The organism is Anaerococcus marasmi (genome assembly GCF_900290195.1).
GTDB classification, from domain to species: domain Bacteria; phylum Bacillota; class Clostridia; order Tissierellales; family Peptoniphilaceae; genus Anaerococcus; species Anaerococcus marasmi.
Genome location: NZ_OLMF01000004.1, coordinates 1217917 through 1275292 on the forward strand (window position 1 = coordinate 1217917; position 57376 = coordinate 1275292).

The 57376-nt window shown below is 36.3% G+C and carries 59 protein-coding genes, 1 rRNA gene, 1 pseudogene and 2 riboswitches (2 of these 63 running past the window's edge); of the genes and pseudogenes, 10 read left to right on the plus strand and 51 right to left on the minus strand.

Annotated features, from left to right (window positions below; all coding sequences use genetic code 11):
* From C7D97_RS06385 to C7D97_RS06440, 12 genes are all read right to left on the minus strand, one after another.
* Positions 1-697, minus strand: a 16S ribosomal RNA gene (locus C7D97_RS06385) (it extends 828 nt beyond the left edge of the window).
* 404 nt (positions 698-1101) lie between these two features.
* On the minus strand, positions 1102-1329 hold the full coding sequence (locus C7D97_RS06390) for a DUF951 domain-containing protein (protein WP_105301243.1): 228 nt from the start codon (positions 1327-1329) through the stop codon (positions 1102-1104).
* Complete coding sequence (locus tag C7D97_RS06395) at positions 1316-2167, minus strand: mechanosensitive ion channel family protein (RefSeq protein ID WP_105301244.1); 852 nt, start codon at positions 2165-2167, stop codon at positions 1316-1318. Before C7D97_RS06395 ends, C7D97_RS06390 begins: the two co-directional genes overlap by 14 nt.
* Complete coding sequence (locus C7D97_RS06400) at positions 2160-2681, minus strand: SGNH/GDSL hydrolase family protein (protein WP_105301245.1); 522 nt, start codon at positions 2679-2681, stop codon at positions 2160-2162. The genes C7D97_RS06395 and C7D97_RS06400 overlap by 8 nt, the downstream gene beginning before the upstream one ends.
* A complete protein-coding gene (locus C7D97_RS06405; protein WP_105301246.1) occupies positions 2678-4666 on the minus strand; it encodes an alpha-amylase family glycosyl hydrolase in 1989 nt (662 codons plus the stop codon). The genes C7D97_RS06400 and C7D97_RS06405 overlap by 4 nt, the downstream gene beginning before the upstream one ends.
* 28 nt (positions 4667-4694) lie before the next feature.
* The gene (gene fusA, locus C7D97_RS06410; protein ID WP_105301247.1) at positions 4695-6743 is read right to left on the minus strand and encodes an elongation factor G; all 2049 of its coding nucleotides are present in this window, start codon (positions 6741-6743) and stop codon (positions 4695-4697) included.
* A 159-nt stretch (positions 6744-6902) separates the two neighbouring features.
* Positions 6903-7250, minus strand: coding sequence for a DUF956 family protein (locus C7D97_RS06415; protein ID WP_105301248.1), 348 nt, complete (start codon positions 7248-7250; stop codon positions 6903-6905).
* The gene (locus tag C7D97_RS06420) at positions 7250-8188 is read right to left on the minus strand and encodes a PTS system mannose/fructose/sorbose family transporter subunit IID (protein ID WP_105301249.1); all 939 of its coding nucleotides are present in this window, start codon (positions 8186-8188) and stop codon (positions 7250-7252) included. Before C7D97_RS06420 ends, C7D97_RS06415 begins: the two co-directional genes overlap by 1 nt.
* Before the next feature lie 12 nt (positions 8189-8200).
* Positions 8201-9016 carry a PTS mannose/fructose/sorbose transporter subunit IIC gene (locus C7D97_RS06425; protein WP_105301250.1) on the minus strand — a complete coding sequence of 272 codons (816 nt, stop codon included), beginning with the start codon at positions 9014-9016 and terminating at the stop codon, positions 8201-8203.
* Between the two features lie 11 nt (positions 9017-9027).
* Positions 9028-10017 (minus strand): PTS sugar transporter subunit IIB, encoded by a 990-nt coding sequence (locus C7D97_RS06430; protein ID WP_105301251.1) that lies wholly within the window; start codon positions 10015-10017, stop codon positions 9028-9030.
* A 75-nt stretch (positions 10018-10092) separates the two neighbouring features.
* A complete protein-coding gene (locus C7D97_RS06435; protein WP_105301252.1) occupies positions 10093-11073 on the minus strand; it encodes a Gfo/Idh/MocA family protein in 981 nt (326 codons plus the stop codon).
* Positions 11073-11648, minus strand: coding sequence for a hypothetical protein (locus tag C7D97_RS06440; protein ID WP_105301253.1), 576 nt, complete (start codon positions 11646-11648; stop codon positions 11073-11075). The genes C7D97_RS06435 and C7D97_RS06440 overlap by 1 nt, the downstream gene beginning before the upstream one ends.
* 85 nt (positions 11649-11733) lie before the next feature.
* Here C7D97_RS06440 and C7D97_RS06445 point away from each other — a divergent pair, with 85 nt between their 5' ends.
* The 5 genes from C7D97_RS06445 to C7D97_RS06465 all read left to right on the plus strand — a co-directional run bounded on the left by C7D97_RS06445 (position 11734) and on the right by C7D97_RS06465 (position 18237).
* Entirely contained in the window at positions 11734-14583 is a 2850-nt protein-coding gene (locus tag C7D97_RS06445) for an insulinase family protein (protein WP_105301254.1), read from the plus strand.
* Between the two features lie 92 nt (positions 14584-14675).
* Positions 14676-15815: a 5-bromo-4-chloroindolyl phosphate hydrolysis family protein gene (locus C7D97_RS06450; protein ID WP_105301255.1), complete on the plus strand. Its 1140-nt coding sequence runs from the start codon at positions 14676-14678 to the stop codon at positions 15813-15815.
* Positions 15815-16843, plus strand: a complete 1029-nt coding sequence (locus C7D97_RS06455; protein WP_105301256.1) for a hypothetical protein — start codon at positions 15815-15817, stop codon at positions 16841-16843. The genes C7D97_RS06450 and C7D97_RS06455 overlap by 1 nt, the downstream gene beginning before the upstream one ends.
* Positions 16844-16857: 14 nt before the next feature.
* Complete coding sequence (locus C7D97_RS06460; RefSeq protein ID WP_105301257.1) at positions 16858-17967, plus strand: toxic anion resistance protein; 1110 nt, start codon at positions 16858-16860, stop codon at positions 17965-17967.
* A 9-nt stretch (positions 17968-17976) separates the two neighbouring features.
* Positions 17977-18237: a kinase to dihydroxyacetone kinase gene (locus C7D97_RS06465; RefSeq protein WP_105301258.1), complete on the plus strand. Its 261-nt coding sequence runs from the start codon at positions 17977-17979 to the stop codon at positions 18235-18237.
* Between the two features lie 230 nt (positions 18238-18467).
* On the opposite strand, the gene C7D97_RS06470 is transcribed toward C7D97_RS06465, so the two are convergent.
* From C7D97_RS06470 to C7D97_RS06590, 25 genes are all read right to left on the minus strand, one after another.
* Positions 18468-19100 carry an ABC-2 transporter permease gene (locus tag C7D97_RS06470; RefSeq protein ID WP_105301259.1) on the minus strand — a complete coding sequence of 211 codons (633 nt, stop codon included), beginning with the start codon at positions 19098-19100 and terminating at the stop codon, positions 18468-18470.
* Positions 19081-19947: an ABC transporter ATP-binding protein gene (locus tag C7D97_RS06475; RefSeq protein ID WP_105301260.1), complete on the minus strand. Its 867-nt coding sequence runs from the start codon at positions 19945-19947 to the stop codon at positions 19081-19083. The genes C7D97_RS06470 and C7D97_RS06475 overlap by 20 nt, the downstream gene beginning before the upstream one ends.
* Positions 19940-20317, minus strand: coding sequence for a GntR family transcriptional regulator (locus tag C7D97_RS06480; protein WP_105301261.1), 378 nt, complete (start codon positions 20315-20317; stop codon positions 19940-19942). The genes C7D97_RS06475 and C7D97_RS06480 overlap by 8 nt, the downstream gene beginning before the upstream one ends.
* A gap of 98 nt (positions 20318-20415) precedes the next feature.
* Positions 20416-21426, minus strand: coding sequence for a type 2 isopentenyl-diphosphate Delta-isomerase (fni, locus tag C7D97_RS06485; RefSeq protein WP_105301262.1), 1011 nt, complete (start codon positions 21424-21426; stop codon positions 20416-20418).
* 10 nt (positions 21427-21436) lie between these two features.
* Positions 21437-22660, minus strand: coding sequence for an LCP family protein (locus tag C7D97_RS06490; protein ID WP_105301263.1), 1224 nt, complete (start codon positions 22658-22660; stop codon positions 21437-21439).
* A 120-nt stretch (positions 22661-22780) separates the two neighbouring features.
* Positions 22781-24052, minus strand: coding sequence for a Glu/Leu/Phe/Val family dehydrogenase (locus C7D97_RS06495; RefSeq protein ID WP_105301264.1), 1272 nt, complete (start codon positions 24050-24052; stop codon positions 22781-22783).
* Positions 24053-24163: 111 nt separating this feature from the next.
* A complete protein-coding gene (locus C7D97_RS06500) occupies positions 24164-25564 on the minus strand; it encodes a S41 family peptidase (RefSeq protein ID WP_105301265.1) in 1401 nt (466 codons plus the stop codon).
* Entirely contained in the window at positions 25557-25910 is a 354-nt protein-coding gene (locus C7D97_RS06505; RefSeq protein WP_105301266.1) for a hypothetical protein, read from the minus strand. Before C7D97_RS06505 ends, C7D97_RS06500 begins: the two co-directional genes overlap by 8 nt.
* Position 25911: 1 nt before the next feature.
* Positions 25912-26922 (minus strand): tRNA (adenosine(37)-N6)-threonylcarbamoyltransferase complex transferase subunit TsaD, encoded by a 1011-nt coding sequence (gene tsaD, locus C7D97_RS06510; protein ID WP_105301267.1) that lies wholly within the window; start codon positions 26920-26922, stop codon positions 25912-25914.
* The gene (gene rimI, locus C7D97_RS06515; protein ID WP_012803655.1) at positions 26915-27355 is read right to left on the minus strand and encodes a ribosomal protein S18-alanine N-acetyltransferase; all 441 of its coding nucleotides are present in this window, start codon (positions 27353-27355) and stop codon (positions 26915-26917) included. The genes tsaD and rimI overlap by 8 nt, the downstream gene beginning before the upstream one ends.
* Positions 27321-28013 carry a tRNA (adenosine(37)-N6)-threonylcarbamoyltransferase complex dimerization subunit type 1 TsaB gene (tsaB, locus tag C7D97_RS06520; RefSeq protein ID WP_105301268.1) on the minus strand — a complete coding sequence of 231 codons (693 nt, stop codon included), beginning with the start codon at positions 28011-28013 and terminating at the stop codon, positions 27321-27323. Before tsaB ends, rimI begins: the two co-directional genes overlap by 35 nt.
* Positions 27994-28440, minus strand: coding sequence for a tRNA (adenosine(37)-N6)-threonylcarbamoyltransferase complex ATPase subunit type 1 TsaE (gene tsaE, locus C7D97_RS06525; protein WP_105301269.1), 447 nt, complete (start codon positions 28438-28440; stop codon positions 27994-27996). The genes tsaB and tsaE overlap by 20 nt, the downstream gene beginning before the upstream one ends.
* 81 nt (positions 28441-28521) lie before the next feature.
* Positions 28522-29118, minus strand: coding sequence for an ECF transporter S component (locus C7D97_RS06530; RefSeq protein ID WP_105301270.1), 597 nt, complete (start codon positions 29116-29118; stop codon positions 28522-28524).
* Positions 29119-29177: 59 nt separating this feature from the next.
* Positions 29178-29293, minus strand: a riboswitch (FMN riboswitch).
* 71 nt (positions 29294-29364) lie between these two features.
* Positions 29365-30024 (minus strand): winged helix-turn-helix transcriptional regulator, encoded by a 660-nt coding sequence (locus C7D97_RS06535; protein ID WP_105301271.1) that lies wholly within the window; start codon positions 30022-30024, stop codon positions 29365-29367.
* 260 nt (positions 30025-30284) lie between these two features.
* Positions 30285-30974, minus strand: a complete 690-nt coding sequence (gene gpmA / locus C7D97_RS06540; protein ID WP_105301272.1) for a 2,3-diphosphoglycerate-dependent phosphoglycerate mutase — start codon at positions 30972-30974, stop codon at positions 30285-30287.
* Positions 30974-32023: a rod shape-determining protein gene (gene mreB / locus C7D97_RS06545; RefSeq protein WP_105301273.1), complete on the minus strand. Its 1050-nt coding sequence runs from the start codon at positions 32021-32023 to the stop codon at positions 30974-30976. Before mreB ends, gpmA begins: the two co-directional genes overlap by 1 nt.
* 8 nt (positions 32024-32031) lie before the next feature.
* The gene (gene metK / locus C7D97_RS06550; protein WP_105301274.1) at positions 32032-33201 is read right to left on the minus strand and encodes a methionine adenosyltransferase; all 1170 of its coding nucleotides are present in this window, start codon (positions 33199-33201) and stop codon (positions 32032-32034) included.
* Positions 33201-33677: a 2-C-methyl-D-erythritol 2,4-cyclodiphosphate synthase gene (gene ispF, locus C7D97_RS06555; protein WP_105301275.1), complete on the minus strand. Its 477-nt coding sequence runs from the start codon at positions 33675-33677 to the stop codon at positions 33201-33203. The genes metK and ispF overlap by 1 nt, the downstream gene beginning before the upstream one ends.
* A complete protein-coding gene (ispD, locus tag C7D97_RS06560) occupies positions 33677-34381 on the minus strand; it encodes a 2-C-methyl-D-erythritol 4-phosphate cytidylyltransferase (RefSeq protein ID WP_105301276.1) in 705 nt (234 codons plus the stop codon). Before ispD ends, ispF begins: the two co-directional genes overlap by 1 nt.
* A complete protein-coding gene (locus C7D97_RS06565) occupies positions 34374-35477 on the minus strand; it encodes a PIN/TRAM domain-containing protein (protein ID WP_105301277.1) in 1104 nt (367 codons plus the stop codon). The genes ispD and C7D97_RS06565 overlap by 8 nt, the downstream gene beginning before the upstream one ends.
* A gap of 10 nt (positions 35478-35487) precedes the next feature.
* The gene (locus C7D97_RS06570) at positions 35488-35967 is read right to left on the minus strand and encodes a CarD family transcriptional regulator (protein WP_105301278.1); all 480 of its coding nucleotides are present in this window, start codon (positions 35965-35967) and stop codon (positions 35488-35490) included.
* Between the two features lie 92 nt (positions 35968-36059).
* Positions 36060-36959 (minus strand): diacylglycerol/lipid kinase family protein, encoded by a 900-nt coding sequence (locus C7D97_RS06575; protein WP_105301279.1) that lies wholly within the window; start codon positions 36957-36959, stop codon positions 36060-36062.
* 166 nt (positions 36960-37125) lie between these two features.
* Entirely contained in the window at positions 37126-37890 is a 765-nt protein-coding gene (locus C7D97_RS06580) for a hypothetical protein (RefSeq protein WP_105301280.1), read from the minus strand.
* Positions 37891-38574: an ABC transporter ATP-binding protein gene (locus C7D97_RS06585; RefSeq protein ID WP_105301281.1), complete on the minus strand. Its 684-nt coding sequence runs from the start codon at positions 38572-38574 to the stop codon at positions 37891-37893.
* Entirely contained in the window at positions 38561-38932 is a 372-nt protein-coding gene (locus C7D97_RS06590; protein WP_105301282.1) for a GntR family transcriptional regulator, read from the minus strand. The genes C7D97_RS06585 and C7D97_RS06590 overlap by 14 nt, the downstream gene beginning before the upstream one ends.
* 131 nt (positions 38933-39063) lie before the next feature.
* On the opposite strand from C7D97_RS06590, the pseudogene C7D97_RS10780 reads away from it, so the two are divergent.
* Positions 39064-39825 (plus strand): annotated as a pseudogene (locus C7D97_RS10780) (ABC transporter ATP-binding protein).
* On the plus strand, positions 39809-41440 hold the full coding sequence (locus C7D97_RS06600; RefSeq protein ID WP_105301283.1) for a hypothetical protein: 1632 nt from the start codon (positions 39809-39811) through the stop codon (positions 41438-41440). Before C7D97_RS10780 ends, C7D97_RS06600 begins: the two are co-directional and overlap by 17 nt.
* A 53-nt stretch (positions 41441-41493) precedes the next feature.
* On the opposite strand, the gene thiT is transcribed toward C7D97_RS06600, so the two are convergent.
* From thiT to C7D97_RS06645, 8 genes are all read right to left on the minus strand, one after another.
* Positions 41494-42039 carry an energy-coupled thiamine transporter ThiT gene (gene thiT, locus C7D97_RS06605; RefSeq protein WP_105301284.1) on the minus strand — a complete coding sequence of 182 codons (546 nt, stop codon included), beginning with the start codon at positions 42037-42039 and terminating at the stop codon, positions 41494-41496.
* 26 nt (positions 42040-42065) lie between these two features.
* Positions 42066-42155: riboswitch (TPP riboswitch) on the minus strand.
* 342 nt (positions 42156-42497) lie between these two features.
* Positions 42498-43658: a YveK family protein gene (locus C7D97_RS06615; protein ID WP_105301286.1), complete on the minus strand. Its 1161-nt coding sequence runs from the start codon at positions 43656-43658 to the stop codon at positions 42498-42500.
* An 11-nt stretch (positions 43659-43669) separates the two neighbouring features.
* On the minus strand, positions 43670-44791 hold the full coding sequence (locus C7D97_RS06620; RefSeq protein ID WP_105301287.1) for an EpsG family protein: 1122 nt from the start codon (positions 44789-44791) through the stop codon (positions 43670-43672).
* Between the two features lie 300 nt (positions 44792-45091).
* On the minus strand, positions 45092-46144 hold the full coding sequence (locus C7D97_RS06625; RefSeq protein WP_105301288.1) for a DUF4097 family beta strand repeat-containing protein: 1053 nt from the start codon (positions 46142-46144) through the stop codon (positions 45092-45094).
* Positions 46137-46493: a DUF2089 domain-containing protein gene (locus tag C7D97_RS06630; RefSeq protein ID WP_105301289.1), complete on the minus strand. Its 357-nt coding sequence runs from the start codon at positions 46491-46493 to the stop codon at positions 46137-46139. Before C7D97_RS06630 ends, C7D97_RS06625 begins: the two co-directional genes overlap by 8 nt.
* A 160-nt stretch (positions 46494-46653) precedes the next feature.
* Positions 46654-47346 (minus strand): hypothetical protein, encoded by a 693-nt coding sequence (locus C7D97_RS06635; protein ID WP_105301290.1) that lies wholly within the window; start codon positions 47344-47346, stop codon positions 46654-46656.
* A complete protein-coding gene (locus C7D97_RS06640; protein WP_105301291.1) occupies positions 47330-48343 on the minus strand; it encodes an LTA glycolipid anchor biosynthesis glycosyltransferase, IagA/BgsA family in 1014 nt (337 codons plus the stop codon). Before C7D97_RS06640 ends, C7D97_RS06635 begins: the two co-directional genes overlap by 17 nt.
* The gene (locus tag C7D97_RS06645; protein WP_105301292.1) at positions 48312-49469 is read right to left on the minus strand and encodes a glycosyltransferase; all 1158 of its coding nucleotides are present in this window, start codon (positions 49467-49469) and stop codon (positions 48312-48314) included. The genes C7D97_RS06640 and C7D97_RS06645 overlap by 32 nt, the downstream gene beginning before the upstream one ends.
* A 195-nt stretch (positions 49470-49664) precedes the next feature.
* On the opposite strand from C7D97_RS06645, the gene C7D97_RS06650 reads away from it, so the two are divergent.
* Positions 49665-49922, plus strand: a complete 258-nt coding sequence (locus tag C7D97_RS06650) for an SdpI family protein (RefSeq protein ID WP_338024817.1) — start codon at positions 49665-49667, stop codon at positions 49920-49922.
* 233 nt (positions 49923-50155) lie between these two features.
* Here the strand turns inward: C7D97_RS06650 and C7D97_RS06655 are convergent, their stop codons facing one another.
* Both C7D97_RS06655 and C7D97_RS06660 read right to left on the minus strand, forming a co-directional pair.
* Positions 50156-50632: a PTS sugar transporter subunit IIB gene (locus C7D97_RS06655; RefSeq protein WP_105301294.1), complete on the minus strand. Its 477-nt coding sequence runs from the start codon at positions 50630-50632 to the stop codon at positions 50156-50158.
* On the minus strand, positions 50632-51282 hold the full coding sequence (locus tag C7D97_RS06660; RefSeq protein WP_105301295.1) for an HAD family hydrolase: 651 nt from the start codon (positions 51280-51282) through the stop codon (positions 50632-50634). The genes C7D97_RS06655 and C7D97_RS06660 overlap by 1 nt, the downstream gene beginning before the upstream one ends.
* A 117-nt stretch (positions 51283-51399) precedes the next feature.
* Here C7D97_RS06660 and C7D97_RS06665 point away from each other — a divergent pair, with 117 nt between their 5' ends.
* Positions 51400-52842 carry a nicotinate phosphoribosyltransferase gene (locus tag C7D97_RS06665; protein WP_105301296.1) on the plus strand — a complete coding sequence of 481 codons (1443 nt, stop codon included), beginning with the start codon at positions 51400-51402 and terminating at the stop codon, positions 52840-52842.
* A 44-nt stretch (positions 52843-52886) separates the two neighbouring features.
* On the opposite strand, the gene C7D97_RS06670 is transcribed toward C7D97_RS06665, so the two are convergent.
* The 3 genes from C7D97_RS06670 to C7D97_RS06680 form a co-directional block, all read right to left on the minus strand.
* Complete coding sequence (locus tag C7D97_RS06670; RefSeq protein WP_105301297.1) at positions 52887-53750, minus strand: ROK family protein; 864 nt, start codon at positions 53748-53750, stop codon at positions 52887-52889.
* An 83-nt stretch (positions 53751-53833) separates the two neighbouring features.
* Positions 53834-55207 (minus strand): glycoside hydrolase family 1 protein, encoded by a 1374-nt coding sequence (locus C7D97_RS06675; protein ID WP_105301298.1) that lies wholly within the window; start codon positions 55205-55207, stop codon positions 53834-53836.
* Entirely contained in the window at positions 55200-56072 is an 873-nt protein-coding gene (locus C7D97_RS06680; RefSeq protein WP_105301299.1) for an ROK family protein, read from the minus strand. Before C7D97_RS06680 ends, C7D97_RS06675 begins: the two co-directional genes overlap by 8 nt.
* A 41-nt stretch (positions 56073-56113) precedes the next feature.
* Here C7D97_RS06680 and C7D97_RS06685 point away from each other — a divergent pair, with 41 nt between their 5' ends.
* On the plus strand, positions 56114-56845 hold the full coding sequence (locus tag C7D97_RS06685; RefSeq protein WP_105301300.1) for a MurR/RpiR family transcriptional regulator: 732 nt from the start codon (positions 56114-56116) through the stop codon (positions 56843-56845).
* On the opposite strand, the gene C7D97_RS06690 is transcribed toward C7D97_RS06685, so the two are convergent.
* A protein-coding gene (locus tag C7D97_RS06690; protein WP_105301301.1) for a glycoside hydrolase family 125 protein crosses the window boundary here: on the minus strand, positions 56838-57376 show its final stretch. It continues 742 nt past the right edge of the window; only the last 539 of its 1281 coding nucleotides appear in the window; its start codon lies beyond the right edge, outside the window; the stop codon is at positions 56838-56840. The two genes, C7D97_RS06685 and C7D97_RS06690, sit on opposite strands and share 8 nt — an antisense overlap.

A 57376-nucleotide genomic window follows, 5' to 3' on the forward strand; every position in this document is an offset into this window, starting at 1 on the left:
CCTAATATCTGCGCATTTCACCGCTACACTAGGAATTCCACTTTCCCTTCCATACCTCAAGATGAACAGTTTTAAAAGCTTACTATAGTTGAGCTATAGGATTTCACTTCTAACTTGCTTATCCGCCTACGTACCCTTTACGCCCAATGATTCCGGACAACGCTCGGACCTTACGTATTACCGCGGCTGCTGGCACGTAATTAGCCGGTCCTTATTCGTATGGTACTGTCATTTTCTTCCCATACAAAAGATTTTTACAACCCGAAGGCCTTCTAAATCACGCGGCGTCGCTGCATCAGGGTTGCCCCCATTGTGCAAAATTCCCCACTGCTGCCTCCCGTAGGAGTCTGGGCCGTGTCTCAGTCCCAATGTGGCCGTACACTCTCTCAAGCCGGCTACTGATCGTTGCCTTGGTAGGCTGTTACCCCACCAACTAGCTAATCAGACGTGAGTCCATCTTACACCGATAAATCTTTGATAAGCTCTTCATGCGAAGAGTTTATATCATAGGGTATTATTCGTCGTTTCCAACGGCTATCCCCTTGTGCAAGGCAGGTTACTCACGCGTTACTCACCCGTCCGCCACTAATCCACTTAAATTCATTCCGAAGAAATCATTTAAGCTTCATCGTTCGACTTGCATGTGTTATGCACGCCGCCAGCGTTTATCCTGAGCCAGGATCAAACTCTCATAAATAATATGAGCCGTTTTTATTCTGGCTTATTCATTTACATCTGACTTATATCAAATGCGTGATTTAAATTTTGTCCTTATCTCTTATATATAAGGATAAGAATCATTGTTATATAAAGAAATTAACTAAAGGTTTTAGTTGTTTTCGTTTATATCTTATATAACTAAAAGTTATATAGATCGTTGATATTATTTTTTAAGGTTCATGTCATTCGCTTACCGCGTTGACTCTTATATAGTACCACGGTCATTTTCTTTTGTCAAGCTTTTTTTGAATTTTTTTATTTAATTCAGCTTTTCTCGCTTGCCATCTCCCGAATGACAATTAATATAATACACTCTTATTTTTCTTTTGTCAATTTTTTTATTAAAAAAATCGCCGATTCTTTTTAAACGGCGATTTTTACTTATTCTTCATCAGGATTGTAGTTGACTATGGCTACCATCTTTCCATCTTTATCTTTTATTTTTCTTATTTTTTTGTCGAAGTCTAATCTTTTCATCCATATATTTTTATCACAACCTAGACATTTCAGTTTTATATCTGCTCCCATTCTTTGGATTTGCCATAAGTTTTCTCCGCATGGATGACCTTTCTTTAGACTTACAATATCATCTACTTTATATTTCTTCATTTTCTTCATACTCCACTAGGGCGCTTTTTATTTTTCTTTTTTCCATTTCATATTTTATCATCTCGCGAGCCTGTCTTCCTATTTGCCATTGCTCACCAACTTTTACTGTCGCAGTAATTCTCACCTTATAAGAGAAGGCTTCTAGAGAATTTATTTCAAATATTTTAAACCTCTCTATAAATAAGCCCTTATTCTCTTCTTTGTCTAAGAGCTTCTTGCTGATATCGTCAACCATGTCTTTTATTTCATCTAAAGGCGTATCATATGATACTGAAAATGTCGTATCAGCAATCATTTCTCCTCTGTTGAAGTTTTGGACACTGGTTATTTGTGAGTTTGGTATTATGTGAAGTGAGCCATTAAAATCTCTTACTTTTGTTACTCTAAAGTCTAAGTCTTCAACTTCTCCTTCTATACCTGCTACCTTTACCCATTCTCCAACTCTTATTTTATCATCTACTATTATTAGGATTCCTTTTATGAAATCTGCAATGACAGTTTGAGTTCCTAAAGCTAGCGCCACACCTCCAACTCCAGCTGTAGCTATTAGGGTTGAGGTATTTATTCCAAAAACATCTAGTATTAGGGTTATTGCTATAAATATTACCACTACTCTAATAACAGAATATATTGCACTAGATATGGTGTTTACCTTGTTCTGGTTAAGAGATGATTTTTGCACAGCTTTTCCTTCTAGCAATTTATTAATTAACCTTTTGAGGATATTTAATATTAGTTTGCTAACAATAAGGATTATAACTATAGCTACGAGAGCGAATATTATCTTGTTTTTCATCAAATCTCTTACAACTTGTGTATCTTCTATTTGATCAATCATTTACTATCCTTAATATTTCTTTCGTTAATTTTTCATGAAAATCACTAGCTAGATGTATGCCATCAATGAATCTTCCTTCGATCTTCCTTGAATCTATCATATAAGTATCCTTCCTATATGATAAGTCTTCTTTGAAAATCTCATAGAATAAATCTATTTTGTCGTTAGTCATTTTATAGGCTGGAAATATGCTTTCCTCTTCGACATAACTAGGGATTATCAGAATTTTTTTTGAAACATCCGACATTTCTAGTATACTTTTAAGATTTTCATAGGCAAATTGAGCAGATATTCCATTCAAAAAGTCATTCGTCCCACCAAACACTACTAGGACATCTTCTCTTTCTTCTGCCTCAAACCTCTTGTATCTTTCTAGCATTTCCTCCGTTGTCGATCCATTAACACCTAGGTTTCTAACGAGAAAGCCCGCCTTCTCGAGAAAGCGGGTGTAGTTTTTATCTTCTACAAGATAGCCTTGGGTGAATGAATCTCCTAAGCAAATTATCTTTGTCATATCTTCTTTAAGGCAAGACCTGTCCTAGATGGGATGTAGATCTTTATACCGTCATAGTCTGTTCCAGAAAGCTTTTCTGTCTGATAAGTAAATTCGTGACTTATCCTATCAAATCCCCCAAATCTTCCTTCATCAGTATCCATTAGGACTTTGAATTCTCCTATATCATGGATTGGCAATTGGAAGGATTCATATGAGTTTTCTGGGTGGAAGTTAAAGATATATACTATATCCTTGTTTCTAAATGCTATGATTTTTCTGTCATTATCTATCCACAGTCTGTATGTTTCGCCCGCTAGTTGATCATTTTCCTTAGAAAATTCTATCATGGCATTGTCGAAATTATTTAGGAATTGATATTTTAGGTCTTTAGAGTCAGCCAAGGACCATTGGCGTCTAGCGTAATGATAGGAATAGCCGTTTCCTTCTCGCGGAAAGTCAATCCATTCAGGATGGCCGAATTCGTTACCCATAAAGTTGAGGTAGGCATCAGCTCCCATGGATATCGTGATCCATCTTATCATCTTGTGAAGAGCGATTGCCCTATCGATGATCATATTATGGTCGTCTTTTCTCATATTCCAATACATTTCTTGATCAGCTAGTCTAAATATTGTAGTTTTTGATCCTACTAGGGCCTGGTCATGGCTTTCTACGTAGGACACCCTCTTTTCTTCTGGTCTGTGAGTTGATAGTTCATACCACATCTTAGATAGGTCCCAATCTTCATCTCGTTTTTCTAGGGACTTCTCCCAGAAATCTGGCATTCCCATAGCAAGCCTATAGTCAAAGCCAATTCCACCGTATTCTATTGGAAGACACATTCCTGGCATGCCGCTCATATCTTCTGCTATTGTTATAGCGTCCTTTTTGATTTCTCTTATAAGTTCGTTGGCAAGCTGCAAGTAGTTTAGGGCTTCTATGTCTGTATTCATGGAGAAGTATTTAGCATATGAGTCGAAGGCTTCTCCTCTTCCGTGGTCCTTGTAGATCATAGAAGTCACTCCATCGAATCTAAATCCATCAAAGTGAAACTCTTCTAGCCAATATTTTATATTTGATAGGAGAAAATGGCAGACTCCTGGTTTTTTGTAATCGAATAACTTAGAGTCCCAATCAGGGTGGTTTCCTTCACCTCCATCATGGAAGAACTGGTAGCTTGTTCCATCAAATTCATTGATGCCTTCGGCCGTATTCTTTACAGAATGTGAGTGAACCAAGTCCATAATCACATTGATTCCTTCCTTGTGGCAAGCATTTATGAGTGATTTTAATTCATCATTTTCTCCATACCAAGAGCTTGGTGCGAAGAAGTTTGATACTTGATAACCAAAAGACCCGTAATAAGGGTGCTCTGCTATAGCCATAAGTTGGATTGTGTTATATCCGTCCTTTTTTATTCTTGGAAGGACATTTTTCTCGAATTCCTTATAGGAAGAAACTTTACCGTCTTCTCCAGCCATTCCTATATGAGCTTCATATATCAAAAGATCATCTTTTTGGATTTTGAAGTCATCATCTTCCCATTTGAATTTCTTCCTAGGATTTTGGATTAGGGCCGCATAGTCTAACTCGTCGTTTCTTTCAACCCTAGTAGCGTACAAAGGAACCCTATCTCTTATGGCCCCATTTGCATCTACCAGGACCTTGATTCTTGATTTGTGAGGGAGAGTCCTGATTCCCTTAATCTCTATCTCCCAATCTTCGTCATTTATTTTTGTAAGAGGATGGGAATGTCTGTCCCATCCGTTAAAGTCACCTATAAGGTAGAGCCCGTCTGCATTAGGAGCCCACTCCCTGTATATCCAGCCAGTTTTTGTCTTGTGAAAGCCGTAATAGTTATGTGCATTGGCAAATTCCGTGAGTCTTTTTCCATCTCCTAAAAGTTTTTCTTTTTGCCTTTCGTAAGATTCCATCCTCAAATTAATATCATTTTCATAATCTTTAAGCCAAGGATCTATATTTAATATTTCCCACTTTGCCATAGCATACTCCTTACTTTCTTTTCTATAATTATTTTTCTAATACTTTTGCTGTTATTTCTTTTGGTACTTCTTCGTATCTTACAAATTCCATTGAGAATGAACCACGTGCTGATGTTTGACTTCTTAGGTCAATTGCATAGGTTAGAACTTCAGCTAGTGGAGCTTCAGCAAGGATTACTTGACTTCCATCAGCTTGTGGCTCCATGCCGAGGATTCTTCCACGTCTCTTGTTCATATCTCCCATTACATCACCCATGTTAGCATCTGGAACATTGATTTCTAGTTTCATGACAGGTTCTAGTAAGATAGGATCTGCTTCTTCTATACCCTTTTTGAAGGCAATCTTAGCAGCAGTTTTGAAGGCTTGTTCATTTGAATCTACTGGGTGGTAGGATCCATCATACAAGGTAGCCTTTATTCCAGTAACTTTATACCCACCTAGAGGACCTTCCGCTAAAGATTCTACTAATCCTTTTTCTACCGCTGGGAAGTAGTTCTTAGGAACTGCTCCACCGAATACTTCTTCGTCAAATACGAAGTCTTCATCAACAGGTTCAAATCTTATAAACACGTCTCCGTATTGGCCAGCACCACCGGATTGTTTCTTGTGTTTTCCTTGAACATCTGATTTGGACTTGATAGTTTCTCTATAAGGGATCTTGTATTCTACTACTTCTGTATTTACTGAATAGTTATCTTTTAGTTTATCCATCAACACTTCTAGTTGAACATTACCAAGTCCTGATAGGATAGATTGGCTTGTCTCTTGATTTCTTTCTTCCTTGAAGGTTGGATCTTCTTCGGCAAGTTTTTGTAAGGCTTCTGAAATCTTATCCTCGTCATTTTTACTTAGGGCCTTGATAGCGAAGAATAAAACTGCTTGTGGGTATTTGATTCTCTTATATTCTATTTTGTTTTCCTTTGTAGCTAAACTATCTCCAGTTGATGCAGAATCCACCTTAGAGAAGGCTCCTATATCTCCTGCCACTAGCTTATCTACCTTAATTTGTTCCTTACCTCTAAGGACAAAGAGATTTGCTACTTTCTCTTCCACATCCTTACTTACATTATATATCTTATCATCTTTATTTATAGCTCCTGATAGGACCTTAAAGATAGAAATCTTACCTACAAATGGGTCTGCTATTGTCTTAAATACCACAGCAGAGAAAGGTGCATCTCCCTTTGGCTCGAAAGCTTCATAGCCTTCTTTTACCCTATAGCCTATGTTTGCTGCTTCATCATCAATTGCTGGCATATATTTTACTATGCAATCAAGAAGAGAGCTTAGGCCGATTTGTTTTTCGCTAGAGCCTGCTATTAGAGGAACTACATCTCCTTCTAGTATTGCTTTGGATAGACCCTTCATGAATTCTTCTTCTGAAAATTCTTCTCCCTCAAAGAATTTCTCCATGAGGCTATCGTCTGATTCTGCAACAGCTTCTATAACTTGGTTGTAGACTTCTTCAACCTCTGCCATTCTTATTTCAGGAATTTCTACTTCCTTTTTCTCGTCATTTTCATAAGTGTAGGCTTTTTTCTCGATTACATCGATAATTCCTTCGAAGTCTTCTCCTTCACCTAGAATTAAGGTTAGAGGGATAATCTTCTTGCCAAATTCTATATGAAGATCTGAAACTACCTTGTTGAAGTTAGCATTTTCTTTATCTAGTTTATTTACGAAAATTATAGAAGGTAGGTTGATCTCTTGGGTGTATTTCCAGTATTTTTCTGTTCCTACTTCTATACCATTTTCTCCATCTATAACAAAAAGTGCAGATTCCGCTGCTCTTAGAGCCTGCAAAACTTCACCTTCAAAATCAAAAAATCCAGGAGAATCTATAAAATTAATCTTAAAATCATCATATTCGATTGGAATAATTGAAGTTTGGAGGGAAATATTTCTTTTTTTCTCTTGTGTTTCATAGTCCGAAACAGTTGTCCCTTCTTCAACCTTTCCCTTTTTATCGATCACACCAGTTTTAAATAATAGTGATTCTGTCAAAGAGGTCTTACCTGCTTTGGAATGACCGACTAAGGCTAAATTTCTGATTTTTGATGTGTCATAATTTTTCATATTTACTCCTTTGTGAAAACATTTATTCTCTTGTATAATAAAATGTTCTTTTTTAAATTTATACTATAATTATATAACAAAACGAAAAATTTATCCACTAGTTAGAAAATGTTTTCACAAAGTCGACAGAAAAGGCCCCAAATTAGGGGCTTAATAATATTATTTTCTTTTTAGATAATCTAGTACAGTCAAGGACTTCCTTAGTTTATCGTCTGCTATATATTTATTTATAGCTCTTAGGGTTTTCTTGTTATCTCTAGTAGAGAAAATAAAATCTCCATTGCTTTTGGTATGAATGGCAAATCTCGTGATTTTCTTCTTAAAGATAACAGCTGCAGTCACAAGTCTAATTTCTTTCCAAGGTATTTGGATAAAATCGGCCTTGTTCCTATCATTGTAATATTCAAAAGCCCTATCACCAACCATGACCTTACCTTGAGAAGTAAGGCCATTTAGGTTAGTGGCAGGGATAGTTAAATCGACTTTGGTGTTTTGCGATTGAACCATTACATAATTCCAAAGAATCTAGCGATGATTCCTATTACGAATAGAGCAACTATTATAGCAATTGGAGATACATCTTTCTTTAGAAGTTTACAGATTCCTAGAGTTAGTAAAAGTGGTACAAGACCTGGAATTAAGCTATCCAAGTTATCTTGTAGGGTTGTTACCTTTACAGGATCTAGGGCTGTAGCACCTATGTTATGGTATTGAGTTAGGGCTTCTTTGATTCCTTCAGCTCCAGCTGGAAGAGATGCCCAATCGATATATGAACCTGGTTGTTGGGTAATTTCTGATACATTTACTGTGAAGTTGATTGATACCCATCTTTGTACTAGGGCTCCTACTATAAACATACCGAGGATTGATGCCATTAGGGTAACTCTACCTAGAAGTCCTCCGGAAAGGTCTTTTGTTATTTCGTTACCTGCCCTATATCCCATCTCTTGAGTTTTCCACTCAAATATATATCTTATTAGATTCCAAAATACAAAAAATATTATTGGACCTAGTGGGTTTCCTGAAAGAGCTAGGGATGCTCCAAGAGCTCCTAGGATTGGTCTTAGGGTAAACCAGAATACTGGATCTCCTACACCTGCAAGTGGTCCCATCATACCAACCTTAACACCGTTGATTGCAGCATCATCAATTGGAGTTCCATTTGCTCTTTCCTCTTCCATAGCAAGTGTTACTCCCATTACTGGGCTTGATACGTATGGGTGGGTGTTGTAGAACTCAAGGTGTCTTTTTAGCGCTAGTTTTTGATCTTCTTTGTCCTTATATAAAGCCTTGATAGCTGGAATCATTGAGAAGGCCCAACCACCATTTTGCATTCTCTCGTAGTTCCATGTTCCTTGGAGGAATTGGTGACGGTTGCATACCTTTCTACGAACAGATTGATTTAGGACAATTCTTTCTTCATTATTGTTTATATTTTCAGTCATAATTGCTCCTTTTTAATAATCGTTTATGATATCGCCTAGAGGATCGCCTGATCCTTGTCCTCCACCTTGGTTACTTGTTGCAAGATTTTTAAGAGTCATATATACAATCGCAAGTACAACACCTATTACACCAAGACCGATTAGGGTGATTTGATCGATTGCAGCGAAGACAAAACCTAGGGCAAAGAATGGCCAAGTTTCCTTTGTACTCATCATGTTGATAACCATGGCATAACCTACAGCTGCTACCATTCCACCACCAACTGCCATTCCTCCTGTTAGCCAGTCTGGCATAGAATTTAGGGCATCAGTTACTACCTTTGGTGGGATAAAGCAAAGCACAAGGGCTGGTATTGCAATTCTAAGTCCTTGCATACATACACCCATCCAGGAAATAACTTCAATCTTTCTAAAGTCAGCGTTTTCTGCTGCTGCATCCATTCCGTGAACCATTGGTATAGCAAGAGTTCTTGCTATCATTGTAAGGAATAGTCCTGCTACAGAAAGTGGGATTGCAAGCGTAATAGAAGTATTAATCGCACTAGTTACATTCTCGCTTCCGCCTTCTAGGGCAAGGACCATTATAATAGCACTGGCTACTGATGCGAGCGCTGCATCTGGAGCAACTGCCGCACCTACATTTGCCCAACCGAGGGCTATTAGTTGTAAAGAACCGCCCAGGATAACGCCTTCTTTTAGGTGACCTGTTACAAGACCTATTAGGGTACAAGCAACAAGTGGTTGGTGAAATTGGAATTGGTCTAAGATTCCTTCACATCCTGCAAGAAAAGCTACTAGGACGATCAAAATAACATTAAGTATATTCATAATTTCTCCTATTAATTAATATTTAATTCTCTTTTAGCTTTTTTCATCAAGTTGTCGAAATTTTCGTTCTTGTCTGCTGGAACTTTTCTGACATCAATTTTTATTCCATGTTCTAGGATTTTATCAAAACATTTTACATCATCAGCATTCATAGAAACAGCGTTTGTAAGGTTGATATCTCCTTGTTTGTAAGCCATTGATCCTAGATTAACCTTATCTAGCTTTCCGCCTAGTTCTAGAAATTCTAGGACATCTTGTGGTTTTTCAAACAATAATAAAGCACGAGTTGCTCCAAAACGTGGATCATCCATAATCTCCTTCATCTTCCAAATAGGAATTACGTGAGCCCTAACTCCTGGAGGAGCTGCTTCCATTACCATGCTTTTTCTTAGTTCATCTTTACTTACGCTATCACTTACTACTATGATTCTGTCAGGTTTTATTGACTTTGTCCAGCTTGTAGCGACTTGTCCGTGGAGAAGTCTTGTGTCAATTCTTGCAAGACCAATATCGATCTTACCATCTCCAAGAACTGTTCCTTCTGGGATAGACCCCTTAGGGATATTATCTTCCTTGACTTCTGTTTCCGCTTCTTCTACTGGATTAAGCTCTTCCGGCTTAATTTTAACTCCTTCTTTGGCTGATCCTACTATAGCCTTTGCTATATCGTGAGATTTCTCTGCAGTAAATCTCTCGCTTAAAGCTTCTATGACCATAGGAAGATTCATACCAGCAACGATTGCCCATTTATCTTCATTTCCCTCAAATAAATTTGAGCTTTGGTTAAATGGTGTACCGCCCCAAAGGTCAACCAAGAAAAGAATCTCTTCAGTATCTAACATTTCAATGGCTTTTTCGAGATTTGCTCTGAAATCATCGGGTCCCATTGAAGGTAGTAGGCATACTGATTCGAATTTTTCTTGCTCGCCAAAGATCATTTGAGCAGATTCTTTGATACCATCGGCAAAACCGCCGTGGCTTGCGAGTATTATTCCTACCATACGAACTCCTTTCTTTCTAATAATACATTCGTACTATATATATTATAACACTTTGCCTTAGATTCTATAAATCATTTAATCATTTGGGAAATCTATAGCAGAAAACTTCCTAGCTTCTGTGAGAATCCATGAAGTATCAAGACTTATATGAGAAAGCTTCCTTGCTTTTTCCATATCCCTTTGGCTAATAATTTCTAGAAATTCTCTAAACTCATAGACCATCCTATGACAAGGCTTATTTAAGTTTACTTCTCTAAAAACATTTTTTCCAGATTCCTTAATCCTAAAGGATGAAAATGAATTGATAGCGTCCGTTATTTCTATACTTCCCCTATCTGTTTGAATAGTATTAACTAAACTTGCATCTGAATCCTTGCTACCTATAGCAACAGCCTTAAAGTCCCCATAGTCTAGGTAAAGAATGCCTGATGTATCGATTCCCTTTTCCATATTAGGAAAATACTCGACAGCCTTTGGCCTTCCAAAAAGCATAGAAAGGTAATCTACATTATAGAAATTGATATCCATAAGAGCCCCACCATTCATCGACCTATCAAAAACTGGAGCGATCTCCCCTTCTTTGAACTTATCGTATCTAGAAGAATATTGTGAATAGTTAAATGATACGATTTTTATATCTCCTAACTTCTTGAGCTCATCTCTTACGGCTAGGGCATTAGGAATGAATCTATGACTTGCTGCCTCAAGAACTATTAGCCCCTTGGCAAAGGCCCTCTCAAAGATATCCTCACTCTCCCTTAAGTTTCCACAAAAAGGCTTCTCACATATAATATCCTTACCAAATTCGATAGCCTTATCCATAACTTCATAGTGGAGCTTGTTTGGGAGGGCTACATATACTGTGTGTATATCAGGGTCAGCTAAAAGATCATCTATGCCTATATAGTATTTTCCTATATTAAATTCCTCTACTAAATCTTCTAAATTTCGCTCATTGCGGCCTGCTATGGCCACTATATCTATATTTTCTACTTGTTCTAAAACTGGCAGCACTTCTTTTACAATCTTACCAGAACCTATTATTCCTAATTTCATTATCGCCTACTTTCTTGATTTATTTTTAATCTTGAATCTTTAAATTCTTTTCCCAATAGGGACCTTTTTTCCATAAGTTTTATAAAATATCTTGAAGATATAAGGCTTATTATATAGATCAAAATAGAAACTCCCAGAGTTGGCCAAAAAGCTTGTTGGGTGAATTTTGAATCTGGCACAAAATTTATGACCACAAAATATGAAGTCCATATTTGAAAGAAGCTATTTAAAGGCACTGTTAGGTAGATATCCCTATAGGACTTATAAGATCTTATAAGAATAAAGGTCAGGATATCCGCCAAAAATGCACTGGCCCAAATTGCCATTACTCCAAAAATTGTAAATTTAAGTAAGAAAAATCCAAATACAAAGGAAACTAGGGAGATAATTCCCATTCTCTTTGTTCTAAGGATTAGGGCTGTAAAAATAAAGCTATAAGCTGGTGCCATGGCCAAAAGTCTTCCTCCTGGTATAGGCAGGGCCCTGCCTACAAAGTATAAAATAGTACCTAAAATGACCATCAAGGCTACGGATATGGCCATAAGGGTTAACTCTTTGGTTTTGATTTTTTTCATCTTCCCTCCTTAATTAGTCTTTATAAGAACTTTACCCTATATCTATAATTTTTTATTGAAGTATAGTTAAAAAAACGGAGGAATTATGACTTACAATTTATTAAAGAAAGAAGATTTTGAAAACTTAGGCCTAACAGTTTTTCTATATGAACATAAAAAGACCAAGGCCAATATTATATATGTAAAAACAGATGACGAAAACAAGACATTTGCCATAAGCTTTAAGACACCACCGACAGACTCTAAGGGTAAGGCTCATATAATGGAGCACTCTGTCCTTAATGGCTCAAAAAAATATAGGACCAAGGACCCCTTTATGGATATGGCTTCATCTAGTCTCGAGACTTTCCTAAATGCCATGACCTATCCAGATAAGACCGTCTATCCTGTATCAAGCGAAAACGACAAGGACTTTTCTAACCTAGTCGATGTGTACCTAGATGCAGTCTTTAATCCCCTAGCCATAGAGAAAAAGGAAATCCTAGACCAAGAAGGCTGGCACTATGAAATGGAAGATGGAAAAATCACTGGCATATCTGGCGTTGTCTATAACGAGATGAAGGGAGCCCTATCTGATCCTGAAAGTCTAATCTATAACGATATAAATTCTCTTTTATATAAGGATAGTCCTTACGAGTATGAATCCGGAGGAAATCCAAGAGAAATCGGCGATTTGACCTATGATGAGTTTGTTGATTTTTATAAAAACCACTACCACCCATCCAACTGTCTAATTTATTTCTATGGAAATATGGACATAGACCCACTCCTTACCCGCTTGGACGAAGAATACCTAAGCAAGTATGACTTTAGAAAATTTGATAATGAGATAGAAGTTAAAGAGAATTACTATCCTGAAATAATCGAAGGCACTTATCCAGCAAGCAAAATCGAGGAGGACTCCGACTATCTTTCCTATGCTTTTCTCGCAAGTTCTGCCCTTGATAGCAAAGACTATCTAACCCTTTCTATCCTTGTAAATACCATCTTTAATATGGACTCATCAAAGATTAGAAATGAAATTAATGAGAAACTTGCTCCAGAGTACTTCTACGCAAGACCAGGCTACGGCAACAGGTCCTCTGTCCTAATCCAAGCCCAAAAGACTGACGGAAGTAAGATCGATGAATTTGTAGAAATAATAGAAAGGGGCCTAGAAGAAGCAAGCAAGAATCTTTCTATAGAAAGTCTTAAGTCTGCCTTTTCTATCTTTGATTTTGCCCAAAGAGAAAGCTTAAACGATACTAGTCGCGGACTTTCCTATATACTTATGACAAGTCTTGACGCAGATCCCTTCTCTGTATATAGGCTGGTCGATACCCTAGATGAGCTAAGAAGCCTAATCGGTACTGGTTATTACGAGGATTTCATTAAGAAATACTTCCTAAATAACAAGACCAAGCTCGTCCATATAGCAAGAGCCGACAAGGACTATAGGAAAAAGCAAGATGAGGAATTCAATGAAAAAATCGAAAAGTTAAACGAGGATATGACTCATGAAACTTTTAAGAAAATCGAAGATGACCTAAAAGCCCTCAAAGATTATCAAAATAGGGAAAACACACCCGAAGAAAAGGCTACAATACCAAGACTTAAGCTTCGCGATGTGCCTACGACTCTTACTAAAACCCCTAGAGAAGTCCATGAAGATAAGTTTAAATTCGTCTACCATGAACTTGAAACAAGTGGCCTAATCTATGCTAATCTTTACTTTAATATAGACCATCTAAGCTTAGATGAAATGCAAAATCTCCAGCTAATCGGAGAGCTATTAGGATCAATTGATACCAAAAATATTTCCTACAAGGATATAGATGATGTAATCTGGCAATATCTAACAGGGCTAAACTTCACTATAGCAAGCATTAGGATAAATGACGACAAAATCGAAAATAGCTTTAAAGTAACTTTCAAGACTACTAGGGAAAATATCCAGAAAGCTATTGAAATAGTGAAGGACTTTTTGATAAATACCACCTTTGATGACCAAAAAAGAATCCTAGAGCTTCTAAGGATAAGAAAGTCTGTCTTTGAATCAGGCATGTATGATTCAGGCCATCTCATAGCCATAAATAGGAATAATTCCCATATAGATAAGCTATCCTATATCAAGGAGAAACTTTCTGGAATAGACTACTATCTTTTCATAAAAGATGCTATCCAAAAAACAAGCGAAGACTTTGAGTCCTTAAAAAGTAATCTTGAAAATCTCTATAGCAAAGTCCTATCTTCAGATTTGACCTTAAATATTACTGGAGATAGGAAAAATTTCGAAAGCTTGAAGGAAAATATCTTAGAAGAATTTGCCTTCCTTAATGAAAGATTCGATAAAAAACCACTAGCTTTCAAGAAAAACCCAATAAAAGAAGCCATTGCATCCGATGCAAGTGTAAATTACATTTCCAAATCACGAGATCTTAAGGATCTTAATATTTCCTATAAGGGAAGCTTATCTCTTGCAAGTTCAATTATATCAAACCCTTATCTATACGAGCTAATCAGAGCCAAGGGTGGGGCTTATGGAGCAGGAATGATTATAGATAGGTCAGCTCTTTTTTCAACTTACTCCTACAGGGACCCAAATATAGAAAAAACTCTAGCAAGCTATGATAAGATTTCTGAAATCGCAAGAAATCTTGATATGGACGAAAGAGACTTTGCAAACCAAAAAATATCCACCATGGGTAAGTTTCTAAGGCCAAAGTCTCCTTCCCAAAAGGCTGATTCTGATTTCCTTAATTACAAAAAGGAAAATCCTAAAGATGAAGAGGAAATCCTAAAAGAAATCAAAGAAGCAGACTTATCTGATATAAGAGACTTGGCGGATGTTTTAGATAAGGCCCTGGCTTACAATAATATCCTTGTTTTTGGTAATAGAGAAAAAATCCTTGAGAAAAAGGACTTCTTCGATAAGATTATAGATCTATCCGATTAATATAATTAATTTATATTACAATATATTTAAAATTAGTTTTATAATATATTGATTTGTAGTATGATGTAATTAAGAAAACAGAAGGAAGAATTATGTCAGATAAAAACAAAAAACACAAAAAATCATTTTATAACTACGCAGAAGATATAGAAAACTTCGACTTCGATGACATTCCTTTCGCAGAAATCGGCGTAAAGATTAAAAATTCAGTCAACGGAGCCATAAAAGCTTTCTCATCTTCTAGTAAGAAAAACTTACCAGCAACAAGAAATCCAAAAGTTTGTGAGCAAAAGATACCTCAAGCAGGATACAGCTTACTAGCAAAAATAGCTTCGATTATTACTGCTCTTAGCTTTTTTGGAATGACCATAGCTTCTTTTACAGAAATATATTATGGTAGCGGATTTACTAGGCTATTTGTAACCCTTATATCCCTAGCCCTTACTATATCAGTTCCCTATGCCCTTTGGAAGTTAGGAAATAGGTATAAAAGACTATCCAATAACTACGTGAGATTTCTAAGAGAGCTTGGAGATAATACAGTAATCTCTGTAAGAGATCTAGCAAGCGGAGTTGCCCAAAGTGAAGAGCAAACTACCAAGGACCTCCTCTACATGATGAAGAAAAATTACTTCAAACAAGCAAGAATTGTAGAAGATGGCAAGATATTTATTCTAGATATCCCAACCTTCAAGCTTTACAAGGAAAAGCTCGATCAAATCCCTTCTTACAGGAAAAACCTCACTGACGATGTAGAAACGGACGGAGAAAACCTATCAGTAGAGGACCTAAATAAGGAAAGATCCCAAGAGATTATTGCCAAGTCAATCACATCTCTTGATAAGTTAAGCGAGAAAAGAGACGAGATAGAAAGTCCTAGCTTCAAAGAGTCTTTAGGAAAGCTAATAGAAAATTCTACAGATATCCTAAAAATCATAGAAAAATATCCAGATAAAGCAACAGGCCTCGGCAAGTTTTCAACTTATTACTTGCCAACAAGCCTTAAGCTTGCCACTTCCTACAAAGAATTTGAAATGGTAAATTCTAGGGATTCTAGGATAGTAAAATCTATGGGAGAAATCGAAGAATCTATAAAAACCATAGCCGAAGCCTTCGACAAGATGAAAATCGACCTCCTAGACGATAGGGCTATGGATGTAAAGACAGAAATCGACACAATTAACCTCTTGCTCAAACAAGAGGGACTAACAGAAGATGACTGGGGTAATTAATGAAATTACCAGAAAAAACTTCAGAATCTGGATACAAAGATTTAAGCCTTAAAATAAAGGATGAAATTTACCAGTTGTCTAATGAGTTTAACCATAATGAGATAGACTTATACCAAGAAGAAGCTCCCGATCTTAAACATTTATTGTTTATAAGGCGCATTTCATTTCCTATAGCTATAATACTGGCTATAGGAACAATATTGCTAATATATGGCCTAGTTCATGGTTTGAGTATCTTGTGGTTTGTCCCTACACTACTTTTGGGATGTATAGCTTTTACTATCCCTATTATAGCCTATGGTGAAACAGAAAGACTCATAAAATTAAGTGAAAGATACAATAAATATATTAGTGAAATTGGAGATAATAGAATAATCGCAGTTGAAGACCTTGCTAGTACTGTGGCTCTGGATAAAGAAGAAACCATTAATGACTTACAGTATATGATACAGGAGGGATACTTCAAAGAAGCAAGGCTAGCTGAGGATAATTCACTTCTAATACTTGATAAGCATACTTTCGAAATCTATAAACAGAAAAAATCAGCAATCTTAGAAGCCAATACAGAAGATAAGACTCCTGAATTATCTGCTATGGATTTACAAAGAGAAAAAGCAAATGAAGTAATTGAAAATTGTAGTTTTATAATCCAAGAGATTAATGACAATTTAGTAAATATTAAAAATCAAAAGTTTATAAAAAATGTAGACCTACTTATAACTGAGCTAGCTGATATACTAAATTATTTAGACAAATATCCTGGTTTTTATAGTAAACTATATAAATTTGAAACATACTACTTACCAACTGCAAGTAAATTAATCAAATCATATAGGGAATTCGAAGAAATGAACCTAGATGATTCTTTAGTCAAAAATTCCTTGGCAGAAATAAATGAGTCTATCCTAATATTGATAGATGGATTTAGAAAGTTAAAGCTTGACATACTTAATTACCAGTCCATTGATATCAAAGCAGAGAAAGAAACTTTGAATAATATCTTAGATTTAGATGGATATGGCGAATAAATAAGGAGCAAATAATGAGTGATATTAAACTAACTTTAGACGGTAATGACCAAGAAGACGATCAAAAATTAGCCGCGATTACTAATGATAGTCCAGACTTAGTCGAGAACAAAATCACATTTTCCCCTGACGAAGAGAAGATGATCGATGAATTTTCCAAAAAAATCGACCTAGAAGATACAAATATAATCCTCCAATACGGATCCGGTGCCCAAAAGAAGATATCAAACTTCTCAGAAAAGACCCTGGATACCGTAAGAAACAAGGACCTTGGAGAAATCGGTGGCCTCCTAGACAAATTGGTTGTAGATATTAAGTCAATGGATGCGGAAGAGACTTCTGGACCTTTGGGATTTTTCAAAAAACAAGTAAACAAGGTAGATGCCCTAAAATCAAAATACCAATCAGCAGAAAAAAACATAGGAGATATATCCAAAATCTTAGAAAACCATCAAATAACTTTGATGAAAGATATTTCCATGCTCGATCAGATGTATGAGCTAAACGAAGATTATTATAAGGAAATCTCAATGTATATAGAAGCAGGTAATAGAAAGCTTATGACAACCTACAACGAAGATATACCTGCTCTTGAATCCAAGGCCAGTGAGTCTAATCTCCCTCTTGACGCCCAGAAGGTAAACGACCTAAAGGCTCAGGCCAACCGCTTTGAGAAAAAACTCCATGATTTGGACCTTACAAGGATGGTCTCAATCCAAATGGCTCCACAAATCAGGATGGTCCAATCTTCAAACTCAATTATGGCAGAAAAAATTCAAACAACCATAGTAAACACAATTCCTTTATGGAAAAATCAAATGGTCCTAGCCCTAGGCATGAATCACACCGACCAGGCTATAAGGACCCAAAAGAGAGTTACCGATTTGACCAATGATCTCTTAAGGAAAAACGCAGATACCCTAAAACAAAACACAATCGAGACAGCCAAGGCCACAGAACGTGGAATAATCGACCTAGATACCATAAAGCATACCAACGAGGCTTTGATTTCAACCATAGAGGAAGTTAGAAATATCCAAATCGAGGGTAAGAAGAATAGAGAGCTTGCCAAAGCTGAGATCAAGAGCTTAGAAGAGGAACTAAAAAGAAATCTTAACAAATAAGGAGAAAGAATGACTGAACAATTAGAATTTAAATTCGACTGCCAAATGTTAATAGCAGGCGAAGACCTAGACGAAGACGAAATATTTGACTATATAACAGAAAATCTAGAAGGAGACAGCCTCCTTGCTGTAGGAGATGAAGATCTAATAAAAATCCACTTCCACTCCAACAAACCTTGGGAAGTCTTGGAATACGCAGCAAGCCTTGGCGAAATCCACGACATAGTAGTAGAAAATATGCAAAGACAAGCTGAAGGCCTTCAAGGTTAAAATAAATATTTAAGGGGCTGTTGCAGAATGAATAAATCGTACCATTATCGTTAGAAGAACCTCCACGGAAAGTCTCAATAAGCCGACGGGCTAATCGCCTCCATCAGCCGGCAGGTTCTAATTAGCCTACCAACTAGTAGAGGTAAAATTTCCTAAGAGAACCTTCTAACGATGGTACGATGATTATTCATAGTTTTGCAACAGCCTCTTTACGATATTTTATAAGTTAATTAAACTTCTTTATTATCAAAAATCTTAAAAGAAACAAGTAAAGACACTAGATTTAATAAGATTATGAAAATAAGAATTGCAAAAGCTAAGGTGTTTTCACTTATAGATAGATTTCCAAGCAAAAATCTTCCCAGATTTTCTTTATTTTTTCCTATTATCATAAATATAGCAAATCCCAAGAGATATGAAATAGAGGTTAATTGTCTTGTTTTGTTTGATCCTAATTTGTACATCAAAGGTATTTCAATTAATGAAATATATTCAGATGCAACTATTAAGATAGATAAAAATAGGAGTAAGCTTAAGTTTTCAATTTTCACTTTCAAGAAAAATATTAATGCCAGACTAATTAAAAGAGATGCTAAAGTTATAATCCAAAGAAAGACATATCTTGATATGACGATTTTTCTTCTTGAAAATCCACTTGCTATTAAGTACCTATCTACCGAGTAATTATTGTCCGTTTCAAATAAAGCACCTATAAGTCTTATAGGAATTATTACAAAGTACATGGGAAGTATAAAAAATTTATCCATTTTTACAAAAGATATTCCTACTACTCCTGTCAGTAAATATAAGTAAATAAATATCTTTTTTATTCCCAAGAAATCTTTATATATCAAGGCTCTCATTGTATTTCTCCTTTATCATAAAAACCATAATATCTTCTATTTTAGCTTTATCCATATCAAGTCCCTCTGGGACCAAGCTTTTTTCTATAAGGCATTCTATTCCAAAAGAATGCTTTCTAACTCCTACAATAGCTTTCTTATCTAGGCTTTCAAATTCATCTTTAGTTAGAGTAGCAATTCCATATTTCTCTTTTAAGTCTTCTTTATTCTCTAGAAAAATTAATTTTCCCCTATGGATAAAGGCAATATCATCAGCTATTTTTTCAAGATCGGATAATATGTGAGAAGAAATAAGTATACTTTTATTCTCATCTTGAATAAAATCAAGTAGAAGATCTAGTATATCGTCTCTTGCTATAGGATCAAGGCCACTTGTCGCTTCATCCAAAATAAGTAAATCTGCATTGTGACTTAAGGCTAGGATAAGAGATGTTTTCATCTGCATCCCCCTAGAGAATAATTTTAGGTCTTTATCTCTTGGTAAATCGAATTTTTCCACTAAATTCCAAAACATATTGGATTCCCACAAGCTTCCAAAAAATAAACTATGAAATTTTTCCACTTGCTTTAGATTCATATCTTGGGGTAAATATAAATCATCAAAAACAAAGGCTATCTTTTTTCTTTCATTTTCGGTCAAATCCTTTTTCTTTTTACCAAATATGTAAATTTCTCCTTCTTTTTCTTCAATATTAGATAAAATGAGCCTGATACTAGTAGACTTCCCAGCTCCATTTTCACCTATCAAACCTAAAACGGAACCTCTTTTTATATCAAGGTCCAAGGGACCAAGATGAAAGTTATCGAATTGTTTTTCGACCTGTCTAAGACTTAAGATGTCATTCATATTCTTCCTCCATTAGATCCAGTAAATCATGAAGTTCATCCCTGCTAAAACCTATAAGCTTAGATAAATCGATAGCTTCTTTTAGTTTTTCTTCGATTTGTAAGGTATATTTTTCTCTAATCAACTGGGGATTAATATCCTTTACGAAATTTCCCTTGCCAGGAACCGAATCTATCAATCCATCCTTAATTAACTCATCATAGGCTCTTTTAGTAGTAGCAACACTTACTCTAAGTTCTTTTGCAAGAAACCTAATAGAAGGCAAGGCTTTATTCTTGTCAACTTCATCATTTAAAATCGCATCTTGTATTTGGTTTTTTATCTGTAAATATATAGGATCATCACTCGAGTATTTAATCTTAATATCCACTGTTTCCTCCTACTGTATATATTGTACATTAACAGTTAAACTTTTTCAATTCTTAACAAAAAAAACCTAGCAGTTTCTGCTAGGGCTAATTTGACTATCTAATCTAAAAGTTGTTTAAGTCTGCCAACAACCTTATAGTCAACTTTCTTCAATTCTTCTATATTTTTGACTCCGAGTAGGCACATTATTATTTTTATCTTGTATTGTAAATCTTTTAAGAATTCTTCGCAAGCCTCGTAGCCTCCATGAAGAAGGTATCTTAGTACTTCTCCGCTCATAGCAGCCATATCAGCTCCTATAATGATCGATTTTACAATATCTGTCGCATTTCTTAATCCACCAGATGCAATGATAAAAACATCTTCAGATACACTCCTTACATCTATGATGGACTTTGCTGTAGGGATTCCCCAATCGTAAAATTCGGAAAAGTCTGTTTCAACATCTCTTAAATCTTCAATCTCTATGAAGTTGGTTCCGCCCTTTCCAGCTACATCAATGTATGCTACTCCCATGTCTAGTAGCTTATGGGCGACATTTTTAGAAATCCCTGATCCTGTTTCTTTTACTATAATCGGGATATCAAGCTTTTCTACTAGATTTTTAATATTTTCACCAAGTCCCCTAAAGTCCCTATCTCCTTCCGGCATAACTAACTCCTGGGCTATGTTTAGGTGGACTTGCATAAGGTCTGCATCTATCAAATCTTTGGCGAAAATAAAATCTTCAAGGCTTCTCTCAGATCCTAGATTTCCGATTTTTATTATATCCTTATCCTTAAGGAGTGTGAAAGAATCACGACTTTCTTCATCCTTTATTGCTATGGCTTCACTACCTGAGGCCATGGGTATGCCTACTGCTTCACAGATTGAGGATAGGTCTTCGTTAATATCACTTCCAGCTTCCCCGCCTCCTGTCATGGCGTTAACCATAAGGGGCATGGATATTCTTCTTCCTAGAAATTCTATTGAGGTATCAATCTCTTCCATATTCACATTAGAAAGAGCATTGTGCTCAATGTAGATATCTTCTAGCAAGGTATTTGTTATGATTTCACTTTTGAGATAATTTTCTATATGTTCATCTTTTCTTCGTCTTCTATCTTCCATTTCCCACCTATCATTCATCTTTATCACTAGCGTCAGCTTTTTCTACTTTATCCTCAGATTTTTTAGAGCTTTCTTCCTTTTCTTCAGGAACCTCTTCAGGAGGTGCCTCTTCTATCTCTTCTTCTACATATTCTGGTTCATAGTATTCGTACTCATAGCTAGGAGCTGGTTCAGGCTCATAGTAGTAAGTTTCGGTATTTTCTATTACTTCTTCCCTAATTGGTGCCTCTACTGCTGGCTCTGGATTTTCTTCTGGAACTTCCTGGCTTTCTGTCTTTCTCTCATCTAAGATATTTCCATCTTCATCAACTCCAGCCTTAGTCCTATCCCAATTTCTAAGCTTAAAGTTTTCAAACTCCTTATCCACTAATCTCCAAGTCTTCTCGAAGTCTGGTAGATAGTAGCTAGTCCCTTCCATAGTTTGCTCTCTACCTGGAACTGTAAATGTTGAAACATTGTCCGATGAGAATTTGTCTATATTGTTGGTCAAGTCCATAAGAACTGACATTGGAAGGTTAGTTTTTACATATTTTAAATAGTTAGTCACAAAAGTCGTTAGATTGATATTTTCTGACTTTTCTACTATTTGATCTACCATGGCCTTCATAAAGCCTTGTTGGGCCTCTACTCTTCCTATATCACCGTTTTCATAAATTTTCCTAGTTCTGAGATACCATAGAGCGTGTTGGCCGTCGAAATGATTCATCCCTTCTCTAATCTTGAGGCTTCCTACATCTATGGATACTCCCTTAGGAACATCGAAGTCCACCCCTCCTAGGGCATCTATTATATTTTCCACAGCCTTGTAGTTGACTTGGACGTAATAGTCGATATCAAGCCCTAAGAAATTCCTTAGAGTCTGAATGGTAAGCTCTATTCCACCGAAGGCGTGGGCGTGGTTTACCTTATCGAATTCTTGTCTAATCTTAACCCTGGAGTCTCTTGGGATAGATAAGATGTCGATTTTACCTGTTTCAGTATTAGCTTTAACTAACATTATGGTATCAGTTCTTGTAAAATCATCATTGTCATCATCGTCTGAGTTCTTATCTACTCCAACAAGTAAAAATAGGTGTTCGTGTTCGTTACTTGCTATAGCATCGTCATCAAATGAGAAATCATCCCCGTAAGTTTTCTTAAGTTCATTATTTTCAAGCCTATCAAGAATGGTATTAGATCCAAAATAGGCGATTATTGCGACAAAAACTATAGCCACAAATCTTTTTATCTTCATTATCATTCCTTATCTAATTTTAGTAAATCTTCTCTAGCTATTATTATATTCGAAATAAATACTCCTACAAGATGGAAGTTTAATCTTAAAGAAAAAAGGAGCCTAAGCTCCCTTATTAATTTAATATCTTCCTTTATACTTGAGGGCTTCTGCCATGGATTTGATTGCTACCATAAAGCTAGCCTCTCTCAAATCGACATTTTCTTCTTCCGCCATATCGAAGATTCTTTCAAATACCTTGAGTAAATCTCCCTCTTCTTTATCCTTAACCTTATCATAGTCAAAATAATATCCTATTTGGTTTTGGATCCATTCGTAATGACTTACTAAAACTCCACCAGAGTTGGCTAGGATATCTGGTATAAGGGTAACCCCCTTATCTTCTAGGATTTGTGCTGCAGCTGGGCTTGTTGGACCATTTGCCCCCTCTGATATGACCTCAGCCTTTATGGTCTTTGCAATTTTTTCTGTAATTACATTTTCTAGGGCACAAGGAAGTATTATATCTGTATCTAGGGCAAAGAAGTCTTCGTTACTAATCTTTCTAGAATCAGCATAGTCTAGGACTGAAGATCCACCTTCTCTTAATTTCCTTAATTCCTCCACATCTAGGCCATCTTCATTAATAATGGCAGAAGAACCTGAAGGAGCCTTACTATCACTTGCATTTACAGCGATTAGCCTTGCACCAAAGTCAGTCATGTACTTAGCAGCAAAGTAGCCTACATTACCAAAGCCTTGGCAAATAAATGTTTTTCCTTCAAGGCTCTCATCTTTTCTTTCGTAAGCATATTTTACTGCAAGGGCTACGCCAAAACCTGTCGCCTGATCTCTTGCAAAAGATCCTCCGAGGGCAAGAGGCTTACCTGTAAAGGTCGCAATATCTTCTTTGCCCTCATTTAGGGCTATATACTCATCGATGAAATATCCCATGATCTTGGCGTTTGTGTTTACATCAGGAGCTGGAATATCTATTCTACTTCCTAAATAATTATTAGTAGCACGGACAAAACCACGTGATAGGCTTTCGATTTCTCTTTCAGAAAGCTCTTTAGGATCTACAATGACACCACCCTTGCCACCTCCTAAAGGAAGTCCCAAAAGAGCAACCTTGATACTCATCATCATAGAAAGAGCTATTACTTCTTCTCTTGTAACATTTTTATCAAATCTTATCCCACCCTTGGATGGACCTAGGGCGGAAGAATGGGCTGACCTAAAGGCCTTGAAGACCCTTGTTTTGCCGTCATCCATCTTTACAGGAATAGCAACTTCTATAAGTCTTTCTGGCTCTTTTAATATTTCATAAACAGAAGAATCTAGCTTAAGCTTATCGCAAGCCTTCTTATATCTTTCTCTAGTAGCTTCTAATATATCTAATTTCTCACTCATTATTAGCTCCTTAATTTGTTTTCTATTAATAATAATACATACAGACTTATTACTAGTCAATTTCTAAAAACAAAAACTTCCAAGACAAATATTATAGTCCTGGAAGCTTCTTTACTCCTTAGCTCCTAATAGCTTTTCTATAGTAGTTAGGCTATCCCTGTAGGAATTTGAAATTATATCAGGAGCTGTTGGATTTTCCTCGTTGATTTTCCCTGCTGGATCATAGCCTAGGGTGTTGGTGTAGGTAAAGACAAGGCCTGAATTAGGCATTACAGAGTTAATCACTCCAAGAGTTATCCCATCTCCCCCAGTCTTATTTCCTATAAGGGTTGCTGTATTTGAATATTTCATAAAGTTAGCAAATCCTTCCGCCGCCGAAAATACATTCCCATCTACCAAAAGATACATAGACCCATCAAAGCCATAGTCCTTGCTTGAAGTGTCGGGATTTACTGTTATTATATCCTTCATGTAAAAGTCAAATCGCTTTAAGTCTTCTTCATTATCGAGTTTGATCGCCGATATATCCACATTAGAAAGTCTTTCAACATTGTAGCTATCGTCAGCAAACATAAGCTTTGCCTGGTTGGACTCTTTGAAAAACAGATTATTAGTTACAGACTTTGGCCCAGTGATAAGCTTTGGGAGGAGGAAGTTTTGCCAATATTCCATATTACCTCCGGCATTTCCCCTAATATCAATTGCAAGGGCCTTGTAGAGGTGTTTGTTTTTCAAGAATTCTTTTAGGACCTTGAGGTCTTCAGTATATTTCTCGCTTCCTGCCATAGATTTCACCCTAAGGATTGCTATATCATCGCTTGCTTCTTCGAATTCAAGATTACTAGTAGTATCCTTATCAAAAAAAGCAGATCTTCTTGAAAGACCCAAGGGACTTTCTACATCACTTTGGACACCATCTAGGCCGTACCTGTTTCTTACGACCTGCCTATTTAGATTTAAAAATTCATAATAAATCGAAGGCGACTTCCAGTTTTTTGAAAAATAGAGGAGGGTCTTTTCTACATAGGCCTTATCGGCAATTCCTGTATGATTATTCCTTAAATCTCCACAAATCTCCTCCATGACCTTTCTAAATTCTTCATCATTTTCGCATCCTTCTACCATCTTCTTGTATTTCTCGTAATTATTTAGAAAGTCGATATTGTGTTTTCTCTTCAAAACTCCAAAGAAGGGGTAATTGTTTTGAATTTGATTGAAGAAATAGTCGAAATCTTCTAATCTTTCTTCCTTGCTTAACTCTTTAGGTCTTTGTGCCTTTGGGACTTGAAGTCTTAGGGGCTCGTTAAGGTTTTTATACCACTTTAAGTATTCATCAACTGTAAAGCCTGTGATTTTGTCAGGGAAGAAACTACCGTCAGATAGGATGATCCCTGAGTTATCGTACTCTCTCATGGCCCTTTTACTTTTCATAGAATCAAGCCTTCTACCAACGCATGAAGTCATGAGAACTAAAGATAGGATGATAGTTGCAAGCTTTAATCTCTTATTCATCTAGAAATCCTCCATTTAACACCAAATCTCTCTTGTAGAGATCGTAGAGGAGGGGGATGTTTCCTATAGGATTTACCAGAGAATATATTATGATAAATACTATAATAAAGGAAAGTCTATTCTGCTCAAGTCTTCTGATAGAAGCTTGGCTATAGTTTTTATTTTTAAGGTTGGCGAAGGAAAATACAAGGGCAAAGACTCCAAAAACTATTTCAAAAATCTCCCTATAATAAATGCCGAAGGCAAGAACTCCTAAGCCTGCAAGAAAATACAAGAGGCTGCTTAATTTTACTAGCTTGTTGTATCTTTTTATGAGATTTCTTTCTCTCTTATTTCTCTTTCGCATATCATAATTCCAAATTCGGGTAGACTTTCATGAAATTATCGTCTACGACTCCGTTTTTATAATTTAAGTAACCTGCCATGGCAATCATAGCAGCATTGTCCGTGCACAAGATTACAGATGGATGGTAGAATTTGATTCCTTCTTTGTCGCATTCTTCCTTAAGTCTTTCCTTAAGCCTAGAGTTTGCAGCAACTCCCCCGCTTACGGCAAGAGTCTTAAGGCCTGTTTCTTTAAGAAGCATCATGGACTTATCTACCAAGACATCGACAACAGCTTCTTGAAAGCTTGCTGCAAGATCAGCCTTGTTTACTTCTTCGCCCCTTTGTTCAAGCTTGTGGGCGTAGTTTAGGACTGCTGTCTTAAGACCTGAGAAGGAAAAATCATAGGATCCCTTCTCAAGCATTACCCTAGGAAAGTCTATAGCGTCTTTATTGCCTTCTTTGGCCAGCTTATCGATCTTTGGGCCTCCTGGATAGCCGAGGCCAATTTTTCTTGCAACCTTATCGAAGGATTCTCCTGCTGCATCATCTAAAGTTTTTCCGATGACTTCATAGTCGGTATAGGAATTGACCTTACATAGGTAGGTATGACCTCCGGATACTACTAGACTTATGAAGGGAGGCTCTAGGTCCTTGTTTGATAAATAGTTGGCACAAATATGTCCTTGCATGTGATTGGCTCCAATCAAAGGAGTACCTGTAGCAAGGGATAGGCCCTTAGCTGCAGAAATCCCAACCAAGAGCGATCCCATAAGCCCTGGTCCCTTGGTTACAGATATAAGATCTATATCTTCATAGCTTAAGTTTGTATCGGCTAAGGCCTTCTCTATTAGGGGATTTATATCTTCGAGATGCTTTCTACTTGCAATCTCTGGCACAACTCCTCCGAAAAGTGCATGAATATCAATCTGTGATGATATCAAATTTACCAATACTTCTCTATCGTTTTTGAGAATCGCAACAGAACTATCGTCACAGCTTGTCTCGATTCCCATAGTATAAAAATCACTCATATAATTTCCTTTTCATATTGTAGGCATCTTCTCCTAGTTTCTGATAATAGTTTTTCCTGATACCATCTTTTTCAAAGCCAAACTTTTCGTAAAGTCCTATAGCCTTAAAGTTTTTGACAGAAACTTCTAGCCAAATTTCCCTAGCCCCACTCTCCTTACTTTTTTCTATAAGGTGGGATAGGAGTTCTTTACCAATACCACGCTTTCTGTAGTCTTCATCTACTGCTATGGTAAAGATTTCCACAAGGTCTAGGACCTTGCTCGCTATGTAAAAGCCCACTATCTGGCCATCTAGCTCATATACATAGTGGTTTAAGAACGAATTGGCAGTAAGCTCTTTTATAAGATTCTTCTTAGTCCATGGTTCAAAAAATGAAGCATTTTCAATCTCATAAACCCTATCGGCGTCCTTTATTTCCATCCTTCTTATCATTTTTAGCTAACTCTCTTTCTGCCTGACTGGCTCTAAGGTAGTTTGGAACAATCTCGTAAAGCTCTTTTTTCGGAAAATCTTCCTCTATAGCAATCTTTACCAGAGACCTTCCTATAGAATTATTGAAATTTAAAGGAAGACTTATAGCCTTATCAAACTTATCCTCATATTTTTCATTCAAAGTTCCGATAAGCTCAACTTCACAAGCTAAGTCATTTACCCTATTTGAAAAATCATCTATGGTGTATAAATCTTCCTTGATCACTTCATTAAAGTTTTCGTCAAACACTGCCGCATAGACCCTATTACCCCTGGCATCTATCATTGCTACCTTATATCTAGCTGATGATGAATTGTTAGCAAGGGCAAGGAGGGTCGATATAGCGATAAGATCCTTGCCTGTAGCTTGGGCTAGTGTCTTTGCTATAGTCATCCCTATCCTAAGGCCTGTAAAAGATCCTGGTCCCTTGCTAATAACGAACTTATCTATATCTCCTACCTTCATCCCCAAAAGATTTAATAAGGTCTCAATCATAGGAACCAAGGATTCGCTGTGAGTTTTCTGTTGGTTGACATTAAAATCTCCAATAATCTCCACCCCATCTGACACAGTTACGGTTGAGATCATTGTAGATGTATCAATTGCTAAAATATTCATTTATTTCACTTCCTCTAATTGACCCAGAGTCAATTGTAATCTCTCTCTCATTTTCGCCTAGTTTTTCTATCCTTATATCTATCATCTCGTCTGGCAAGTAAGGCCCTACATTTTCTGCCCACTCTAAGATTGTTATAGAATCTTCTGGATAGAAATACTCCTCGAAATCTATATCGAAGATATCTTCTGGCTCATCAAACCTATAAAGGTCCAAATGATAAATCTTCTTATCTCCCTCATAGATATTTACAATGGCAAAAGTAGGAGAAGAAGAGTCCTCTATGGCAAAGTACTCTGATATATAGGAAGTTAGAGTAGTCTTTCCCGCTCCCATATCTCCCTTAAGATTTATAACATCACCCTCTTTTAAAAGAGAGGCAAATTTATAAGCAAATTTTTTTAATTCTTCTAAGTTTTTAATAATCATAATTCCTCTTAGCTTCTATTATACTTAAGAAGACCCAATAAAAAAAGCCCAACCACAATGATTGAGCTTAAGAATCTCTTCTTATCTTCTTTTGATGATTGGGGAAACTCTTTTATATATTAATTCCGTTACAAAGCTTGCTACAAAACCTTTTACAATATTAAATGGTGCAATAGATAAGAGCATTAGGCTAAAGTAGCTTTTAACTAGACCATTTGTCTTAGCAGTCATTCCCACAAAGGCATTTAGGTCAAGGCCCATAACCTTAGCATAGGTTGGGAAAACTATAAAGGCGTTTGAAAGTGTAGCAACTGCAGTCATTGCAATAACTCCAAGAGCTAGTGAAAAGATAGCTGTCTTTTTAGTCTTTCTGTTTTTATAAATACTTGATGAAACATAGACAAAAACTGCTCCGACTATAAAGTTAGATAGCTCTCCAACTCCCCCTGTAGTAGTCTTGGTTAGATTTAAGATGTTTTTGATAAGTTGAATCAGAACACCATACCAAGGTCCCATAGCAAAGCCACCGATGAGGGCTGGCACATCAGCTAGGTCAACTTTCATAAAAGGTGGGGCTATTGGTATTGGAAACTGGATAAACATCAATACATAGGCAAAGGCTGCCAAGATACCAACTTTAACAACTGAGTTTAAACTAAATGTCTTACTTCTATTCATACTTCCTCCTTATGGGCAATAAAAAATGCCCGATATCAGGGCAAAAAAAGCAGATTACTATTAATCTTCTTTCATCCAGACTTTACTGTCGGTATTGGAATTGCACCAATTCAGTCAAATTGACTCGCGGACTTTACCGCCGGTTAAGGAATTTCACCTTTCCCTGAAGATATCGCTTAAGCGATTCTATTTAGTTTATTTCTTAGTTTTATCATACCTTGCAAAAAATCTTTTGCAAGAAAAATGCTATTCGTTTTCACACTTATCTAAAACCCACTTGTAGCCCTTCTTGCTTACGGTCTTTATCGGGTTGAGCTTTGCTTTTTTAAATTGACTTCTAATCTTTCTTATGTACTCTCTAACTGACCTTTCAGTCGTGTCAAAGCCTTTTTTGGCCATTTCTTCAACGATTTCTTCTTTACTTAGGATACTTCCCATATTTTTGATTAGAATTGAGCAAATCGCTATCTCGCTTTTGGTTAAATCTAGGATATCATTGCCAATCCTAAAGATCCCATTGTCCTCTTCGAGACTACAGATGCCCATGCTTATAATATTGGCCTCTCTAAGCTCTTCTACTTTCCTAAATACATCCTTAATAAACTCCTGTCTAGTAACAGAATGAATCACAAAGTCCTTATCTTCTATTTCTGCTTCGTAAGGATTTTTCTTATATCTTTCTGTTAGATATATAACAGGAATATTAGTCTTTTGTTTTATAAATTGTATAACTTGCAAGCACTTGTTGTGGGTCATATCGACTAAGATTAGATCGACTCCTTCTAGGTCCCTAAACAAGAGATCATCTACTGAATCGATTTTTTCTACAAGTACTTCGTTTTTATTAAAACGAGAATTAATAAGTGAGGATACCCCATTCTCATTTTCTACAGATAGAATCCTCATAATTTCCTCCATATCCAAGGATTAATTACAAAATAATAAAAGTGCAAACACGCACCTCTAGTGTTAATTTTACCACAAATTGTTACATTCTGCAAAAAACAGCAATTTGTTAAGTCTGATCCTATATAGTTAATACACTTTTCCTTTATCTATAAATTTAGGTACATAAAAAGGAGTCAATAACTCCCCTACTTAGACTTATTAAATAATATTAAACCTTGTCTAAAGAAGGGAGCTATCATCCTCCTTTATCTATCATCTTATAGATAATATTTTTTAACTACGTTTAGCTCATCATCTAGCTCGTAAACTAGTGGTTGACCTGTTGGGATTTCAAGACCCATGATGTCTTCGTCTGAGATTTTCTCTAGGTGTTTTGCTAGGGCTCTTAGGCTGTTTCCGTGAGCTGCAACTAGGACTGTTTCTCCATCAAGTAATTGAGGAGCGATGTGGTCGAAGTAGTAAGGAAGTACTCTATCAAGAGTTACTTTTAGGTTTTCAGCTGTTGGAACAACGTCAGCTGGTAGGTGCTTGAACATTGGAAGTTCAGCTTGTTTTTTAGCTTCTTCTTCGCTTAGTTCTGGTGGAAGTGTATCATAGCTTCTTCTCCAGATGTGAACTTGTTCATCTCCATATTTTTCAGCTGTTTCAGCCTTGTTTAATCCTTGAAGTGCTCCGTAGTGTCTTTCGTTTAGTCTCCAAGACTTTTCTACTGGAACAAACATTTGTCCTGAGTATTCTAGGGCATAGTTACAAGTTTTGATCGCTCTTGTTAGAACTGATGTGTGAGCATGGTCAAACATTATTCCTGCTTCTTTGATTTTTCTACCAGCTTCTTTAGCTTCTTCTTCCCCTTTTTCAGATAGGTTTACATCAACCCAACCTGTAAATTTGTTGGCAAGGTTCCATTCACTTTGGCCATGTCTTACTAGAACTAATTTTTTTGTCATTATCTTCTCCTTAATTTCTCGTCCATTTCTAACTCTTTTTGTTTGCCTTTTATGGCATCATTTCTCTCTTCATCTAGGGATTCCATCCAGTTTAGGGCCTTGGATGTACCTATGATAACACACTCTGTCGCATCGTCTGCTATTCTCGCTTCGATTTGAAGCTTTTCAGTAAGCCTTTGTCTAAGACCTAGAGTATAAGCTCCCCCACCTGTAAGGATGATCTCTCTGTCGTATATATCAGATTGAAGCTCTGGCGGTGTTACCTCTAATAGGTTTTTCACCCCATTTATAATCAAATCAATCTCAGGCCTTATTGCATCATAGATTTCTGCAACCGGAAGGAAGATTTTCTGTGGAAGCCCATTTGAAATTGACCTTCCTGTTACTTCTATAGATTGCTCGCTTCCTACAAGTCCTGCTTCGATTTTGATCTCTTCGGATTTACTATCCCCTATTAATATACCATATCTTTGTCTAATATAGTCTTTTATTTTCTTATCAAAGGAAAGTCCTGCTGTATTAACAGACTTACTAGCTACAACTTGGCCCATAGATATTACAGCTATATCACAAGTTCCGCCTCCGATATCTATCACAAGATTTCCTCCTGGATCGGTTATATCACATCCTGCTCCTATTGCTGCAGCTAAGGGCTCTTCTATAAGATAGGTCCTATGACTTCCTGCATTATCACTTGCCGCAAGGACTGCTCTTTTTTCAACCTGACTTGATTTTGAAGGAACACAGATTAATAGGTCTGGTTTGAGCAAGGCCTTCTTAACTGCCTTGTCCAAAAAATATTTTAGCATTCTTTCTGTAGCCTTAAAGTCAGAAATCACACCATCTTTCATAGGCATGATGGCCTTGATATTTCCTGGAGTTCTTCCGATAAGCTTTTTTGCCTCGCTACCTACCGCAAGTATTTCATCAGTCAATACATCTATCGCTATGACAGAAGGCTCTTCTAGAACTATTCCTTTGCCAGAGACATACACTAGGACAGAAGCAGTTCCTAAATCTATCGCTATAGATCTTCTTAGTCTTGCCATATCATCTCCTAGTATTTCTTTAATTGATCAATCTTATCGACTCTTTCCCAAGTGAAGTCATTATCATCTCTTCCAAAGTGACCGAAGGCTGCTGTCTTCTTGTAGATTGGTCTTCTAAGATCAAGTTTATCTATTATAGCTTGAGGTCTAAAGTCAAAGTTTTCTTTTACAATCTCTAGAAGCTTTTCGTCATCGTGTTTGCCTGTGCCAAAGCTATCTACATAGATTGATAGGGGTCTTGCAACTCCTATGGCATAGGATAGGCCGATTTCTAGCCTATCAGCAAGCCCTGCAGCAACCATATTTTTGGCTGCATATCTTGCCATGTAGGCTGCTGACCTATCTACCTTTGTTGGATCTTTCCCTGAGAAGGCTCCTCCGCCTGACTTAGAGTATCCACCGTAGGTATCTACTATTATTTTTCTTCCTGTAAGTCCGCTATCGCCCTTAGGTCCTCCGATTACAAACTTTCCAGTTGGATTTACGTAAATCTTTGTATTTTTATCCATTAAGGAAGAATCAATCACCTTATCAATCACTTCTCTTTTGATGTCTTCTTTGATTTTTTCTAAGGATACTTCTGGGCTATGTTGGGCTGAAATTACGATTGAATCAATTCTTTTGAGCACTCCATCATCGTATTCTACGGTTACTTGGCTCTTGCCATCTGGTCTTAGGTAAGAAAGAGTTCCATCACGTCTAACATCGCTTAGCTTTTTGGATAGCTTTTGGGCATATACTACTGATAGGGGAAGATATTCATCGCTTTCATTATCAGCATAACCAAATACCATTCCTTGATCTCCTGCCCCGATTTTATCGTAGTCTTCGTGACTTGTCTCATAATCTTGGGCTGAGTCCACTCCTTGGGCAATATCTGATGATTGCTCTATAAGAGAAGTTAGGACAGCTACGTTTGAATAATCAAAGCCTAGGCTTGGATCGTCGTAGCCGATTTCTTTTATGGTATCTCTTACGATTTTTTCTATTGGTGCGTAAGCTTCTGTTGAAATTTCTCCTACAACTAGGACAAGACCTGTTGTTGTTACTGTCTCACAAGCAACTCTTGAATTTTTATCTTGTTTTAGGCATTCATCTAAGATTGCATCGGAGATTTGATCGCATACCTTATCAGGATGTCCTTCTGTTACGGATTCACTTGTTATAAGTCTTTTCATTATTTCCTTCTTTCTAAAAGAACTACTGCGCGCGCTTCAATTCCCTCGCCCCTGCCAGTAAAGCCGAGCTTTTCGCTTGTTGAAGCCTTGACGCTAATATTATCTATATCGGTTTTTAAATGTTTTGCCAAAATTTTCCTGATGTCTTCTCTAATTGGGCTAATCTTCGGTCTCTCGCAGATTGTTACTGTATCAAGATTTCCAATCTCATATCCTTCTTCTTCCATAAGGGCTACTACCTTATCTAAAAGATCTATAGAGTAAATATCCTTATAGGCTGGATCTGTATCTGGAAATAAATTTCCTATATCAGGCTTAGCAAGAGCTCCTAGGATGGCATCCATAATAGCATGAGTTAGTACATCTGCATCAGAATGACCCAAAAGCCCAAGCTTATAATCAAGCTTGAGCCCTCCTAGGTATAGGTCCCTTCCCTCAACTAGTTTGTGAACATCATATCCAATTCCTATTCTCATTATACGTCCTTTTTCTTTTGAAGATATGCATTTGCAAAAATAATATCTTCTTGGGTTGTTATCTTAATATTCGAGTATTCTCCGTGAACTACCTTTACCTTCTCATCCCTATCGAAGAATTCAAATAGCTGGGAGTCATCCGTTACCTTAAATTCGCTAGCAAGATATTTCTCATACATGGCATATATAAGCTTTTTGTCAAAGGCTTGGGGAGTTTGGATGTTGTAGACATAGTCCCTATTGGGTGTAAAGTCTACGTACATATCATCATCGACAATCTTTACTGTATCCTTTGATTTGGTAGCAGTAATTACAGCCTTATTTTTCCTTAAAGCATTGATAGTCTTTAGGAAAAGTTCTTCGCTTGCAAAAGGTCTTACCCCATCATGAGTTAAGACCAATTCGCTTTTTGAATCAAGAGCTTTTAGACCTTCAAAGGTTGAAAGCTCCCTGGTTGTGCTACCATATACATATCTTATATTTTTATCATATTTTTCTAAAATATCTTTTATTATATTTTCGTCATCTTTTCTTATGACAAGTATTATCTCATCTATCTTTTTAATTTTTCTTACAGTATCTAGGGTGATTTCTAGGACTTTTCTCCCACCTACTTCTATATAGGGCTTATTTATCTTTGATTTCATCCTAAGTCCTGAGCCTGCTGCTGTAATTATTGCAGATAAAAATTTTCCATCAATCATTCTTATGCCTTACAAATATCATTCTTCCAGCGGATGTCTGAAGTACAGAAGTAACTGTAGCATCTATCGTCTGATCGATATACTTTATTCCGTCTTCAACAACAACCATAGTTCCATCATCTAGGTAGCCTACTCCTTGGTTTTTGCCCTTACCTTCCTTGATTACATCAATTCTCATAATCTCTCCAGGTATTACTACAGGCTTTAGGGCATTTGCCAAGTCATTTATATTTAATATAGGAATTCCCTGTACATCAGCTACCTTGTTTAGATTGTAGTCATTGGTAAAGACCTTACCGTTTAAGTCCATCGCAAGCTTTAAAAGCTTTGAATCTACCTCTTTTATATCCTTATAGTCTTTGTTTACGACTTTTAGCTTGATCTTGTTATTTTCCTTTATTTTATTTATAGTATCAAGGCCCCTTCTTCCCCTCTCTCTTTTAAGATCATCAGGGGAGTCGGCTATGTGTTGGAGCTCTTCTAGGACAAACTCACTTACTATAAGTTCTCCTTCAAGAAAGTCTGTTTCTATAATATCTAGGATTCTTCCGTCTATTATAACTGATGTATCGAGAATTTTAGGGCTTGCTGTACGTTTATTTCTCTCAAAGATAAAGGATTTGTTATCTCTAGTATCCCTATTTTCTTTTTTCTGAAATATTCCTAAGATATCTTCAGTATTATTCGATGCAACTCTCCATCCCAAATATCCTAAACCTATATATAATAAAATAGATAATAGCACAAAAATTAAATTTCCTACGTAAGGAATAGTTAGTTCGGTTAGGGGTTTGGTCACCAAGGCTGCTATCAAAAATCCTAATATAGCTCCTACAATTCCAACAATCAGTTTATTAGCCGGGACTTTCTTCAAGTTTTCTTCAAATAAGTTAAAGCCTTCTGAAAATTTTCCTGAAAATTTGTCAGTCAGCATATAAAAAACTAATGCCCCCAATAAAGCTGCGGCAATATGAGCAAAAATCTTTACAAAGCCGGCGCCTGGTAAAAATCCCGTGCCGGCATTTATAAGTCTTAAAATCACAATGCCAAGAACAGCTCCGATTATTGAAAGCACTAATCGAATTATTCTTTTCATTTACTTCTCCTTAGAGTCCTATAGACTCATCTATCATCGCTTCCGCTTCTTCTTTCTTTAGAGAACCTGCCATTACTAGCTCGCTTGCAAGAATCCTCCTAGACCTGTTTAAAAGTTTCTTTTCTGTAGTAGAAAGTCCCTTGTCATTGTCAAGGATAGCGAGATTTCTTACCATCTTGGCTATTTCAAAAATATCTCCGGTCTTTAGGATCTCTTGGTTTTGTCTATATCTTACAGTCCAATTATTGCTCATATCACTAGGGTCGTCATCGAGGATTTTAAGCACCTCATCTCCTTCTTCCTTAGTGATTACATCTCTTATGTTCATCTCATTGATTTTATTTGTAGGTATTGATATATCCATATCTCCTATTGGCATTTTTAGGATGAAATAATCCTTTACTTCTCCCAAAAACTCCTTCTTCTCAATTGAGTCTATGGTACCTGCCCCATGCATTGGGTATACGATCTTATCGCCGATTTTAAACATTTTTACCTCCTAGGTCCTCTATTATATTATAACCTATTTGGCTCTTTTAGTAAATGCTAGACTGAATAGTATATCACAATGACCTAGCTCTTTCAATCATTTAGTCCATTTTTTATCGTAATTCTCTTATTTAAAATCTCGATTTTTGCATCAGTGCTTGATCCACCATATTCTCCATCCAAGGACCAGGATATTTCTCTATCAGTTACTACCCTAAAGGACTTAGCTTGGCGCATTATCACCATTTCGTTTTCCTTCTTGTTAGTAAGAGAGTTTATGATTTTGTTAATCTCTGCTATATTATTTGGCTTTTTGATCATTGTAAGCTCAAATATTCCATCATCAAGACCTACATTATCTCCCAAAATATTAGTAAAACCACCCACAGAGTAGGAGTTGGTTACCATAAAGTGAACGAAATCTCCCTCTATTTCTTCTCCATCAAGTTCTACTTTAACTTTATTTGCTTCCATTGTTTGAAATGGGAGTGCCTTTTTTAGGCCTTCGAAGACATAGGCGCTCCTACCGAAGATATTTTTAAGGTCTTGGTCTGTATTGAAGGAAATATCAGATATGGTCCCAAAAGCTGCTACATAAACAAAGTACTTATCGTCAATTTGTCCCACATCTATTGCCTTTATTTTATCACTAATTGCAAGCTTACTTGCTTCTTTTATGTCTAGAGGAATATTAAGAGACTTGGCAAAGTCATTGGTAGAGCCTGTTGGGATATAAGCAAATCTAGGACTAATTCCCGCCTTAACCGCACCAGATATGGATTCATCAAGGGTGCCGTCTCCACCAGATACTACGATTCTTTCAAACTTATGGCCAATTTCTCCTACAATTTTTCTACAATCGCCACTTGCTTGTGTTGCATATATTGTTACAAGATATCCATTTTCGCTAAAATAATCCACTATCCAGCTTATGTAATCGCTTATGGTCTGCTGACCTGAATTAGGATTATATATAAATAACAATTCCTTCATTTTTATCTCCTTGATACGATTAATCTTAAGGATAATCTTACTTTCTTTTAGCTATTTTTAAAGCTTAATCCTATCAATTATTAGTTTATTATAAAATAAAAGCCTCCTACAAAAATAATAATCAAACGATTAGAATTTTGTAAGAGACCTTATAATATTTTTATAATTATTCTACAGAAAGCTTTTTCTTGTGGAAGTAATTTGTGGCAAGATAGATCACTACAAGCTCTATGATAAATACTCCTACAAATATATAATTTGTATCTACGAAGTTTATAGTCATATTAGGATTTTCTACTATAGTCCTATCTACTGCGAAGCGAGCAAGCATTCTTATTTGGATAAAGCTTTCTAAGGCAAAAAGTATGACTCCGACAACAACTGGACCAAGCTTTCCTAGCTTTTTGAAATAATAAGAATTACCAATACTGTTAGCAGCCATCATAGTTAAACTAAGCATTAGTCCAAAGCCAAGCAAAGCCAGTAAAACTTTTAGTATATCTAGATATAGGTCTGGGCTAAGCTCTCCCAAAAGCCTTCCAAATTCCCTAAAGAAATCTACTAAGTCAAAATCTGATGGCAGAACCAAGGAGATGTTAAAAAGATAGCTTAGGCTAGTAAAAATCCCTAAGATTATATAGTTTAATAATCTCGTTAGGGTAATTTTATTAGAACTTATAGGATAGCTTGAGTAAAGGGCTGCATATTTTCCATAAAATCTATTGTGATCATTTCCTACGAGGATTACAAGGGCAATAAGTGGCCCTGCCATTAGAATGATTGTAGCTATAACTGTGATTATATCGAAACCTACAAGTCCTGTAAAATGGCTTAGGGAAAGTCCTGCAAAGGCTCCTATAAGGGGAATAAATAACCAAGGAAGGATTGCAAAAAAGTCTTCTTTCATTATTTGTTTGAGTAAGTTTTTCATCTAGATTACCTCCGTAAAGTATTCTTCGACACCCATATTTTTCTTCTCTCTGATATCGTCTACTCTTTCATTTACTATGATTTTTGCTTGATCAATAAAGATTGCCCTGTCGAGGACTTTTTCTATTTCACCTATGAGGTGGGTAGAGATTAATAAGATTCCTTCATAGTCGAAATTATCAATTATAGTTTGAAGGATGACCTTCCTAGATTTTGGGTCAATCCCACTCATTGGCTCATCCAAAAGATAGACTTGGCTTTTCCTTGAAAGGCTTAGAGCGATTTGAATCTTCTCTTTCATTCCCTTGGAACATTCCTTAATCTTTAGATTCTTATCAATGCCGAAACCTTCAATTAAATTCATGAATTTTTCTTCTTTAAAGTCGCTAAAGAAATTTCCATATAGCTTTCCAAGTTTTTTAATTTTGAAGGATGGGTCAACTGGCAAGTGATCTGGCTGATAGGAGACGTATTTATTTGTCACATCTCCTGGATTTTTCCCATTAATCTTAACCAGTCCCGTATAGTTTCTCTCAAGACCTGAAAGTATCCTAAGTAGGCTTGTTTTTCCAGATCCATTTTCACCGAGAAGTCCTACAATCTCCCCATTTTCTAAATTCAAATTTACATGATCTAGGACTGCGCGTCCTCCATAAATCATAGTTAAGTCCTTAATTTCTATCATAATCTTCCTCCCAATATTTCTTAAGTAATTTTATCGATTCGTCCTTTCCTAGATTCAGATTGACCGAACCTGTAATAAAGTCATCGGCCAATTGGTTAAAGGCCTTGTTGGATAACTTATCAATTGACGAATTATCTTCTGTTACAAATCTTCCAGCGGTCCTCTTGCTTAGGCAAAGACCTTCCCTTTCTAGCTCCTGAAGAGCCCTTTGGACCGTATTGGGATTTACCTCATAAATCTTGGCCAAATCCCTTACTGGAAGGATCTTCTCTCCAGCCTTCCAATCTCCTACAGATATCTTAATTTTGAAATCTTCGAGTAATTGGAGGTAAATGGGTCTATTGTTATCAAATTCCATCTCAGCTCCTTTTTGTATCATTGTATTATTATCTTAGTACAATAATACCACCTCTAGTAGATTTCTGCAAATATTTTTTAGACTTTTGCTCCCCCCATTTTTCTGTTATAATTATCAAAAAGGAGGCGATTATGAAATTAATTATATATGGTCTAAGTAAGACCTTTGCTAAAAAGGAAGTCCTAAAGGATGTATCCTACACTTTCGATCAGGGAGAAGTCTATGCCCTTTTGGGCAGAAACGGAGCTGGTAAGACTACTCTTTTTAAGCTAATTAACGAGTCTTTAGACAAAGATTCGGGAGAGGTTCTCTTGGAAGAAGACGGGAAGAGAAATCCAATCGACTTTAAGGATGTGTTTTTTATGGTAAGCGAACCAGAACTTCCTAAGTTTCTTACAGGAAGATAGTTTATTAGTTTTTTCATAGAAGCAAATCGAGAAAATATAAAGAATCTTAAAAACATTGACGAATATCTAGAAATAGTGGAGCTCGATAAGGATGATTCAAATAGGCTAATCCAGGATTACTCAACAGGTATGAAAAACAAACTCCAGATGCTAATGTTTCTAATCCTAAAGCCAAAAGTGATACTCATGGACGAGCCTCTCACAAGTCTCGATGTAGTAATACAACTTCAGATGAAAAGAATTATTAGACAAATACATAAGGACCACATTATAATATTTTCAACCCATATCCTCCAACTCGCCAAGGATATATGTGACAAAATCGTCCTTCTTCACGAAAAGAGCTTACACACAGTTGATAGCCTAATCAAAGATGATCCGGACTTTGAAGATACAATCATAAACCTCTTGTCAGGAAAGGCTCTAGATGAAGATATCAGGGCTATAGAAGAAAACTTAGGAGAGGGCCATGAACAAGAGTCTTAGAACTTTCTCTATAATACAAAAAATAAGTCTAGCCAAAACAATAAACGGTATAGTTTACTTTTTTAGGAAGATTCCTATACTTGGAAGATTTTTAGGAGATAAATATAGGTTTTACGAATTAAAACAGATAGTTTTTTTCTTATATCCCATATTTGCCATAATCTGGCAAATAATCAAATCCGCCATGGTCTTTGCCATCACTTTCCTTTGGATGATCTATGCAAATAAACTCTTTGGGAAAGTATTTCGTGCTGAAGAATTATTAGCTGGTAAAATCGGCGCCTTGAGCTTAAATCAGTATACAGCATCCTTATTAGTGCCTTGCTTTATCTATATATCCTTTGCTATTTTTAGGAATATGATAGTGGATAATGGAAATTCCATCTATGAGCTATTTACAAATTTCGCCTTTGACGCCAAGGAAATCGCCAAGGCCCATCTCTATTACATACCTATTTTAAGATTTGTAGGAAGAAGCTTGGTCTTTGTCTTTGCCTTTAAGTTTTTGGCTGATGTGCCTATCATAGATACACTCGCCATGTCTCTTGCCATACTTATGACGGAGCTTTCCGCATCGATATTTTGGCTAAGATATCTTAAAGATAAGGAAAAATCAATCCTAGATAGCGGCTTTATCCAATTAGCTGTAGGCCTTATCCTAAGCCTTATCCTCTATGTCCTTGTAAGCTTTTTTAAGATTCCTAGTAGGGTAAGTTCATTTAGCTTCCTTATTCTATCCATAATAGCCTTCATACCAGCCTATAAGTACATGAAAAACTTTAACTCTTACGGGAAAATTATAGAAAAGGCAGCAAGAAAATACCAAATAGCCCTAGATACTGTGGCGGATAATGCAGCAAATCCCCTAAAAATAAAGGAAAAAGATATAGGAAAGAGAAAAGTAAAAGGAGAAAGCTTCGCCTATCTCAACCAAGTATTTTTCTTAAGGCACAGAAGGATTATCAGAAAGCCGATTCTTATTAAAAGTACGATTCTTTTGCTAATAAGTCTGGTTATTTCAGCCTATATGCATGTAAAAGGCTTCGATCTAAACGGAAATATTGATGAGATTTCTACCTTCCTCATACCCCTAGTTATGTATATACTCCTAAAACAAGATAATATCCTAAGGAGCATGTATCTTAATTGCGATAAGGGACTTATGCCATACGGCTTCTATAGGGAGGGGAAGAATGTACTCGCCATGTACAAGGAAAGATTTAAGTCCCTACTTAAAATTATGGCCATCCCAAGCCTTGCTCTGGCAGTTAGTTATTTAATACTTGCAAGTTTTGATGGAACTCTTAGTCTTAAGCAAAAAGCTTTAAGCCTAGTATACATCGCTCTTCTAGCCTTGTTTTTCGTAAGCCTTCCCCTTATGGAATACTATCTCCTAAGCCCCTTCAACCAGGAAGGTCAGAAGACAGGCAAGGCTGTTATCCTAATAGATTATCTAATCTATGCAGCTGTGTTTTTCGTTCTTCCCCAAGTTACAAGCAAGATTTCTTATGGAGTCTTTCTCATAAGTATCTCCATTTTTATAATTTGTTTTGTAATAATAAGCCAAATCCTAGTATACAGACTCGCCCCAAGGACCTTTAAGGTTAGAAACTAAGACAAAAGCCCCTCAATTCATAGAAAGAATTGAGGGGCTTCCACTTTAAAATATTATATTCTTTGTAGGTCCTTTGTTATTACATTTCTTAGTAGATAGATAATTATTACAGTGATAATAAATTCTACTACTAAATAGCTTGCGTTGTAGATTATAGAGTAAACCCAAGGGTTTTGTCCTTCTGGAGCATAGGATGCAAAAAATATTGCACCAGTTAGGGTGTGGGCAATCATCCTTAGGACGATTCCTAGGCTTGCTCCTGCAAGGACTGGTTTAATGCTTTTGTTTTTCTCAAACTCAGCTGAGAATATTCCAGCAAGTCCCAATACTCCAAAAGCTACCGGGTAATCCAAGATAGCTTGGATTGGGTGAAAGATTGATCCACCAAATAGCATTTGAACCAAACCATAAACCGCTCCTACAATAATACCCGGAAGAGAGCCATGTCTTAGGGCAAATATGATTATAGGAATCATCTCACCTGCTGTAACAGAGCCTCCTTGGGGCATTGAAAATAGCTTAATATATCCTAATACGAAGGATAGGGCTATACAAAGTCCACCTTCTACTAACATCTTTACTGTCCAATTTTTCTTCATTAAAAAATACCTCCTTAACACAATGTCAGCGAGGTATAACAGCTTTCCTACGCCAGCATTACCTGGATCAGGTTAAGGGTCTTATCTCAGCCTTTAGGGCACCCCTAGTGTTTATCTATATAATATTGTTTTTTTATTTATTTGCAAATTAAAAGTCAGAAAGCTTAGACTTTTCGATGTAGGAAATGTTGCCATTAAAATCAATTAAGGCAAATTTCTCGTCTGTTGGATCGATCATCTTTACGACAGATCCCTTATCTAGCGTGTCAACTATAACATCACCATCTTTATCCCCATAGAGATTGGAATCTTCATTTACTAGATAACTAAGCTCAGGACTTAGGTCACTTTCCTTCTCTCTATAAGTTCTTTGTCTAATCTCTATATCTTGTTTTTGGTAGGGCTTATCCTTTTTACAAGAAGTAAGAAGTATCAGGCTAAGCCCTAGTATTAATTTTCTATTTATCGTAAATCACTCCCAAAATCTTACATCCCATATCTTCTATGGAATTGATCTTTCTTACTAATTCTTCTCTTCCTATGTGTGGGTCGTTAGCAACAACTATCCTATAATCCTCATATCTTAAGCCTACCATAGCTTCCAAGCTATCAAGGCTTGATTCATTGATTAAAACATAGTTGTAGGTATCTCTTAGCTCGTAAATCTTATCTTCAAATACGTAAGAATCTAAAATATCCAGAGATTTTTCTCTTAGTTTGATAAAATCCACTCCCTTATATCTGATTAATTTGATATCTTCTTCGTTTGACTCGTACTTTTTGTCTACCACTTTATTTTCTGCCAAAGAATCGATAAGGCAAAGTCCGAAGGATGTAGACATGGCGAGGGCTAGTTTTTCAGTAAAGTCATAGGTGGATTTTTTAGGATTTAGGGAAGTTATTCCAATAACTGAGTTTTCTGTAAGATAGTCTATACTTGCCTTCGTCTTATAGATTGCTGTCTTAGAATCTTTAGTAAGGTCTCCCAAAACTCTAATGCCCAAATCTTCTATATCTTTCGCATCTCTTATTTTATCTGAAAGAATTTCCTTTATTATAGTTATAAGAATCCCCAGAAGAGCTCCAGCGACAAGGCCTAAGATGGAAAATATGATTCCCTTAATCTTTGAAGGAGCGTCAACCTTGGTCTTTTGAAGATATTCTATATTATCCATATTTAAGAAGTTTAGGGCATAGGTCCTGAACTCTTCTGTAACCAATGTTAGGGTGTCGCTTGCCCTGTCTTCATTCGTATCTGTATAGGTAAAAGATATTACTCCACCTTGAGGGTTAACCTCATAATCAAGATTTGATTTTATATCTTCTGGATCATAATCTTGGCCTAGTTTTTTGCTTACAGCTTCATATAAATCGCTTGATTCTAAGAAATTGCTGTAAATATTAGCAAGCTTCTCATTTAATATTATGTTGTTATAACTTATAGCATCATCCTTATTTTCTCCAGTAACCATGAGCATGGATGTAGCCTCAAAGTTTTTAGAATCCTTAATCAAAGTCTTAGATAAGACTAGGCCAAAAACAAGAAGGGCCGGGATTATTATAAGTAAGATATTTCGTTTTGCTTGTTTAAGTAAATGTTCTGTAGTAATTTTTCTCATAATTTCCTCTTTTATTTTAGTGAATGTATTGCATTAAGATTAGTAAAGAAAAAGTCGTAAGAAGGAGCCTTCATCATCAAAAATCCTGCATAGGGTAGGACGAAAAGTATTATAGATAAGGCAATAATTATAACACCCAACCTATCATCCTTTTTTGCTTCCTTGATTATTTCAGGAATAAAAATCATTTGATAAACTGTAAAAAAGTTCCCAAATCTAAAGGCAACTGCCGTAGACGACCTAAAGACTAGAAATACTATTAGACCAAACCACATGGCCTTGGAGCTAATTTCAATCATCGAGTTTTTCCTAAAGCTGTATTTGTTAAAATACATCAAAGAAAAGGCGAAAAGCATTAGGCCAAAGATAATCCTTGGATCATATAACTTCATCGGAAAGGCAAACATACCTCCCGAAAATACATAAGTATCAATCTTTCTAGAAATCACCCCAAGACCCATCTTGGATACGATTATAGCTACTAGGCTAAAAACTCTTAAGGAAAAGAGACTCACCACAAGGCCAAAACCTGCCGTAATTATCTTAAATAAGTTTCCTATCCTAAAGTTAATCAATATCAAGAATGGAAGCATGATCATAGCTGACTTGTGAAAGGCAAGTGAAAAAACAAAAAAAAGAATCGACCTAAAATACTTCTTTTTAGAGACAAAGTAACTTGCCAAAAAGCTTAGTCCTATAGCTGATGCCGTCCTTGATGTTTGCATATCAAATTGGATAAAGATAGGCAAAAATATTATAGCCGAAAGGAAGGGGTTAGCTGACTCTTTGATTGAAATATAGGCTATAGGAAGAATTGAACATAGGTTCATTATAACTATAACCCACTGCCTGGATAGCCCTAAGGTATTTACCAGAAGGGCAAAAAATCTAAAGGCAAACTCCACAGGATATGTAAAATCAAAAAGCCTTGTGTAGTCTACTCCCAAGTCTTTAACAAACCACAAATAATTATAATAGTCCGCATCACCAGAGCCTCTGACTCCTGCGAAGACAAACATTATAAAAAACATCAGTCCAGCTAGAATATTCAATTGTTTTTTGTTTTTGAAATCGATAGCTTGGCCGATTAGAAAAATCAAAAGCTCGATTGTCGTAAATAAGGCAAATCCCATAATATATTCTCTCTTAGCTCTATTATAACATGAAAAATCTAAAACTCTATTAATTTTAATATAATTTTTTACATAAACTTTACATGAATTTGTAAGTAAAGAAACAAATCTATTCTATTATAGATATAGAGAAAATAGAGTAAACAAATTAATTTTCATTACAGACGTACTCTTCCTTAAATTATGGCTCTATTTTCCACAAGCAAAACCTAACCCTCAGTTTTGCTCCTTGCTTATCTTCCTTCGCTAATCGGGAAAATAAGCATAAGAAAACCCGCTTGCCGCGGGTCTTTTGTTTGTCTATCTTAGAGAAATCTTTCCAAATGAAGAATCAATCTTTATCCTAAGGTCAGGCTCTTCTGTGCTTGTGCTTATCTCGTAGCCCTTTCCATCTTGGATTTTGTTGGCAAATTTTTCTGTAATATTTATTGCCTTGCTTTCAACATTAGCTCTGATAACTCCATCGAAATCTGTTGTATCCACTACCATATTGCCAAAACCTGAATCAAGGTCAATGTCTTTGGTATTTTTGATATTAAAGACTCTGATATTTCCTGCGTTTGACTTTGCCTTAAGCTTTTCTGAAGATAGTCCATCTACTCTGATATTGCCATTTACAGTTGAAACATCAGCATATTCTCCAGAAATATTGTATAGGTAGATTGGTCCATTCACATTTTCTATATCTACTGGACCAAAGATATTCTTGACATCAATCTTGCCATTTACGTTGTTTACATTAACAGCACCCTTGATGTTAATAAGAAGGATCTTGCCATTTACATTGTTTAAGTCAAGATTATTAAAATCAACGTCTGATATATCGACCTTGCCATTTACTTGGTTGATGTCTAGGGATTCATATAAGTTACTTCCAAGACTTAGTCTAATATCTGAACTTGCTTGGATATTTTTGTAATTTTCATTAATTGAGATCGTAAGGAGGTCATCCTTAACTTCAATATCTAGAAAATCATTAAGATCAGCCTTCTTAGCCCAGATACTTTGGCTAATAACAATCGTATTATCATCAGATCTATCGATTTCTATATCGCCATTTACTATGTCAATTTCGATATGATTGATCTCATCATCGATTCTAGTTTCCTTTTGGGTGTTGTAATCTCCCTTAATATTAAATTGACTTAAGTCAAGGGTTTGATCGAGGTCGATAGATTGGATTGTATCGGTTGCTTTTTTTATTATATTATCAACTGCCCCTGTAATTTTGTTTGTAAGATTGTCGTTTTTTCTGTTGTTTTTACCTAATGCTTCTATGAGGTCACTTGCTTCTTCTACAGTGATTTTTCCTTCTTTGAGCATATTTAAAATCATTTGTTTTTCATCATTCATCTTTAAGCTCCTCTAGTAGGCTTTTAGCCTTTTCTGCAGTAATTTCTCCATTATCTAGCATGTTTAGGATATCAATCCTGCCTGCCTTCTTATCGACAGTTCCTCCAAGTTTTGATACTATCCTATCGATTCTATTTCTTACTGTCGGATAAGAAATTCCAATCTCTTCTCCAACATCCTTTATAGAACCTCTTTTTTGTAAAAATAACTCAATAAATTCTTTATCTTCTTTATCTAATCTTTGAAACTTATCAATTTCAAATTCACCTGTAACTTCTGTATAGCATGAATTGCATCTATAAGAGGTGATCACCATTTCATCACCACAATTTGGACATTTATTAATCATAGAACCTCCCTTTTGATAAAATTATACTTCCTCTTTGATATTTGTAAAGTAAAGTTTGATTATTTTAATTTCTTGAATTTATTTATTGAATATATTTATGATAATATTATAAGAATGAATTTATCACAAATAAAAAAAAGCAAGTTTCCTTGCAATTTTCTTAGATAAATTTCCTATCCCAAAAGGATACGACGCATCTTATAAGCCAAATTATGGCATTGATCATAAAAGCAGATAGCATAATAATTTGGATTATATAGATAAACATAGCAAATCCTGGATTTCCAGAAACCCGAGATTTAATAGAAGCAAAAAATATGGCTAAAAGGAAAAATAGGCCCAGCCATTTTCCACAAGTCTTAAGATTTTCCCTAAAGTCGGGATATACCATAGTCTTCTTTCCGTATTTTTTCTTGAAATTATCTCTTCTTATCTTAAGCTCTTCTCGTCTCTTTCCAGAAGAATTCGATATGAGGGCTGAATAGTAATGCTTCATATCTTCTGTGGAGTTGGTGTATTTTTTGAGCTTTTCAGCTTCTTCTTCGGAAAATTCCCTATTTAGTATTTCATTTGTAATCATAGCCTTGGACTTATAGGAAAGTCTTTCTTCCCTAAGCTTTCTAAGCTCTCCGACAGTTTTCGCCCTTTCCATCATATCCATGGTATTTTTCTCGTATCTTCTCATATAGTCAAAGGATTTGGTAAAGGCAAACACCATAATTATCATTATCACAAATTGGCTTATGATTACAACAATATTAGAAGCGCCCAAAAGACTTACCGCACCCATTATAAGGCTTGGCACAAGTACTGCTAGTAGGATATAAGCTAAAAGCTTAACAACTGATCTCATTATTCATCAACCTTTCATATATTTCCACAAGTTTTCTCCCTGTTTTTTCTATAGATTTATCACAGGCCTTCTTGTAGGCAAAATCCTTAAGAGATTTTAGCCTCCCTTCGCAAATACCTATTATCTTCTCCTCAAAATCTTCTAGGCTATCTCCCTTGTAGATATTAACTCCATCTTCATAGTCCTTCTCAAATATCTCTATATCTCTAATTAGAATATCTGCCCTAGTAGCAAGGGCTTCTAGTAGGACAATTCCTTCAGTCTCTTCATGAGTTAGGAAAAGATAAAGATCAGATCCAGAATAGGCAAGCCTCAATTCGTCGCTAGTCACATAACCAGGAAAGCTTACATTGGAAGGAGCTTTGTCTATAAGTTTTTTGATATTTGGGCTCATCAAGGCCTTATCGAGCTTTCCGAACCAAAGAAATTGATATTGGGGAAGGCTTTGACCTAGCCTTATAAAATCATCTATGCCCTTTCTCTTGATGGGAAGACCTACGGAAATTATTGATTTCTTATTTTTATCAAGTCCGTATTTTTCATAAAACTTATCCCTATCTCCGTCTTTTTGCTTCCAGAAGTCAAGGTCGATTCCATTGGAGATGACACAAATCTCTCTATCTATACCATAAGTTTCTAGGATGTTTTTAGAATATTCGCTCGGAGTAAGGACTAAGTCTCCTAGCTTGTAGGCGTGGACTAGCCATTTTTTAAAAAGGGGAGCTAGCTCATTTGAAAAAATAAATGAATTTCTAAAATCCTCCATGGTAGAATGGCCATGATAGACTATCTTTTTCCCTCTTTTCTTAGCCTTCTTAGCAAAGGTAACGGCCCCTGGAAGGACGGTATTGATATGGACTAGGTCAAAGTCCTCTCTCTCATCTGTAGTAAAATCAAATCCTATCTTGGCCAAGGCTTTCTTCTGATGATCTATGGCCTTGCCCACTCCGCTTTCTTTTACTTTATCATAATCTTTTGAATATATTAAAACTTTCATACTCGTACTCTTCAATCGCTTTTCGGTAAAGACTCTCACATTTTTCTCCAAAGGCCTCGATGGAGAAGTTCTCTATGGCATAGGATCTAGCGTTTTTAGAAAGATAGGTCTTAAATTCTTTATTTAAAACCTTATTTATAATCTTTTCAAAATCTTCGAAGCTCTCATATACATATCCATTGTATCCATTAATAATCACCCCACAAAGAGCCTCGTCCTTCCTACACACTGCAACAGTTCCATTTGATAGGGCCTCATAATAGGTAAGGCCTTGGGTCTCTGAAGTAGAGCCTGAGACGAAGACATCTGCCATCTGATAGTATTTATTTACATCTTCCGGATTAACCATTCCTAGGAAATTGACCTTTTTGGGAAAACTTCTAGAAAATTCCATAAGATTATCTAGGTGGGGACCTCCGCCAACTATGTAAAGCTTGATATCGGGATCTTCTATCTTTTGATAAAACTCTACAAGTTCTTCTATATTTTTCTCTTTGCCTATCCTACCAAGGTAGAGGAGGATTTTTTCCTTCTCATCAATCCCCAAATCCCTCCTAGGATTTTCATATAGGAGATCTGGTATACGGATTCCTGTAGCTATTACAGAAATCTTTCCATCCTCCACTCCATATTCTCTAAGAAGCCCTGCCGTCTTCTCACTAGGCGCTATAAGTCCATTGCAAAGGTCTGAGAACTTCTTGCTTGCAAGGGCAACAGCCTTTTTCCCCATAGTCTTATTCCCTATAAAATAATGAGTATAATCCTCATAAATCGTGTGATAGGTGTGGATAATAGGGATTTTAAGATCATGAGCTATAGTCTTAGCCATGATGAAGGTCGAAAATTCACACTGAGAATGAATTATATCTGGATTCCAACATTCTAATTCTTTTATATGAGTTTTGGACAAGAGATTGCTAACACGAGCCTCTGGATAAATTTTCCTCGCAGAAAGACTTCCTATGTAGTAGATATTTTCCGCCTTGTATGACTTCATCGTATTTGAAAGGGTCAGAACTTTTACTTCATGACCCCTATTTTCTAGATATTCTTTAAGATTTAATATTGACCTAACTACTCCATTTACAACGGGATAGTACCAGTCACTAGTTATTAGTATTTTCATAAGCACCTCTTAATAAGGATAACATAAATATTATTTTTTAGGAAGTAAATGGACTCGTTTAATGGGCTGTTATTGGTATAATACTAGAAAGTGAGGTGAAATATGGGACCTTTGATAATAACCGATATCCTGCTTTTAATTTTCAGTATTTATATCGGCATATTTTTAATAAAATTTCACTCTTCCTACCCTGAAATGGCTGTTGGCTTTCACGTTTGGGAAGTGTGCTATTCTAAAAAAACTTGGGACTATGGAAATAAGTTTGCTGGCAAGGTCGCAATATGCTTAGGCCTTGTATTTTTCGGGCTAATCTTTCCCCTTTGTATTTATTTTGGGAACAATAGAAATTATCTTTCTATACTAATCACCCTTCTTGTAATACTTTATATGATTCTTTTATTTTTTATAGTGAAGATGTGGATGAGGAAGAAATTTTCTTTGAAAGATGAGTAATGAAAAAGGGGCTGTTGCAAAACTATGAATAATCATCGTACCATCGTTAGAAGGTTCTCTTAGGAAATTTTACCTCTCCTAGCCGGTAGGCCAAGAAATGCCTGCCGGCAGAAGGAGGCGCACCTGCCGGCTGATGGAGGCGATTAGCCCGTCGGCTTATTGAGACTTTCCGTAGAGGTTCTTCTAACGATAATGGTACGATTTATTCATTCTGCAACAGCCCCTTTTTATTATTAATTTTTATCAAATAGATTCTTAAGCTCCATTCTTTGGGAATATGGGCTTAGTCTAATGTAGACGTCAGACCCATTTTCTAAAAACTCTCTAAATATTCTAAGGTCATCTTCATCTACTGCTACTTCTTCGGTTAGGGATCTCTTTCCAATAGTCATATGGATTATCCCGATATTTACTTCTGGAATTTCTATATTTTGCTTACTTATAGCCTCTAAATCCTGGGCACTATCAACAATCAAGAATACATCTTTATCATAATCTTTAAGGAAAGCTCCTACTTCGGATGGCTTTAAGTAGTAGGACGATATATCATCAGGAATAGTAAGGTCCATGACCTTTTTTCTAAAATCATCCTCACTTACTTCTTCATTAGCTATGATTACAGTTTTGATTTCTAATTCCTTAGACCAAATTTCAACTACCTTGCCGTGAGATAATCTTGAGTCAATCCTACAAAGCTTTACTTTTCCCATTATACCCTCCTTATATCCTTAATCTCTTTTGGATCATCTATTATAAGGTCTGGATTTTCTTTCTCGAGAACTTCCCTTGACCTAAAACCCCAGGAACATCCTACAGTAAAGATTCCAGAGTTTTTCCCGCACTTCATATCCACTTCGCTATCTCCGAAGTATAAAATATCAGAAAAATCAACCCCGAATCTCTCCTTGATTATCATTATGCCTTCAGGAGATGGCTTTCTCTCATAACTTTCCTTATATCCTAGGATAAAGTCAAAATAATCCTTGCCGAAAACATGGCTTATGACCTTCTTGCAGGTAGAATCTGGTTTGTTAGAAAAGCAAGCTATTATTTCCCCTCTGTCCTTTAAGATATCAATGCTTTCCTTTATTCCTTCATAGGGCTTTAGTAGATAGGTTGGATCATCATCATAGGATTTGTTGTAAGTGTCTAGGAATTTATTCCTAAAGTCTTCCTCATCACTTACCCCCAAAAAGTCCAAGGTCTTATTTACCAAGACTACAGGACCATTTCCCACAAAGGCTCTAACCTTCTCCTTATCAATCTTAGCTAGACCAAATTCCTCCAAGGTTTTATTTATATGAAAGCTAATTGAGTCTATCGTGTTTAACAAAGTACCGTCTATATCAAAAATATACATACATTCTCCTCTTCTTAACTAAGTCTTTACTAGTCTTTTACCCTTTTTGTTAAAAAATATCTAATCCTTACTCTAATAGGGTATAATATTAAAAAGCAAAAAGAAAACGAGGAGATTATGAAAGAAGATAGAAACTTAACCATGCTTAGTGATTTTTATGAATTCACTATGGCAAATGCTTACTTTAACAATGGTATGAAAGACACAGTAGCAGTCTTTGATGCCTACTATAGGAGAAACCCAGATGATGCAGGATTTTCAATCTTCGCAGGTCTTAACGATATAATAGAATATGTTAAGAATCTAAGTTTTAGCGAAGAAGACATCGAATACTTTAGAGAAAATTCTGATTTTTCTGAGGGTTTTCTTGATTATTTGAGAGATTTCAAATTTACTGGAGATATTTGGGCCTTTCCTGAAGGTTCTGTAATGTTTCCTAACGAACCTATAGTTACAGTCAAGGCCCCTATTATAGAATGTTCTATTATAGAGACTTACCTACTCTTGTCCATGAACTTTAACTCCCTTGTTGCGACCAAAACTAACAGGATCGTAAGATCTGCTGGAGATAGGCTAGTTATGGAATTTGGGGCAAGGCGCGCCCAGGGAGCAGATGCTTCCATAAACGGAGCAAGGGCTGCCTATATAGGAGGGGCACCTATTACAAGTAACACCTACTCTGCCCAAAAATATAAGTTTAAGGCAGGTGGTACCATGGCCCACTCTTGGATCCAGGCCTTTCCGACGGAGTACGAGGCCTTTAAGACCTATGCTAAGTCCTATCCTGATAATTGTATCCTCTTAATCGATACCTATGATACCCTAAGATCAGGCCTTCCTAATGCTATGAGAGTCTTTGAGGAAGAACTAGTTCCAAAAGGAATTAGTGGAGGAGTAAGAATTGACTCAGGAGACTTGGCCTACCTATCCAAGGAAATAAGGAAAACCCTAGATGAAAATGGCTTCAAAGATGCCAAAATCGTGGCTAGTAACTCCCTAGATGAGTTCAAGATCGAATCCCTCCTCTCCCAAGGAGCAAAGATCGACTCATTTGGTATAGGGGAAAGGCTAATAACAGCCAAATCAGACCCAGTATTCGGTGGAGTTTACAAGCTTGTAGCAATAGAGACTGAAGGAAAGATCGAAGCTAAGATAAAGGTCTCAGAAAACGTAGAAAAAATCACAACTCCAGGCGAGAAGAAAGTCTACAGACTCTACGACAAAGAAACTGGCAAGGCAGAGGCAGACTACATCGCCCTAGCTTGCGAAGAATTAGACGATTCTAAACCAATGGTAATATTTGATCCACTCTTTACCTGGAAAATGAAAAGAATGGAAAACTATACAGCTCGAAAGATGCAAGTAAAAATCTTCGATAAGGGAGATTTAGTCTACGAAAGTCCAAGCCTTGAAGAAATTGCAACTTATTCTAAAGAAGAAGTTAAAAGCTTATGGGAAGAAGTTAGGAGATTCGACCAACCACACAATTACTACGTCGACCTATCTCAAGACTTGTGGAATCTAAAACAAAATCTAATACTAGAAGCTAAAAGAAAGTAAAGTAAAAGCTCTCACTTGGGATTCATCCAAGAGAGAGCTTATTTTTATTCTTCCTTTAAGGCTTCCTTGGCAAGTACATAACCTCCGATTAGTCCTGCTTCGTTACCAAGCTCTGGAAATACTATATATTCATCCGCATTAGGAATATCTATATAGTGATTATCTAATTTTTCAAATTCTCTTCTGATTTTTTCAATCATGCCTTCCTTATTAGCTACTCCGCCTCCGATTATTATGATATGAGGTCTTAGAATCATGGTGTAGGTCATAAGTCCCTTGGCTATATATTTGGCGAGGATATCAAAGGCTGGGTCATCCTTATCGAGATTTTCTCCTCTTTGGCCAGTCCTTAGTTCAAGGGCAGGTCCTGCACAAAGTCCTTCAAAGCAAGAATCATGGAAGTCGCAAAAGCTTTCTACCTCATCTCCTTCTTCTCTAACAATCTCAATGTGTCCCATCTCAGGATGGGAAAATCCTTCAAGCAGAATCCCGTCTTGGATATAAGACCCACCGACTCCAGTTCCTATAGTTAGGTAGAGGGAAGATCTCTTATCCTTGGCTGCTCCATACCTATATTCACCAATTCCACTAGCTCCAACATCTGTAGTAAAGCCAATAGGTATGTCGAGTTCTTTCTTGATAGATCCTAGAAGGTCAAAGTTTCTCCAAAGCTTCTTTGGAGTTTCTAGGACAAAGCCATAAGTCTTTGACTCCTTATCCACATCAATTGGTCCGAAGGCTCCGATTCCAATGCTTTCTACAGGATTTTTCTTAAGAAAATCCACCACATCCTTCATGTTTTCCTCAGGATCCTTGGTCTCTACTCTAATTTCTTTGACAATATTTCCGATTTCATCTAAAATGGCGCACCTAATCTTGGTTCCGCCCAATTCAATAGATCCGTACATACTTACTCCTTTATAGTTCTTACTTATATTATAAGGGATTTTTCTAAATTTTAAAAATTGATTTGAAATAGATAATACTTTTCCTAGAATCCCCTCTCCTCGCTGAGCTTCTTAAACCAAAGGCCTGATTTTTTGATTACTCTTTCTCCTGTTTCGAGCTTGTATTCTACAAGTCCGTATCTATTTTTATAAGCATTAAGCCAGGACCAGTTGTCTATAAAGGTCCACAAGTGGTAACCCTTGCAGTTGGCACCCTCGTCAATAGCCTTACTTAGATAGGTCAGATGTTCCTTGATAAAATCAATCCTGTAATCGTCCTCAATCCTATGATCTTCCCTAAATCTTTCCTCGTTTTCTACTCCCATGCCATTTTCTGTAATCATCCAGTCGATATTATTGTAGTTTTCTTTGATATTCATGGCTATATCATAGATGGCTTTTGGATAGATCTCCCAGCCCCTGTATGGATTCATCCTCTTACCTGGCATATCATAGGAAAGATAATATTTACTCGGCATAAAGATTGCGCTTTCCTTATATTTATAAGGATTTTCCTTAACTCTTAGGGGTTGGTAGTAATTTACTCCAAGAAAATCAACAGTATTTTCTTTTATTATTTCAAGCTCTTTTTGGCTGTATTCTGGCATGAGCCCTTCTTTTTTTATTATTTCTACAAGATTCTTAGGATAAACTCCTAGAACTGATGGATCGAGGAAGGACTTTTGGGCAAATAAGTCTGCAATCTCAGCAGCCTTTAGGTCGTTTTCATTCTCGCTTCTAGGATAGGCTGGGGTTAGATTTAAAATTATTCCAATTTTCTTATCCCTATCTATTTCCCTTAGGGCTTTGATAGCCAAAGATGAGGCAAGCTGGGTATTATAGGCAACTTGGACAGCCTTTTTGGGATTTACTTCGCAAGGATAGTGATATTGGTATAGATAACCACATTCTACATGAACTATTGGCTCATTGAAGGTAAAAAAACAGTCAGCGTATTTACCAAAAAGCTTAAAGCAAGTCTTAGCATATGATACATATCTATCAACAACTTCTTTGTTTGCCCATCCCCCTATTTCTTGAAGATACATAGGCATATCGAAATGGAAGAGATTTACGAAAAGCTTGATTCCTTTAGCCTTGATTGCCTTAAAATAATTCTCGTAAAACTCCACTGCCTTGAGATTAACCTTACCGTCCATTTTAGGGATGAGTCTTGCCCAGGAAATAGAAGTCCTAAAGGAATTGTGGCCTGTTTTTTCTAAAAGCTCTACATTTTCCTTGTATTCAAAGTAGAAGTTTGAAGTGTTTTCTGGTCCAATCCTATCGTGGAACTTATAGGGATCCTTCTCATACCAATAGTCCCAAATGCTTTCACTCTTACCATCAACTTGCCCACCTTCAGATTGGCAGGCGGATGTTGCAGATCCAAATAGGAAATCCTTAGGAAATTTAATCATTTTTTATCCTTTCTTCTTTTAATTTAATATTTGCATAGGCTCCATAGAGATTATTATCATTAAAAAACGACACCGGTCTTATGTTGAGGCTAACTCCAGAGAAAACATCATCTTGTAATTTTTCTTTAAGAGAATTTATAAATCTCTCATCTTCAGAAATTGCCCCTCCTATGTAGATTACTTCTGGATTAATAGCATAGGCTATGTTATATAAACCCATGGCAAGATAGGTAAACATCTTATCTACCTCTTCATAGAAAGGATTTTCTTTCTTAAGATACTTATCAAATATTTCATATGTGTCCAAATCTATACCGTATTTTTCTTTTATAGTACGCCTTACATTTGGCAAAGTGCCTAGACTGGATAGATTTTTGATTTTACCAAAATCATTAAAGAGCATATAGCCAAACTCCCCGCTTTCAAGACTTAAGCCCCTAATGATTTTGGAATCTTTTACTAGGGCCCCTCCTATACCTGAGCCAATTATGACAAAGGCCAGGAGATTTTCTTTAGGTTTTTTGTAATAGATTTCTCCAAGAGCTGCGCAGTTTGCATCATTTTCAATAGCAACCGGGATAGAATATTTATCTTCTATGAGACTTGCAAAATTTTCCTCAGCCAAGTAATTGAGAGCACTTAATCCTCCTACTTTAAGGCTTTTGCTATCCACCGTTCCAGGAGATGAAAATCCTATAGCTTCTATATCATAATCCTTAAGGAAAGATTCTATCGTCTCTTCTAAAAACTTTAAAAATTCTTTCATAGTCGGAAGGCTTTTTTCTGAGTCTTTCATAATTATTTTTTCATTTTCTATAAGTGCATACTTGGTGGATGAGCCACCAATATCAAATACTAAATACATTGTTTTCCTCTTGTGTTATAATTATCTCTAGGAGTGATCAAATGACAAACGCTAATTACAATTTTATTATGGATATAATAAGCTCAAAAAATATAAATTTATCTAAGTCTGAAAATATAATCGTCGATAAAATCAAAGATATAGATGTCGATTTTACTCATATAAATATCAATGATTTATCCGAGATTCTAGACGTTTCAAACTCTACCATAACTAGATTTGCCCAAAAGCTTGGCTTTGATGGTTTCTCTGAGCTAAAGTTTGATATTTCTAAAAAACCTAGGATGACTAAGTCGCTTAGCCAAGAGATTTATATGAATTTTATTGATTCTATCGAGCCCTTCGATATGGATACGGTTAAATTCATCAAATCCTTTGATACTTTTGGAAGGATTGCCGTTATAGGAATCGGCTCATCTGGCCTTTGCGCTAATGAATTCGTCTACAAATTTGGAGAAATCGGTCTAAATAATACCGACTACGCCAAGGAGCCTTACAGTATAAATCTTCTTACGAAAAGCCTTGGTGCAGATGACTTGTTGATAGCTATCTCCCTTTCTGGCGAAAATCACAATCTCCTAGAAGGAGTTCGCTTCGCTAAAGAGAAAAAGGCAAATATCCTCGCCATAACTGGCAATAAGGAGTCTACTCTAAAAAATATAGCGACAAATACTATCTTATTGCCTCCTTATCCTAGCTATTCATATAAGATTTCAAAGATTTTTCCTGTGACCTTGATCCTTGATATGATTTGTGAGGCCTATCTTAGTTAGCCTTTACCAGATCAATCCCTATATATCTTAGGACTGCCTCAACGAATATAGAGTTAGCCCAAGAGAACCAATCTCTGGTATATTTACTAGGATCATCCTTGTCGAAGCCCTCATGCATCAAATATTTTCCTGCGTGAGTTTTTTCAAAATAAGCCAAAATACGGTCCATATCCTCCCTAGAATCTGCTGTCATAAGCTCCATTGCTAGAGCCAAATGCCAGATATAGTCTTTGGGGGTATGGTCTGATCCAATTCCCTTGGCCGCCTTTCCTTCAAAATAATTCTTGTTCTTATCTGAAAGGATAAAAGCTCTGGTGTTTTTATAAATTGGATCTTTCTTATCTACATAACCCAAATAAGGAAGGGAAAGTAAGCTTGGGATGTTGGCATCGTCCATCAAATTATAAGATCCAAGCCCATCAGTTTCGTAGGCATAAATTTCGCCAAAATCTTCATCTTCTATAATTCCATACTCTCTAATTCCACGATCTATCTCGCAAGCCAAGTCGTACATATTATCACATAGGTCGA

Bases quoted from the DNA above. Each gene is read 5' to 3' on its own strand.
- C7D97_RS06580 (WP_105301280.1), bottom strand. From the start codon at position 37,890: ATGAAAAACTTACTCAAACAAATAATGAAAGAAGACTTTTTTGCAATC.
- C7D97_RS06670 (WP_105301297.1), bottom strand. From the start codon at position 53,750: ATGTACGGATCTATTGAATTGGGCGGAACCAAGATTAGGTGCGCCATT.
- gpmA (WP_105301272.1), bottom strand. From the start codon at position 30,974: ATGACAAAAAAATTAGTTCTAGTAAGACATGGCCAAAGTGAATGGAAC.
- C7D97_RS06395 (WP_105301244.1), bottom strand. From the start codon at position 2,167: ATGATTGATCAAATAGAAGATACACAAGTTGTAAGAGATTTGATGAAA.
- C7D97_RS06675 (WP_105301298.1), bottom strand. From the start codon at position 55,207: ATGATTAAATTTCCTAAGGATTTCCTATTTGGATCTGCAACATCCGCC.
- C7D97_RS06615 (WP_105301286.1), bottom strand. From the start codon at position 43,658: ATGAGAAAAATTACTACAGAACATTTACTTAAACAAGCAAAACGAAAT.
- fni (WP_105301262.1), bottom strand. From the start codon at position 21,426: ATGGAAGATAGAAGACGAAGAAAAGATGAACATATAGAAAATTATCTC.
- ispD (WP_105301276.1), bottom strand. From the start codon at position 34,381: ATGATTGATGGAAAATTTTTATCTGCAATAATTACAGCAGCAGGCTCA.
- ispF (WP_105301275.1), bottom strand. From the start codon at position 33,677: ATGAGAATAGGAATTGGATATGATGTTCACAAACTAGTTGAGGGAAGG.
- C7D97_RS06530 (WP_105301270.1), bottom strand. From the start codon at position 29,118: ATGAATAGAAGTAAGACATTTAGTTTAAACTCAGTTGTTAAAGTTGGT.
- C7D97_RS06590 (WP_105301282.1), bottom strand. From the start codon at position 38,932: ATGGAATTTGATAACAATAGACCCATTTACCTCCAATTACTCGAAGAT.
- C7D97_RS06405 (WP_105301246.1), bottom strand. From the start codon at position 4,666: ATGGCAAAGTGGGAAATATTAAATATAGATCCTTGGCTTAAAGATTAT.
- C7D97_RS06490 (WP_105301263.1), bottom strand. From the start codon at position 22,660: ATGAAGATAAAAAGATTTGTGGCTATAGTTTTTGTCGCAATAATCGCC.
- fusA (WP_105301247.1), bottom strand. From the start codon at position 6,743: ATGAAAAATTATGACACATCAAAAATCAGAAATTTAGCCTTAGTCGGT.
- C7D97_RS06600 (WP_105301283.1), top strand. From the start codon at position 39,809: ATGAACAAGAGTCTTAGAACTTTCTCTATAATACAAAAAATAAGTCTA.
- metK (WP_105301274.1), bottom strand. From the start codon at position 33,201: ATGAAAAGACTTATAACAAGTGAATCCGTAACAGAAGGACATCCTGAT.
- C7D97_RS06645 (WP_105301292.1), bottom strand. From the start codon at position 49,469: ATGAAAATACTAATAACTAGTGACTGGTACTATCCCGTTGTAAATGGA.
- C7D97_RS06630 (WP_105301289.1), bottom strand. From the start codon at position 46,493: ATGATTAATAAATGTCCAAATTGTGGTGATGAAATGGTGATCACCTCT.
- C7D97_RS06565 (WP_105301277.1), bottom strand. From the start codon at position 35,477: ATGAAAAGAATAATTCGATTAGTGCTTTCAATAATCGGAGCTGTTCTT.
- mreB (WP_105301273.1), bottom strand. From the start codon at position 32,023: ATGGCAAGACTAAGAAGATCTATAGCGATAGATTTAGGAACTGCTTCT.
- rimI (WP_012803655.1), bottom strand. From the start codon at position 27,355: ATGATAAGAAGGATGGAAATAAAGGACGCCGATAGGGTTTATGAGATT.
- C7D97_RS06420 (WP_105301249.1), bottom strand. From the start codon at position 8,188: ATGACTGAAAATATAAACAATAATGAAGAAAGAATTGTCCTAAATCAA.
- C7D97_RS06500 (WP_105301265.1), bottom strand. From the start codon at position 25,564: ATGAATAAGAGATTAAAGCTTGCAACTATCATCCTATCTTTAGTTCTC.
- C7D97_RS06570 (WP_105301278.1), bottom strand. From the start codon at position 35,967: ATGTTTAAAATCGGCGATAAGATCGTATACCCAATGCATGGGGCAGGT.
- tsaE (WP_105301269.1), bottom strand. From the start codon at position 28,440: ATGATTATTAAAAACTTAGAAGAATTAAAAAAATTTGCTTATAAATTT.
- C7D97_RS06585 (WP_105301281.1), bottom strand. From the start codon at position 38,574: ATGATAGAAATTAAGGACTTAACTATGATTTATGGAGGACGCGCAGTC.
- C7D97_RS06680 (WP_105301299.1), bottom strand. From the start codon at position 56,072: ATGTATTTAGTATTTGATATTGGTGGCTCATCCACCAAGTATGCACTT.
- C7D97_RS06665 (WP_105301296.1), top strand. From the start codon at position 51,400: ATGAAAGAAGATAGAAACTTAACCATGCTTAGTGATTTTTATGAATTC.
- C7D97_RS06625 (WP_105301288.1), bottom strand. From the start codon at position 46,144: ATGAATGATGAAAAACAAATGATTTTAAATATGCTCAAAGAAGGAAAA.
- C7D97_RS06445 (WP_105301254.1), top strand. From the start codon at position 11,734: ATGACTTACAATTTATTAAAGAAAGAAGATTTTGAAAACTTAGGCCTA.
- C7D97_RS06640 (WP_105301291.1), bottom strand. From the start codon at position 48,343: ATGAAAGTTTTAATATATTCAAAAGATTATGATAAAGTAAAAGAAAGC.
- C7D97_RS06575 (WP_105301279.1), bottom strand. From the start codon at position 36,959: ATGAAGGAATTGTTATTTATATATAATCCTAATTCAGGTCAGCAGACC.
- C7D97_RS06460 (WP_105301257.1), top strand. From the start codon at position 16,858: ATGAGTGATATTAAACTAACTTTAGACGGTAATGACCAAGAAGACGAT.
- C7D97_RS06505 (WP_105301266.1), bottom strand. From the start codon at position 25,910: ATGCGAAAGAGAAATAAGAGAGAAAGAAATCTCATAAAAAGATACAAC.
- C7D97_RS06495 (WP_105301264.1), bottom strand. From the start codon at position 24,052: ATGAGTGAGAAATTAGATATATTAGAAGCTACTAGAGAAAGATATAAG.
- tsaB (WP_105301268.1), bottom strand. From the start codon at position 28,013: ATGAATATTTTAGCAATTGATACATCTACAATGATCTCAACCGTAACT.
- C7D97_RS06390 (WP_105301243.1), bottom strand. From the start codon at position 1,329: ATGAAGAAATATAAAGTAGATGATATTGTAAGTCTAAAGAAAGGTCAT.
- C7D97_RS06635 (WP_105301290.1), bottom strand. From the start codon at position 47,346: ATGAGATCAGTTGTTAAGCTTTTAGCTTATATCCTACTAGCAGTACTT.
- C7D97_RS06465 (WP_105301258.1), top strand. From the start codon at position 17,977: ATGACTGAACAATTAGAATTTAAATTCGACTGCCAAATGTTAATAGCA.
- C7D97_RS06400 (WP_105301245.1), bottom strand. From the start codon at position 2,681: ATGACAAAGATAATTTGCTTAGGAGATTCATTCACCCAAGGCTATCTT.
- C7D97_RS06440 (WP_105301253.1), bottom strand. From the start codon at position 11,648: ATGAAAAAAATCAAAACCAAAGAGTTAACCCTTATGGCCATATCCGTA.
- C7D97_RS06660 (WP_105301295.1), bottom strand. From the start codon at position 51,282: ATGTATATTTTTGATATAGACGGTACTTTGTTAAACACGATAGACTCA.
- C7D97_RS06430 (WP_105301251.1), bottom strand. From the start codon at position 10,017: ATGGTAGGAATAATACTCGCAAGCCACGGCGGTTTTGCCGATGGTATC.
- thiT (WP_105301284.1), bottom strand. From the start codon at position 42,039: ATGAAGAAAAATTGGACAGTAAAGATGTTAGTAGAAGGTGGACTTTGT.
- C7D97_RS06535 (WP_105301271.1), bottom strand. From the start codon at position 30,024: ATGAGGATTCTATCTGTAGAAAATGAGAATGGGGTATCCTCACTTATT.
- C7D97_RS06455 (WP_105301256.1), top strand. From the start codon at position 15,815: ATGAAATTACCAGAAAAAACTTCAGAATCTGGATACAAAGATTTAAGC.
- C7D97_RS06650 (WP_338024817.1), top strand. From the start codon at position 49,665: ATGGCTGTTGGCTTTCACGTTTGGGAAGTGTGCTATTCTAAAAAAACT.
- C7D97_RS06425 (WP_105301250.1), bottom strand. From the start codon at position 9,016: ATGAATATACTTAATGTTATTTTGATCGTCCTAGTAGCTTTTCTTGCA.
- C7D97_RS06415 (WP_105301248.1), bottom strand. From the start codon at position 7,250: ATGGTTCAATCGCAAAACACCAAAGTCGATTTAACTATCCCTGCCACT.
- C7D97_RS06470 (WP_105301259.1), bottom strand. From the start codon at position 19,100: ATGAGAGCCTTGATATATAAAGATTTCTTGGGAATAAAAAAGATATTT.
- tsaD (WP_105301267.1), bottom strand. From the start codon at position 26,922: ATGAGTGATTTTTATACTATGGGAATCGAGACAAGCTGTGACGATAGT.
- C7D97_RS06685 (WP_105301300.1), top strand. From the start codon at position 56,114: ATGACAAACGCTAATTACAATTTTATTATGGATATAATAAGCTCAAAA.
- C7D97_RS06450 (WP_105301255.1), top strand. From the start codon at position 14,676: ATGTCAGATAAAAACAAAAAACACAAAAAATCATTTTATAACTACGCA.
- C7D97_RS06620 (WP_105301287.1), bottom strand. From the start codon at position 44,791: ATGGGATTTGCCTTATTTACGACAATCGAGCTTTTGATTTTTCTAATC.
- C7D97_RS06655 (WP_105301294.1), bottom strand. From the start codon at position 50,632: ATGGGAAAAGTAAAGCTTTGTAGGATTGACTCAAGATTATCTCACGGC.
- C7D97_RS06435 (WP_105301252.1), bottom strand. From the start codon at position 11,073: ATGAAATTAGGAATAATAGGTTCTGGTAAGATTGTAAAAGAAGTGCTG.
- C7D97_RS06475 (WP_105301260.1), bottom strand. From the start codon at position 19,947: ATGAATGACATCTTAAGTCTTAGACAGGTCGAAAAACAATTCGATAAC.